Origin of the sequence: Pseudomonas gingeri (genome assembly GCF_013385635.1) — a bacterium.
GTDB classification, from domain to species: Bacteria; Pseudomonadota; Gammaproteobacteria; order Pseudomonadales; family Pseudomonadaceae; genus Aquipseudomonas; species Aquipseudomonas gingeri_A.
This window is the reverse complement of the sequence record NZ_JACAPR010000013.1, coordinates 115,344-171,675: the sequence shown is the minus strand read 5'-3', so window position 1 is coordinate 171,675 and position 56,332 is coordinate 115,344. Positions and strand designations below refer to the sequence as shown.

The window sequence follows — 56,332 nt, the reverse complement described above, 5'->3', positions numbered from 1 at the left end:
GCCACGCCGAGGCGGCGTTGCTCACCGCGATACCGGATGTGTGCATGGGGTTCTTCGCGATTTTTGTCCCGGGCGTTGGCCGGCGTTTCGGCAATGATCGGGTGATTCTGTTTTCCCTGGCGTTGCTCGGGCTGGCGCTGGTGCTGCGTGCCTTGGCGGGTTCGTCGACCAGCCTTCTGCTGTCGACGTTCCTGGTGGGCATCGGTGTCGCAATCTCGGGGCCGCTGATCGGCGGTTGGATCAAGAGCCACTTTGCGAGCAAGGCCGCGTTGCTGATGGGGATCTATGCCGCAGGACTCGGTGTCGGCGCGACTATGGCGGCGGTCGGCAGCGAGTATGTCGCGCTCGCCGACGGTGGCTGGCGCCTGGCGGCGGGTGTCTGGGCAATCCTCTGTGTATTCGCCATTGTCAGCTGGCAACGCCTGGCCTCGGTCTTTCCTTCCCGGTCCCACGCAGGGCCCGCGTCGACAGCCATCATCAGTCAAGCTCCGGCACGCACGGGGCGGGCCTGGCTGATCGCGGTGTACTTCGGCTTGAGCCAGTTCGTGTGCTACGCCTGCTTTGCCTGGGTGGGCGAGAGCAGTCGGGAGCTGGCGATCAATACCCTGGGCCCTGGCATCAACCTGGGCATCTTCACCGCCGTTGTCGCCGCCAGCAGCTTTTTCTCGGGAATCGTGACCCGCAGCACGGCGGATCGGCGCGGATGGCTGACCGGGGCAGCGGTGTTGTCGGCGGTCGGTGCGGCACTGCTGTGGTTGTCACCCCATGCGTTGGGGGTGATACCGGTGGTGGCTATCGCGTTGGGGCAGGGCACGTGTTTCGCCCTGGCCATGACCCTGCCGCTGGACAACACCACCTCCCACGAAGAGGCCAGCCAGTGGACGGCCTTCATGCTGTTTATCGGCTACCTCACAGCCGCCGTGGGGCCGTTTGCCTTCGGCTTTCTGCGCGACCGCACGGGAACGTTCGAGGCCTCTTATGGACTGCTCGTGGCGGCCTCCCTGGCGTTGCTGCTCCTGACGCCCATGCTCAAGCCGCGCCAACATGAGGCGGACAGCGTTCAAGGGGCAGCATTTCGCACTCGGTAGGCAGCGGGCGCTTTACCCGAGCCCCTCATACATTCCTGATGAGCCGCAGGTCAGTTTTGCTCAATAGGCTTGCACGGGTATCTGCGCCATGCTTATCGAAAGTGCCAGGCGGATGGAATCGTTCGCGGCATGGTGCAGGGACGTTGGAAACATCAGGAAGCGGAGACAACATGACTCACTCAATCACCACCATGGGCAGTTGCCGTTGCGGGGGCGTTGCTTTTGAACTGCGCGCCCAGCCGATCACTACCAGCGCCTGCCACTGCACGGGTTGCCAGAAGATGGCTGCCAGTGCGTTCTCTCTGACGGCATTGATGTTGGCGGAGCATTTCGTGATCACCCGGGGCGTGCCGGTGGCGGGTGGTTTGCGCGGCGCGACACAACACCTGTTCTGTCCCGATTGCCTGACCTGGATCTGCACTCGGCCCGAAGGCAACGATGCTGTCATCGGTGTCCGCAGTGCCTTGCTGGAAAACCCCGAAAACTTCAGACCGTTCATGGAAACCTGGACGAGCGAGAAGTTGTCATGGGCCGTTACTGGCGCGGCTCACAGTTTTGAGCGCTTCCCTGAGCCCCATGAGTACGCTGCGTTGGCGGAGAAATACAGGCAGCGTTGAAGCGCCGTTCGCTTCAACTCAACTTTTCCCGGCGATATTCATGGGGCGTTTCCCCGGTCAGCTTGCGAAACATGCTGATGAACGCAGAGGAACTGTTGTAGCCAAGGTCGAAGGCAACCGCCTCGACCGTGGCACCTTCACGCAGCATCTCAAGCGAGCGTATCACTTTCAATCGTTGTCGCCACTGTGCCAGCGACATTCCCAGGTCAAGCTGGCAGCGTCGCAACAGCGTACGTTCGGGGGTGTTGACCAGGCGTGCCCAATCAGTCAGCGAACAATCATCGGCCGGGTCCCGTTCCAATGCATCAAGGATTGGCGACAGTGCGGGATCGTTGGACCGGGCAGGTAGCTGCCGACTCGGGAGGTTCTGTTCAACTTGTCCAGCAGTACATGAAGCAGGCGGCTGTCTTCGGCCGTCTGGGGAAGCGAGGAGGGCGATGCCCGCAGTTCATCCAGCAACGCCCGTATCAGCGGCGTCACCGTCAGTGCACAAGCGCTCGCGAGCAAGTCCTCGCACAGCGGCTCGGCGATATAGAGCGAACAGTGACAGGCCTCCTGGCGATTGAGCGCCCAGTGCTCGGCGTTGGGAGGAAGCCACACGCCGTAGTGCGGCGGGACGATGAAGTGCTTGTCGGACAGCTTGACTTCCATGACGCCGCTGAAGGAGTACACGAATTCGCCCCACGGATGTCGATGCAGCGGATAGGTGGCCGAGGCCGGTACCTGCGCTGACCGGAAATAGATCGGTGCCGGAATCTCGTGGGTAAACGGCGCAACAATCAGGTCGATGGGCAGGCAGTGGTCATGATGACCGTGATCTGTGCCATCTGGGGACTTCAGCAAGTGGCGATCAAGGTCGCAGCCGCGGATGTGGCGCCAGTGCTGCAGATCGCCCTGCGCCCCGGCATCGCGGCGGTGATGGTGGGGCTGCTTTTGCTGCTGCGCCGGTACCGGGTCAAGTGCAGCCTGGACACCTGGCGAGGCAGGATCGTCGTCGGTGTGCTTTTTGCGCTGGAGTACATCGCGGTGTCCGAGGGGCTGCGCTACACGTCCGCTGCCCATATGGTGATATTCCTGTACACGGCACCGGTTTTTGCCGCCGTCGGCCTGCATTTTCGCTTCCCCGGTGAGCGACTGACGTGGGTACAGTGGGGCGGCACACTGGAGTCATCGTTCGTGGTCGGCTCGATACTGGTGTTGGTCGGCATCGTCGTGGTCAGCGGCCATGATCTGCTCAAGCAGAGTGTGGAGAAACGTGCGCTCGCCAGGCATTGAAATACGTTGACACCATTCGCTGGACCTGTGTAACTTGATTCCACAGGTCGCCTTTTCTTTTCAAGAGATCGCAGACCCTCAGCAATAGTGCTGAGTACATAATCGGCTATAGAAGCCCCTGATTTGCGTTAACAGCGCATTCGGGGGCTTTTTTTTTGGAAAAATTTTATATGTCTACTGTGCAACCCTCCGAGCAACGTCCCTCCGAGCCGTCCCAGGGCTTTCCCGGGATCACCGTGGCCGCCTTGCAAATGGAGCCCCGTGTGGGCTGCAAGGCAGACAATCTGCAAGCGTCGCTGCGTTTGATCGATGAGGCCGCGACCGCCGGTGCGCGAATCGTTGTACTGCCCGAGCTGGTCAGCAGCGGTTATGTCTTTTCCAGCCGCGAAGAGGCGTTCGAACTGGCGGAGCCGGTGCCGGGAGGTGCCAGTACCCAGGCCTGGGAAGACATCGCCCGGCAGCGCGACATCTACCTCATCGCCGGCGTTGCGGAACGGCTGGGCAACAAGCTTTACAACTCCGCCGTCATGGTCGGGCCCGAAGGCTACATCGGCACTTATCGCAAGCTTCATCTGTGGGGCGATGAGCATCTGTACTTCGAGGCCGGCGATCTTGGCCTGCCGGTTTTTCATACACCTCTTGGCCGCCTGGCGATGATCATCTGCTACGACGGCTGGTTCCCCGAAGTCTATCGACTACTGGCCATGCAAGGCGCCGATATCGTCTGCATGCCCACCAACTGGGTGCCCATGCCGGGACAACGCGATGACGCGATGATCATGGCCAATACCCTGGCCATGGCCAATGCCCATTCCAACAGCCTGAACATTATCTGCGCCGACCGCGTGGGCATCGAACGGGGCCAGCGCTTTGTCGGCAACAGCCTCATTGTCGGGGCCGATGGTTGGCCATTGGCCGCCCCCGGCAGTGCGGACCGCGAAGAAATACTCTACGCCGAGATCAACCTGAAGGCGTCCCGCCAATCCCGGCACCTGACCCCATTCAACACGGTCCTGCGCGACCGACGCAGTGACCTCTACGACCCCATGCTTGGCACCGGCTGGCAACTGCCTCGCTACTAACCCCTACCTACAATAAAAAGCAACCGAGGATATTCAGATGAAATCCACTCAATCGCTCATCCGCATCGCTGTATTGGCTGCAACCGCGTTTGCCGCAGCCCAGGGACAGGCCGCAGAACCTATCAAGATCGGTGTGGCGGTAGGGTTGTCCGGCGCCAATAGCGTCGTGGCACCTGCTGTTGTCCAATCCTCGCAGCTCGCCGTGGAGCAGATCAATGCCGCCGGCGGGATACTCGGCCGCCCCGTGCAGTTGGAGATCGTCGACGATGCGTCCGGTGCCATCGGGGCCCAGAAGGCATTCGATACACTGGTCCTGGAAAAGAAAGTCGACGCCATCATCGCGATGGAAAGCAGCGCCGCGCGCAATGCCGCCTTGCCGATCATTTCCCGCGGTCGCGTGCCGTACATCTACACCTCGTTCTATGAAGGTCGTTCCTGCAACAAGTGGATGTATGTCAACGGTTGGGTGCCGGAGCAGCAAGTCGCCCCCGTGGTGGATTACTTCAGCCAGAAACTCGGTGCGAAAAACTACTTTCTCGTGGGCAGCGACTACGCCTTCGGCCGAGGCATGCTCAAGTTCACCAAGGCCTATATCGAGCAACACGGCGGCAAGGTCATCGGCGAAGAATACCTGCCGATGGATGGCAGTGACTGGACCGCGGTGATTTCCAAGATCCGCTCGTTGCAACCGGATGCCCTGATCAGTGCCACGGCCGGTGGCGCGCCCAACGTGTCGCTGGCCAAACAGCTCAAGGCCGCGGCATTGACACTGCCTTACGGCAACCTGGCCATCGACGAAGGCACGGGCAAGACCATGGGCGATGTGGCGACGGGCATGTACATGTCGGCCTCGTACCTGACCAGTATCGATACGCCGGAGAACAAGAAATTCCTGGCTGATCTCGGGCAGAAATTCGCCGGCGACCTGTCGACCCCGAACGAGCTGTCCGAGCCGCAATACGAAGCGTTTTTTCTCTACAAGGCCGCGGTTGAGAAAGCCAATTCCACCGACTCCGCCGCAGTGGTAGAGGCGCTGAAGGATGTCTCCGTCGTCGGGCCCCGTGGCGCCGTGCAGATGAATGCCAGCCGCCATACCCCACTGGCGATGCGCCTTGGCCAGATCCAGGGCGACGGCTCGATTCGCATCCTGGCCACCCAGGAAGGTGTCAGCCCCGGTGATCAGTGCCCGGGCTTGAAATGATCAACGGTGTAAACGCCAGGTATCGCTTTACGTTGCATTCTCCCCGGAGGGAGACGTCATGGTTCTGATGCTCGATATAACAACAACGATAGCCATGCTGTTTATTGTTACAGCTGGTCTGATGATGATTTTCGGCATCATGAAAATCGTCAATTTTGCCCACGGTGCCCTGTTGACCATGGGCGGGTATGCGGCGTTTGTCGTCACTCAACTGGGCTGGAGCCCCTGGCTGGGTTGGCCGTTGGCGCTGGCGACCGGGATGCTGGTCGGCGCGGTCATCGAATACCTGATTGTCCGACCACTCTACAAGCGTCCCCTGGATGCCATCCTGGCAACCTGGGGCCTGGGTATCGTTATCGGTCAGTTGATCATCATCGGCTTCGGTCGGGATGTGAAATTCGCTGATGTGCCCCTGACCGGTACCTGGTCGTTCGGGGGGACGCAATACTCCTCGTACCGGCTGCTGCTGGTGCCCCTGGCCCTGGGCCTGTGTGCATTGCTGACGGCGCTGCTCAACGGCACGCGCTTCGGTGTCAAGACCCGCGCCGTGATCATGAACGAGGAACTGGCCAGCGGCCTGGGCATTCATGCCGGACGCATACGCTTCATCACCTTCAGCCTGGGCGCGGGCCTGGGCACCTTGGCCGGTGCCCTGATCAGTCCGTTGTCGAGCATTGATCCGGGCATGGGCATCACCTGGCTGGTTTCCGCCTTCATGCTGGTCATGGTCTCCGGACACTCGATGCTCAGCCTGATTGTCACCTGTGCGGTCTTCGGTGCGTGCCAGGTCATTGTCAGTACCTATGCCAGCCCGGTGCTTGGCGGTCTGACGATTGCCGTGTTGGCGGCCTTGACCTTGCGTATTCGTCCAAAGGGGTTCGCCCATGACTAACACCACGTTGCAGGCGGCGAACAGCCCGTCCAAAAGATCCGCGCGCCAGGGCGCATGGGGGCGTTCAGGTCTGCTGGCCCTGGTCGGCCTTGGATTGCTCGCCGTGGGTCCCTGGATTTTCGACAGTTATGTGCTCAATCTGCTGATCAAGGCCTTTCTGTTTGCCATCGTGGTCATCACGGTGGATGTGCTGTGGGGCTATACGGGCTACCTGACGTTCGGCCAGTCGGCGTTCTTCGGCATCGGGGCATATGCCGCGGGGCTGGTGTTCACACACTTCGGCTTTGCACCCGGCACCATTGCCATCGCCATCGGCCTGGCGATTATCGTGCCCATGGCGGTGGCCGGGCTGGTCGGCTGGTTGTCGTTCTACAGGGGCGCGTCACCGTTCTTTGCCACGGTGATCTCGCTGGTGCTGCCGATCGTCATGACCCAGTTGCTGCTGTCCGGCGGTGAATGGACCGGTTCCAGTTCGGGGCTGACCGGCTATGACACCTTCGACCTGTCGCTGCCGGCCTGGTACTGGATCGCCGGTGGTGGTGCCGCGCTGACTGGTCTGGTCGCCTGGCTTTTTGTGCGCAGCGATGCCGGGCGTGTACTGGCGTCGATCCGTGACAACGAATCCAGGTGCGCATACCTGGGGATCAACGTCCCCTCCATCAAGATCATTCTGCTGGTGGTGACGGCTGCCATTACCGGGATTGCAGGTTTTGGCTACGGCGCCTTCAGTGGCGTGGTGGCGCCCGAGCTATCCGGTTTCGTCCTGGGCACCGAGTTGATCATCTGGGTAGCGCTGGGTGGGCGCGGGACATTATGGGGCCCCATGGCGGGTGCCATTTTGATCAACGTCGCCACGGCCTACCTGGGCAGCCGGATGCCGTTCCTGTGGCAGTTGATCCTGGGCCTGTCCTTTGTGCTGGTGATCGTCCTGCTGCCGCAAGGTATCGTCCCGGTATTGCTCAAGCCCTTCGGCTTCGGTGCGCGTTCACGACAGGCGCCGACGCTGATCGAGCGTGTCGCGAGAGCGGTGCCCGAGGCGGGTGATGTTCCGGCTTTGGTCATGGATGACGTCACCAAGAGCTATGGTTCGCTCAAGGTCTTGCAAGGCATCAATCTCGAGGCGCAGGCGGGTGACCTGGTCGGGCTGATCGGGCCCAATGGGGCCGGCAAGACCACCCTGATGCGTTGCATGAGCGACGGTGCCGATCGTACTTCAGGGACGGTGCATCTCTGTGGCAACGATATTCGTCGACTTCCGGCCGAGGCCTGCGTGCGTTTTGGCCTCGGGCGCAAATTCCAGAATGCCAATATCTTCGAGTCCCTGACCGTTGCCGAGTGCCTGCGCATGGCGAGTGTCCTCCATGAGCGCCCTTTGCTGTTCCGACGGGCCGATACGCTGGCCTTGCCATCCTATGCCCTCGACGTGCTGCGGGTCACCGGGCTGGACAGCATGCTGGCGGTGGTCGCCCGTGACCTGTCCCATGGTGAGCAGCAAGCGCTGGAGCTGGCCATGGTGCTAGCCCTTGAACCGCGTATCGTCCTTCTCGATGAGCCGACGGCGGGGCTGACCAAGACCGAGCGTACACAAATCGGCGTCGTGCTGTCCTTGCTCGCCAACCGCTACAAGTTGTGCTGTCTGCTGGTTGAACACGACCTGGATTTCGTTGAGCAGATCGCGACACGGATCGTGGTCTTGCACCAGGGCAGGATGGTCATGCAGGGGACTTTCGAGGAAGTCGTCAACTCGGATCTGGTCAAGACGATCTATACCGGATCCGCACTCGTCCCACGGGAGGTCGTATGAACGGTGCTACGTTGCAACTCAATGCGGTCACCAGTGGCTACAGGGCATCGGTGGTCATCCGCGACCTGTCGCTCAAGATCCGGGCGGGCGAAGCGGTCGCCTTGCTCGGCAAGAACGGCATGGGCAAGACCACATTGCTCAAGACCATAATGGGCTATCTGCCGAAGCAGCAGGGCACCGTGCAGGTCAACGAGGGCGACATTACCCGCTTGTCGCCGCACCATGTCGCCCGGGCCGGCGTGGCTTATGCCGCCCAGGAAAAGGCGCTGTTCACCGAACTGAGCATCCGCGACAACCTGCGCATGGGGCTGGAGAAAGACGCCCTGTTCGATGAGCGTTTCGCTTCGATCGAGTCGGTGTTCCCGGTGTTCAAGGACCGCCTGAAGCAGTACGCCGGCACGCTGTCGGGCGGCGAGCAGAAAATGCTGCTGGTGGCACGGGCACTGATGATGCGTCCCGCGATTATTTTGCTGGACGAAATCACCGAGGGCCTGCAGCCTTCGGTGATCGAGCGGATCGCCGTGGCGCTGCTGCACGAACGGCAGGTCCATGGCACGACCCTGCTGCTGATCGAGCAGAACGTGCCGTTCGCCTTGCAGGTCGCGGATCGCTACCTGGTGCTCAAGCAGGGTGAAATCGAGGAGGAGGGCGATGCCCATGCGCCGGGTGCCACCGAAGCCATTTTCAACCATCTGAGGGTGTGACGCTTATGCTGCTGTCAAGTTCTGGCGAGCTGCCTGGCTGCCTGTTCATCGCCACCGGCGGCACCATTGCCATGCAGGTCGACCCTTTGACGTCGGCGCCGATACCGGCGCTCTCGGGCAGCGACTTGCTCAAGGCGGTGCCTGAACTGGCGGCGATCGCGCGACTGGAAGTCAACAACCTGTCCAACGTGCCCTCGGTCGAAATGGGGCCGCTGCGTTGGCTGCGGCTGCATCGGGAGATTGAAGCCGCACTGGCTCGCGAGGATATCGTCGGGGTGTTGGTGTCCCATGGCACCGATACCCTTGAAGAGACCGCCTGGTTTCTCGACCTGACGTTGACGTCGCGCAAGCCGGTGGTGCTTATCGGTGCCCAGCGCAACGCCTCCGAAGCGGACTTCGATGGCCCGCGCAACCTGAGAAGCGGTATACGGGTATGCATTGCGCCTGAATCGGTGGGCAAGGGGGTGATGGTCGTTCTGAATGATCAGATCAATGCCGCCCGTGAGGTCAGCAAGACCCATACCTCGGATGTCGAATCGTTCAATTCGGGTGACGCCGGCCTGCTCGGCAGGGTGGATGGCGAGCGTGTCACATTCTATCGCTCACCCTGCCGTCGATACGCTCTACCGCTGGGGGATACCGGGCTGCCTCGCGTCGATATCGTGCCGATGTACGCCGGAGCCGACGGGGCGTTGCTCAGGGCGGCGGTGCAGGCGGGTGCCCGGGGCCTGGTGATCCAGGCCCTGGGAGCGGGCAATGTGAATACCGAGATGCACGCCGCCATTCTGGAGGCCATCGCATTGGGCATCACGGTGGTCATTGCCAGCCGCGTGCCACGCGGCCGGGTCAGGCCCGTCTATGGCTTTACCGGCGGCGGGGTGACGCTGAGGGATGCCGGTGCCCTCTTTGCCAATGATCTCAGCGCGCAGAAAGCCAGGATACTGTTGATGCTGGCGATGCAGGTCCCGCGGTCTTCGACCGAACTACACGCTATTTTCGATCAATAGGTGAGCGTCATGCCAAGCACCAGGACAGCAGTCACTAAAGATCAGGGATGGCCGGTTGGCGTCTTGTACTCGCGCTCGGGGGCCACGGCGGTCACCGAGTCGGAGCATTTTTTCGGTACCGCGCTTGCCATCGAGGAAATCAACGCACTGGGTGGTGTGCTGAACCTGCCGTTGATCCCCACCGCTTATGATCCCAAGGGCTCGCCGGAGGAATACCGGCGCCTGACGGGCAAGCTGCTCATTGAAGACGAGATCAACGTCATTTTTGGCTGCTCCCGTTCCTCCAGCCGCAAGGCCGTGCTGTCGCTGGTCGAGCGCCATAATGCGTTGCTCTGGTATTGCTCGTTCTACGAAGGGTTCGAATACTCGCCGAACATCATCTACACCGGCGCCGTGCCCAACCAGAACAGCATCCAGCTCGCCGCCTACCTGTTGCAGAACAAGGGCACCCGGTTCTTTCTGGTGGGCGCGGACTATATCTATCCGCGTGAATCCAATCGCATCATGCGGGACGTCGTCGAACAGTACGGCGGTGAAATCGTCGACGAAGTCTACCTGCCCATCGACGCGGGGCTGGAACAGCTCAAGGATGTCTTGAATGAAATCCGCGACGCGCAGCCGGATGTGGTGTTCTCGACCCTGGTCGGGCAGTCGGCCCGTTCTTTCTATCAGCGCTATGGCGAGCATGGCCTTGACCCGAAGAAAATCCCCATCGCCAGTCTGTCCATGGCCGAGGAAGAAATCCGTCTGATCGGCCCCCAGCTGTGTGAGGGGCATATCACGGCGGCGACCTATTTCGGTTCGCTGCCCAACGACAGCAACCAGCGCTTTATCGAGCTCTGGCGCCAACGCTTCGGTGATCGCCCGACCAGCACCTGGTCGGAAATGGCGTATTCTCAGGTCCACCTGTTTGCGCGGGCTCTGGAGCGCGCCGGCAGCCTGGACCGGCGCAAGCTGGTCGATGCCGTGCATAAGGTCAAGTTCGCCTCTCCGGAAGGACCGATTGCCATCGATGCCGAAAACAACCATTGCGTCCTGACGCCGCGGATCGGTATCTGTCGCAGTGACGGGCAGTTCGACGTCGTCTGGGAAGGCTCAGGTCCGGTCAAGCCTGATCCTTACCTCTCCACTTTCGGCTTCTCTGAGTTTTGGTTGAGGTAATGCCATGAGTTCCAGCCTTCGCCGTCTCTATGAAGATTTGCGCAGTATCTGCGTTGCATTCGTTTATCCGCCTGGCGACGACCGCGATATTGTCATGCAGCAGCTGAAAAGAATCGGCTGCCGGGTCAAGGTCGTCTGGCCATTTCCCTCGGAGCCTCCCGCGGACGTCGATGTCATTCTCTTTCAGATCACCCAGGAGCTGGAGGGCAATCGGATCTGGTCGGGGGCCTCGGTCAATGCGGCGCTGATTGCGCTCAGCGATTACGAAAGCCCGACCATCCTCAAGTTGCTCCTCGATACCCGTGCCCACGGGGTGATTTCGAAACCGTTCCGTTCCTCCGGCATTCTCAGCACGCTGGTGCTGGCGAGAGCCTCGTACAGCTACCAGGAGAAGTTGCAGGGGAAGATCGACAAGCTCGAGCTGACGATCAAATCCCGTCGACAGATTGAAAAGGCCATTCGGGTGTTGGTCGAACGCCAGAACCTGACCGAGACACAGGCCTACGAACATATGCGGTCGCGAGCAACCAGTCTGCATGTCACGGTCGCGGAGGTGTCCGGGATGATCATCGAGGCCCATGAGGCCATGGAGCGGCTGGGGTTGAAACCTTAGCCCGGATGAGACTCTAGTAGACCGATCTATTAGTGCGCTACCATTTCCCCATGAGCACACCTAAAACACGTGGAAATTCAGATGTTCGTCAGGGAATCCTTGATGCCGGCCAGCAAATCATGGCCGCCAAGGGTTATTCCGCTGTCGGGCTGAATGAAATCCTGGCCGCTGCCGGAGTACCAAAAGGGTCCTTCTACCATTACTTCGGGTCCAAGGACGCTTTTGGCGAGGCACTGCTTGAAAGCTATTTCGAAGACTATCTGGCCGACATGGACCGGATCCTGGGCGAGCCTGGGGTGGCCGTGGGCGATCGCCTGATGAACTATTGGCAGGTCTGGCAGCAATCCCAGTCGTTTCTCGAATGCCAGGGCAAGTGCCTGGCGGTGAAGCTGGGCGTGGAAGTGGCCGATCTTTCGGAACCCATGCGCGCTGTGCTCAAGCGCGGTACATCGGGAATCACCGACCTCCTGGCACAGGCCATCGAAGCGGGGGGGAGGGACAAGTCATTGCCAGTGTGTGCTGACCCCGAGACTGTTGCCAAGAGCCTCTACCAGTTGTGGGTCGGCGCCAGTGTCATGGTGAAGATCGCCAGGAGCCTGCAGCCTTTCGAGACCGCCATGACCACCACTCGCCAGATACTGCACCTGGCCTGATCGTTCGCACCTGACCAAAACACGCTGCCAGGAGCCGCAGCGCAACTATTTTTACAAAGTTACTAGACGACTGGTCTACTAAGTATTACGGTATGTCCACACCGTCACTGAAAAGGCGGCCTTGCTGCCTTCGCACTCAGATAAAAGGAATCTCAAGATGAAAGTTCTCATGGTCCTGACCTCCCACGACAAGCTCGGCGACACCGGCCTCCCAACCGGCTTCTGGCTCGAAGAGCTGGCCGCACCGTACTACGCCTTCCTGGATGCCCGGGCCGAGATCGTCCTGGCTTCGCCCAAAGGTGGCCAACCGCCGCTTGATCCAAAAAGCAACGAGCCGGCCAACCAGACCGAGCTGACCCGTCGCTTCGAGGCCGATGCCGCCGCGACCGCCCAACTGGCAAGCACCGTGCGCCTGGACAGCGTCTCGCCCGTGGACTTCGACGCGGTCTTCTATCCCGGTGGCCATGGCCCGCTGTGGGATCTGGCTGAAGACCAGGACTCGATCCAACTGATCCAGTCGTTCCTCGCCAGTGGCAAGCCCGCCGCACTGGTCTGCCACGCGCCAGGCGTGTTGCGTCATGTGAAGAAACCTGACGGCAGCCCGCTGGTCGAGGGCAAGAAGGTCACCGGCTTCACCAATACCGAGGAAGAGGCGGTGGGCCTGACCCATGTGGTGCCGTTCCTGGTCGAGGATGTACTCAGGGCCCAGGGCGGCCTGTATTCGAAGGCTGATGATTGGGCTTCCTACGTGGTCAGCGATGGTCTGCTGATCACCGGCCAGAACCCTGCCTCATCGGGTCCGGCCGCACAGGTCCTGATCGACCGGTTGAACAACCCGTCCGCCTGAGATCGAAGGTCCCCCTCTTTGACCTGCATTGAATGTGTCAAAGAGGGGCGGCTACACCCGATGCGCAATCTCTCAATGACGCAGCAAACCCAACTGAACCAGGCTCTCGGCCGTCGCGACAATAGCTTCTTCGCTTGAGCGCGGTGCCCAGCCGAGCAGGCGCACAGCCTTGTCGCTGGTGGCATTCATGTTCCGGCCCAGCAGTGTTGCGATACCCCGGAGCCCAGGATTCCTGAGGGCGGCAAGGCGCATCAGCCAGTTGGGCAGCTCCCTGGTGGGAACCTTGCTGGCCGAGGCGCCCAGGCGGCGGCGTAACACCTGCGCCACGTCGATCAGCCACAGGCTTTCGTCGGCGATGGCGAGAAAGCGCTCACCCTTGGCTGCCGGATGGGTCATGGCGCGCAGGTGCAGGTCCGCCACATCCCGCACATCGACAAAACCACAGTTGACCTTCGGGCAGCCGCGCTGGCCATCGAGCATGTTGGTGATCATCCGGATGGAGTGCGAATAGTCCGGGCCGAGCACAGGACCCAGCACCGCCGTCGGGTTGACGGCGGACAGCTCCAGTGCACCGCCTTCCTGCTCGATGAACTCCCAGGCGGCACGTTCGGAAAGGGTCTTCGATTTCTGGTACGGCCATACGTCACCGGTCAGATCGCTCCAGTCCGTCTCATCGAATGGCCGCGCCATCGACGGATGTCCGGCACAGATCGCGCCGAAAGCGGAGGTCAGCACTACCCGTTTGACGCCGGCATCCCGCGCGGCGCGCAGCACGCGCAGATTGCCGTCGACCGCGGGCTTGATCCAGTCTTCCTCACGAACCTGGTCGCCGGAGGGCGTCGGCGAAGCGCCATGCAGCACATAAGTACATCCGGCGGTGGCCTCTGCCCAGCCGCGGTCATGACCCAGATCGGCCGTGACGAATGCAAGACGCTCGCCCGGTTCGGCGCCGCCGGTCTTGAGGTTGCTGCGCACTTCAGCTGCCCGTGCTGGCGAACGGATCGTGGTCCGCACGTGATAGCCCTCACGCAACAAGGCGAGTATGCAATGCTGGGCAATAAACCCGGTTCCGCCGGTGACCAATACCCGGTGTTCGTTCATGCCGATTTCCTGACTGATTGACTGTTGCGTCAGGTTAAACAGGGATGTCCGTACGCTGAATATTTGAAAGTGCGACTTACTTGCGCGATAGTCCGGACATGAGCAACGATCCTTTCTCCGATATCCTCAAGTACACCCATGCCGAATCGCTCGTGACCGGTGGTTTCACCGCGGGCGGGCCGTGGGCCCTGCGTTTTCCGGCACCGGACACCATCAAGTTCTTCGCCGTCGTGAAGGGCGGTTGCTGGGCTCGAATCGATGGCCATGCGGAACCGATTCGCTTCGGCACGGGAGACGTCGGACTCCTGGCGGCGAAACGGTCCTTTGTGCTCGCCAGCGATCTCGACGTGGTGCCCGTAGAAGCCATGAGTGTGTTTTCCGCTGTCGGCAGCACAACGGCGCAGCTGGGGGATGGTGCCGATTTCGCCCACATCGGCGGTCACGTGCTGCTCGACCAGGCGAGCGGGCGGTTGCTGGCGGATGTCCTGCCACCGTGGATCCATGTGCCGGCCGCTTCGCCGCAAGCGAAGGCTTTCCGCTGGCTGCTCGATCAGCTTGTCGAAGAGCGTGCCAGCGAACTGCCTGGCGTGCAGCTCGCATCGGCACAACTCGCCCAGTTGCTGTTTATCCAGATACTGCGTGCACATTTGAGCACCAGCGCGCCGATGCCGGCCGGATGGCTGCGAGCGCTGGCCGATACGCGTATCGCGCCCGCCCTGCGCTTGATGCACGGCGATCCCGCCCGTGCCTGGCATCTCGACGAATTGGCCAGGGCATGCGCGATGTCCCGCACGACGTTCGCCTTGCGTTTCAGGACCACCGCCGGTGTCGCGCCATTGACCTATCTCACCGAATGGCGCATGCGCCTTACCGAACGGGCGTTGCGCGAAGATAACCGGCCGATGGCGGTGCTCGCCCAGACGCTGGGCTACTCGTCAGAAAGTGCCTTCAGCAACGCTTTCAAGCGGGTGACCGGCAGTTCTCCCAAGGCTTACCGCAATGCCATGCTGGTAAGCTCCGAGGGTTCATGACGGCGGCGATTCAGGGGTGTGCCGCGATGCCGGGTTTCAGCCCAGGCGCATGGACAACTCGACATCCTCGGCAAACGGCACCGACAGATAACCCGCTCCTGGCGCACGCACCCGCGCCAGGTACTCGGGGCTGTAGTCGGCGTTATCGGCAACGATCAGCGCCCCCGGTTTCAGGCGGCTTTCCAGCAGGTTCAGGATATCCGGATACAGTGCCTTGGCCCCATCAAGCAGGACCAGGTCGATACTGTCCGGCAGGTCCCGGGCCAGGGTCTGCAAGGCGTCGCCCACGCGAATCTCCACCAGGTCGAGCAACTCGCCAGCCTCCAGGTTTTCCCGGGCACGTTGCACTTTCGATGCTTCGAATTCGCTGGTGATCAGGCGACCACCGCCGTTGTCGCGCAAGGCCGCGGCCAGGTGCAGGGTGGAGATGCCGAACGAGGTGCCGAACTCGATGATGCTCCGGGCATTGCAGCTGCGTGCCAGCATGTAGAGCAAGGTGCCGGTCTCCCGGGAAACGGCCAACGGGAAATCCTTCAGTTGCGTGTAGAGATCCAGGTACTCGGTCTTGCTGCGCAGCAGACGTGTGCGCTCTAAATTCGAGATATCGGCGAAGGCGCTGCTGGTCATCGGCGACTGCGCTTCGGCCTGGGCGAACAGATGATTCAGCAGGGGCGCGAGAGGCGCGCGGGTCAGGGTGGTCATGGAGGTTTTCCTTCGCAAGTCAGTGAGGGGTTATAATGCGAACAAACCTTCATGTTTTCTATTCGCGTTGCGAGCCTTGCCCATGACCGAGCGCCCAAGTATGCAGATTGCCTCACGTAAACAGCCACGACAGGTTCGTTCCAATGACCTGGTCACGGCCATTCTGCAGGCGGCTGTTCAGGTTTTGGCGAAGGAGGGCATGCGCCGCTTTACCACTACGCGGGTCGCCGAACGGGCCGGGGTCAGTGTCGGTTCGGTGTATCAGTATTTTCCGAACAAGGCGGCGATCCTCTTTCGCCTGCAGAGCGATGAATGGCGCCAGACCAGCGATATGCTGGGCAGCATTCTCGAGGACCGCCAGCACCCGCCATTGACAAGGCTGCGTACGTTGGTGCGGGTATTCATTCAGTCCGAGTGTGACGAGGCCGGGGTCCGTGTTGCCCTCAATGACGCGGCGCCGCTGTATCGCGATGCACCCGAGGCCCGGGAGGTCAGGGCCCGGGGCCGCGCGATCTTCCAGGTGTTCATGCGCGAGGTGCTGCCTGATACCGCGGATACAACACGGGCATTGGCTTGCGACCTGATCACCACGACCCTCAGCTCGGTGGGCAAGTCCTTTTCGGAAACCCCGCGTACCGGTGCCGAAATCGAGGCCTGTGCCGAGGCCATGGCGGATATGTTTTGTGCCTATCTCGATCGAATCGAGGGTGCCTGAAGCCCTCAGCGCGACAGCTGCTCCACCAACAGAATCACGGCGATCAGGATCATGATCGCCCCGGACAGGCGACTGACCCGCCTGGCCGCCACCGGACGTGCCTGCAGCACCACACGAGAGCCGAACCCCACCAGCAGATAGATCACCGCGCAACTGAAGGTGTGCAGCAGCCCCAGGGCAATGATCTGCAGCGGCACCGGCCAGGTGGCGGTCGGGTCGGTGAATTGCGGCAGCAAAGCCAGGAACAGCAGGAAGACCTTGGGGTTGAGGCCGCTGACGCAGGCGCCCTTGATCGTCCAGCGCGTCCAGGAGCCCGACGCCTGAGCCTCTCCGGCGCTGGGCACGGCAGGGTGCAGGAGCATGTTGACGCCCAGCCAGAGCAGATACCCGGCTCCGGCAACGGTCAGCACGGAGAGGGCTACAGGATGGTTGGCTACCAGCCCACCCACACCGGCCGCGACGATCAACGTCGCCATCAGATGCCCGATCAGCAGCCCGGCCACGGCGGGCATCACCACCCGACCGAACAACCCCGCCGATATCGCATAGGCCCAATCCGCCCCCGGGGTGACCACGAACAGAAACGACACCGCCCAGAAGGCGGCCAGAGCACTGGGAGTCATGTTCGCCTACCTGTGAGAATTGCGTGGGGTGGATTGCCGATGACAGCCGGGCAGTGTTTTCAAGCCATTGTTGCAGGCACTTTCAGGGGGGATTCGCATGGTTCTTTCTCGTGGATGGCAGGAAGGCAGCTCGTCTGATTCAACCAGCGCGGATGGCCGGGAAGCGCTAAAGCCCACGAAAAGAATAATTAAAGTCGGTTAGAATATTTTCTCTATTATTCCAATGTGCCCGATGGTTTTGGGGAGATTTTTCCGAGTGGACAGGATTGACCAGAAGATTCTTGCCGAGCTGCAAATGGATGGGCGCCTGTCGGTGACCGAGCTGGCCGATCGGGTTGGCCTGAGCCTGTCGCCGTGTCATCGGCGGGTGCGGGCCCTGGAGGAGTCGGGGGTGATTCTGGGTTATCGCGCGCAATTGGATCCCCGCGCGCTGGGCCTGAATTTCTCGGCGATGGTCTTCGTGACCCTGCGTGAAGGCGACCACCGGGCGGTGGAGGCCTTCGAACAGGCGTTGACCCAGATACCGCAGATCGTCGAAGCGCAACGGCTGTTTGGCGAGCCGGATTTTCTGCTCCATGTCATCACCCGGGACCTGCCGGCATTCCAGGTGCTTTATGACGAGCGCCTGTCGAGGCTTCCGAATGTCCAGCGCCTGACATCGACCCTGGTGATGAAGAACGTGATTCAGGATCGTTCACTGCCGTTGTGAACGACCACGGTTGTGTTGTGGCGTGCCTGAACGGTGGTGATCTAGACCGCTCTTACTTCCGCCAGCAGTTCAGGATGGCGATCCAGCAGTTTCAAGAGTTTTACCAGCGCCAGTGGCGGTTTGGTTCGGCCATTCTCATAGCGTGAAAAAGCATTGACGCCACCACCGAAAATCTCGGCTGCTTCACGCTGATCCAGGGCGAGCCGCTTGCGCACTGCCGTGATGAAGCCGGGATCTACGATAGAAGCATTGACCTGCTTGTTGAATTCCAGCATCGCAGTGCTGACGCGCGAGGATTCAGCGGCATCCAGCAGACTCTCTCCGCAGGCGGGGCAGTAGCCCCCGGTAACTGCCACGATGCACGTCGATTCACCTTTGTATGTATAAGGCATGTCACGGGTATCACGCACCAGTTCGGCGGCCGTACACACAGGGCATTTCATGTTTACAACTCCTTGAAGGACACGATCAGGACGTCATCGATGACCGTGAGTTTCAGGTAAATCTGACCAACGACCGTGCTGGGGCGGTACACATCCTGCCAGATGCGGTGGTCGGCATGAGTAGTCATGCTTTTATGGAAGTCACGGGCCGTCGGTGTCAGGACAATACCGATCATTTCTTCGAAGCCCAACCCCAGAGCAGCTGCGCTGACGAGGGCTGATGAGGTTGATTTCACACGTCCTGCGGCTATCAATGTTCGAAGGGGCGATAGCCTGCAATGGGGCGTTTTGTTTTCCATGAAGAAATTAACCCGGTAGGTTCTATTTAGCAAGTTGGTTAATTTTTAAGGCGCTGGGTTTCCAATCTCCATGGAGGATGCTTGCAACGGCTGGAACCTGTCTGTCAGTCACATTCGGCAGATTGGGGGAGTAAATACTCTGCTTGGTGTGGGGATTTGAGCTGAGTGAGCATTTCATCATCGCTATCGTCCTCGACCGAGCCGCGATCGAGGAACAGGAACACCACGGCGGCCGTCAGTACGGTGATGGCGGTCAATACCAGCAGCAGGGTACTGAAAGCGGTACTGTAGCCTTGGGCCAACGCGGTGCGTCCGGCGGCGGGCAGCAGGTGTTCGGCGCCGCTCAGGTCGCCGGTCGCCAGGTGTTGCGCGGCGGCGACGATATTCGGCAGGGCATCGGCAGGCAGCGTGGCCAGGTTGCCGGCCGTGAAGGCCGAGAGCAATGCGGTCACCACGGCAATCGCCACGCCTTCACCGGCCACGCGTGTGGTGCTGAAAATGCCGGTGGCCATGCCCGCGCGTTCCTTGGGCACCACACTGACCGCCATGCCATCCATCAAGCCCCAGGGCAGGCTGATGCCGACACCGATCACCAGCATCGGCCAGGCCAACTGCCAGGCGCCGCTGCCCACCGGCACGTGACTCAGCCAGTACAGTCCCGCCGCACAGACCAGCAAGCCGCTGCCGCACAAGGTGGAGGGCGCCAGCCAGCGGGTCAGGTAACCGGCGACAATCGGCAACACCAGCAGTGGCGCCGACAGGGCGATCAGCAACCAGCCGGCGGCGATTTCGCTCATGCCTTCGATGCCGACGAAGCGGATCGGCAGCAGGATCAGCAGCACCACGAAGGAGTAGGCCGGGGCCGCCGCCAGCAGTTGCACGCCGACAAAACGCGGGAAACGGAACAGCGACAGGTCGAGCATCGGTTGCGCGACACGCTGCTCGATCAGCACAAAGGCGACAAAGGACAGCAACGCGACGACGAACAAGCCCAGTGACAGCGGGTCGGTCCAGCCGCTTTCCGGCACCTTGAGGATGGCGAAGGTGAAGATGCCCAGCGCCCAGGTGAAGGTTATCGCTCCCGGCCAATCGATCCCGGCGGCCTCTGGATTGCGTGACTCTTGCATGCAACGCGCGGCCAGGACCAGCGAGATGGCTGCCAGTACAGTGATCAGCAGGAAGATCAGGTGCCAGTCGAAGGCCTCGATGATCGCCCCGGCCAGCACGGGGCCGAAGGCCAGGCCGATGCCGAAGCTGGCACCGACGAAGCTGAAGGCCCGGATACGCCCCGGCCCGTCGAACACCTGCGCCAGCGCCGACATGCCCCCGGAGAAGGCGGCCGCCGCGGCCAGGCCCTGGGCTGCCCGCAGCATATCGAACAACATCAGGCTGGGAGCGAAGGGCAGTGCCGCCGCGAGCACGGCAAAGGCGCTGGCGCCGCCGATAAAGACCTTCTTGCGGCCATAGCTGTCGGCCAGGGCGCCGGCGAGCATCAGGCAACTGCCGAAGGTCAGCATGAAGGCGTTGGTGACCCAGCTCAGTTCCATGGGCGAGCCGCCGAAGGCCCGGCCTATGGCCGGCAGGGCCACGGCGGCAGCGGTGAAGTTGAAGGGCATGGTGATGGCCGTGATGCACACGGCCAGCAAGATCAGGCGTTGTTGCAGAAGCGGAGTGGACATCGGTCGAGATCCTTGCGTCGGGCGAGTACCGCACCCGGGAAGTGAGCGTGACAGCGCCGACGATCCGGTGGTTTACCGGGGCCGGCAGAACATGCAAGGATCTTAAAGAGCGAGTAATCGAGTTAAAAACGGTAAATATTCCGCCTATATCGGAATAAAAGGATCGAATGGGAGACGCAGGTGGATCGACTCAGTGGCTTGATGCCCTTTATCCGCACGGCAGAGTTGGGCAGTTTCGTTGCCGCGGGCAGGGCGCTGGGACTGTCGGCGTCGGCGGTCGGCAAGGGGGTGACCCGGCTCGAGCAACAGTTGGGCGTGCGGCTGTTCCAGCGCTCGACCCGCAGCCTCAGCCTGACCGACGAGGGGCGGGTGTTCCAGGAGCGTTGCCGGCGCATTCTCGATGATCTGGACGACGCCCAGGCGACCCTGTCGCAGTCCACGGAGGTTCCCCGCGGGCGCTTGCGGATCAGCATGCCGGCGGCCAGCTATGCGTTGTTCGAATCGGTGCTGATCGCGTTCATGGCGCTGTATCCCGATATCGAGCTGGACCTCGACTTCAGCGACAAGCTGGTGGACCTGATCGAGGAAGGCGTGGATATCGCCATTCGCAGCGGCGAACTGCCGGACTCGCGTTTGATGCGCCGCACCTTGCCCGGCGTGCAAGCGGTGCTGTGCGCCGCGCCGTCGTACCTGGAGCGTCACGGCACGCCACTGACACCGGCTGACCTGGACGATCACCTGGCGGTGCGTTTCCGCTACTTCAAGAATGGCAAGCTGCTGGATTTCCCCCTGCTGCGCGAGGAAGGCACGCGCGAGCCGCGGACCCGCACGGTGATGGTCAGCAACAACATGGAAATGGTCCGGGGGGCGCTGCTCAAAGGCTTCGGCCTGGGGACCATCCCCGACTTCCTGGCCCGCGAAGCATTGGCTGATGGCTCGCTGCGCTGCCTGCTGCATGGGTATCTGATCCCACCGGACACCATGAACATCGTCTGGCCCTCGAGCCGCCAGTTGTCGCGCAAGATTCGCGTGTTTGTCGACTTCATGTGCGAGCGCCTGGAACAGGAGGCCGCACAGTTACGGGCGACCATCGAGCAGGAATGTCTTTACTCGCTCAGGAGCGCCAGCGAGCTGGCCCGTTAGAGGCAATGCGTACCTGCGCGCCACGTCAGGACAGGCAGACGGGCATCGGGCGTCCATGGACGGGCGGAGTCAGCAGGTGCCGGGCCGGAGTGTCCAGGTGCTTGAAGTAGTCCACGGCGAAATCGACGAACAACTTCACCCGGCGCGGGAGCTTCTTGCCGCCCTCGGTGAGCAGATGGAACTCGGTGGTCGGGCACTGGTAATCCTCCAGCACCGCCACCAGGCGGTTTGACTGGATATCCTCGGCCACTTCCCAGGCCGACTTCCAGATGACGCCCAGGCCTTGCACCGCCCATTGGCGCAGGGTGAAGCCGTCATTGGCCAGGCGATTGCCCTTGACCTGCACCGTGGTGGCGGCGCCTTTCTCGAAGAAGCGCCAGCGATCCAGGGCGAAGTCGGCGCGCAGTTGCACCAGGCAATTGTGTTCCAGCAGGTTCTCGGGAGTACGCGGGGTGCCGAAACGCGCCAGGTACGCCGGAGAGCAACAGACCATCTGCCGGTCGAACCCCAGGGGGCGGGCGATCAGCGAGCTGTCCGGCAGGTCACCGAAGCGAATGGCGATATCCGAGCCCGACTCGACAAAGTCCAGCAGCCGGTCGGTGAAGAACAGGCGAATGCTGACATTGGGGTTCTCGCCGATAAAGGCGTCGACCAACTGGCTGATCCGCTGGCGACCCAGGTCGGTGGGGCAGGTCAGGCCGATGGTGCCAAGCAGGTCGCTATGGCCGCTCTTGATGATGCTGTCGAGGGCATCGACCTCTTCGAGGATCTTCAGCGCATTCTCGAACAGGAGCTGCCCCTCGGGCGTGGGGCTCAGGCAACGGGTATTGCGCTTGAGCAGGCGCAGTCCATAAAACTCTTCCATGGCCTTGAGTCGACCGCTCATGGCGGCAGGCGACAGGCCCATCTGCCGACCCGCGGTGGAAAGGGAGCCTGTCTGCACCACCAGGCGAAACAGTCGCATGTCCTGCAAGCGATCAACCATGACTGAATCCACTGCTCGATGAATGTTTCTTGTTGTGGATGAAGTATCGGCTGTTTATTCAAGTGACGCTATTGTCTTTATGTTGTCCGAATAAATCGTATTTGTTTCGCGGCCCTGTGAAATGGGCTGTTTGGGCATTGGTGAATGTAATTCAAATGTGTTTTTTGTTGGTTTCACCTTTCGCTGAAGTTGAAAAGTCAATTTTTCAAAGATGAATAGAAAAGCACAGCTGATTGTTAATAATGGAGGCCCGGGCTGATGACAAAAACATAAGAAAGAGGGTTTGTGTATGCGTGTGCATTATCAGGAAGTCGCCCATTCGGCCAACCTGGCGGGCGAGTTCAAATCGGCCATGGGGCGCTTCGCCGCGTCGATCACCCTGGTCACCACGATCGATGCCGAAGGGCTGCCCCACGGCCTCGCCGCCACGGCGTTTTCCTCGGTGTCCATGGATCCGGCCTCGGCGCTGATCTGTGTCAATCGCAACGCCAGTGCTTCGCCGATCATCAAGCGTTCCGGGCTGTTCTGCGTGAACATGCTGCAAAGCCAGCATGAACCGATCTGCCGGATCTTCAGCCAGCCCGACTTGCGCGAACGGCGCTTTGTCGAGGGTGAATGGAAGACCGGTATCCACGGTATCCGCTATCTGGCCGACGCCCAGGCGGCGATCTTCTGCGAAGTGGTGCGGGAAATCGAACACGGCACCCATACGGTGATGATCGGCAATGTCATCGATGTCATGACCCAGCCATTGGAACAGCCGCTGCTGTATATGGGCGGACGCTATCGGGAGTTGCGCGGTTAGTTGTCTGGATGATGCTCGATCTTATAACAATCAAATAATAAGCGGATGTGGGTATGAATAATCAGTTGCTGGCGAAAACACGCCTTGGCGGTGTGCTGCCCAAGTGGATCGGTGTGGACAGCAGTGTCGCCGGCCCCTTGCTCGGACTGTTGTTGTTATGCGGGGTGTTGACGGTCTTCACCGACAACTTCCTGAGTGTGAGCAACCTGCTCAATGTACTGGACCAGGTCACGGTGCTCGGCATCATGGCCCTGGGCATGACCCTGGTGATCCTCATCGGTGGTATCGACCTGTCGGTGGGCGCGGTGCTGGCGGTGGCGATCATGGTCATGAGCTGGCTCGGCCAGGCCCTCGGCGTGCCGATGTGGCTGGCGATGCTCGCGGCCCTGGTGGTCGGCGCGGCTTGCGGCGCCACCACCGCGTTGCTGGTGGTAAGGGCCGGTCTGCCGTCGTTTATCGCGACGCTGGCGATGATGTCGGTGGCCCGCGGCCTGGCCTATATGGTCACCGATGGCGCCCAGGTCAGCGGCTTTCCCGAATGGTTCAGCAATCTCTCGGTGATCCGCTACGGCGGCGTGCTGTCGCTGACGGTGCTGTGTTTCCTGCTGCTGGCCCTGCTGTTCTGGTTCGTGCTGCGTTTCACCGTGGCCGGCCGCAGCCTCTACGCCATTGGCGGCAGCGCCAAGGTGGCGCGACTGGCGGGCATCCGGGTCAAGGGCTACACCAGCGCCGTGTACATCCTCTCCGGCATCTGCGCGGCACTGGGCGGAATCATCATGACCTCGCGCCTGGACACTGCCGGCGCCGGTGCGGGCGTCGGCTATGAGCTGGACGTGATCGCCGCCGTGGTGATCGGCGGCGGCAGTCTCAAGGGCGGCGCGGGCAGCGTGGTCGGGACCCTGGTCGGGGTGCTGATCATCGGCGTGCTGCGCAACGGCCTGAACCTGGCGGGCATTTCACCCTTTGTGCAGCAGGTGGTGATCGGCGCGGTGATCGCCTTCGCGGTGATGCTCGACCTGCTCAAGCGCAAGGGCGATTGAGGCGATGTCGCCGCTCTTCCCGATTTTCTCCAGAGCCGATAACAAGAAGGATAAAGACATGAATCGTTCCGCGTTTGTGCTGCGTTCCCTGTGGTTGCCGCTGTTCGCCTGCCTGCTGTCCAGTGGCGCTCACGCCCAGGGCAAGGCCGTGGACCAGATCACCGTGGGGATGTCGATCCCGAGCCTGCAATGGGTGTTCTACCTGATGGTGCGTGACGGCGTGATGGAGCAGGCCAGCGGTATGGGGATCAAGAAGGTGCTGGTCTCCGATGCCCAGGCCGATCCGGCGCGGCAGGTCAGCCAGATCCAGGACATGCTCAGCAAAGGTATCGATGTGCTGCTGTACACCGCCACCGGCAGCGCCGCCTCGGCCGTACCGGTACGCCTGGCGCGGCAACAGGGCGTGCCGGTGGTGTGCGTCGACAACTTTCCGAAAAACGTCGAGTGCGATGCCTATATCTCCACCGACAACCTCGCGGCGTCCGGCGAACTGGCCCGGCAGATGATCAAGCTCACCGGTGGCAAGGCACAGATCGGCCTGCTCCAGGGCACCCTCGGCGACTCCACCGAGGTCACCCGTGCCAAAGGCCTCGACGCGGTGCTGGCGCAGGCGCCACAGATGCAGATCGTCGACAGCAAGCCCACCGACTGGCTGCAGGACAACGGCTTCAAGGTGGCCCAGGACATGTTGCAGAAGAACCCGCGGATCGATGTGTTCCTCGGCCGTTCCGATGCCCCGGCCCTCGGCGCCGCCCAGGCGGTCAAGGTCGCCAATATCGATCACAAGATCTGGGTGTTCGGTTATGACGGCCTGCCTTCGGCCCTGGAAGCGGTGCGCGACGGCAAGATGGACCTGACCATCACCCAGCAGGCGGTAGAGATGGGGCGCACCGCGCTGCGCACCGCCGTGGATCTGCAGCAGGGCAAGAGCGTGGAGAAAACCCAGTTGCTGCCGGCCTTTGTCACCACCCGTGAAAACGCGGCCGCCTTTCTTGAAAAGCACCCTTGAACTGCCGGAGGAGAGCTTGTGATGCACGCGATCGAGCCTTCGGGCCAAGCCGTTCAGGAACCGCTGTTCAGGGCCTGCAACATCGGCAAGTCATTTCATGGGGTGCGGGTGCTGGAAGACATCAGCCTCGCTATCGGTTACGGCGAAGTGGTCGCTCTGCTGGGGGAGAACGGCGCTGGCAAATCGACCTTTTCCTCCATCGTCGCCGGCGCCCAGGGACCGTCGAAGGGCAGCATGTTCCTCGCCGGCCAACCCTATGCCCCGGGTGGGCCGGCCGAGGCCATGGCGCTGGGGGTCAACATGATCCACCAGGAGATCCAACTGTTGCCGGAACTCAGCGTGGCGGAGAACGTGTTTCTCGGCCACCTGCCGACCCGTGGCGGGCTGGTCGACCGTGGGCACATGTACCGCGAGACGGAAAAGCAGCTGCAACGCCTGGGCCTGGACATTTCCCCGGATACCCTGGTCGGCCAACTGAAGATTGCCGCGCAGCAACTGGTGGAAATCGCCCGGGCGCTGACCTTGAACTCGCGCCTGCTGATTCTCGACGAGCCGACCGCGGCCCTGGGCAAGGAGGAAACCGACCTGCTGTTCCGGCAGATCGAGACGCTCAAGGGCCAGGGCGTGTCGTTTATCTATATCAGCCACCGCATGGATGAAATCGCCCGGATCGCCGACAAGGTGGTGGTCATGCGCGACGGCTGCCTGATCGCCCGTCATGACAGCGGCGCGGCGGATGTCGGCCTGCTGGTCTCGCAGATGGTCGGGCGTTCCATCGAGCGGCTGTTTCCGGCGCTGCCCGAGCCGACGCAAGAGCTGGTGCTGCGGGTCGAGCGGCTGTCGGACCGGGCAGGGCGCTTCGCGGATATTTCGTTCGCGGTACGTGCCGGGGAGATCTTCGGGATTGCCGGTATCGTCGGGGCCGGGCGCACGGAGGTTGTCCAGGCGATTGCCGGACTGAGCCCACTGGCCGCCGGCAGTGTCCGGGTCGGTGAGCAGGTCTTGCCGGGCAACGATGTGGCGGCGGCAATCCGCGCCGGGGTGGTGCTGATTCCCGAGGACCGCAAGGCCGAAGGCGTGGTGCTTGGCCAGACCATCGCCGAGAACCTGGCCTACTGCAACCTGGACCGCCTCAGTGCCTGTGGGGTCATGGACAACGGTCGGGTCATGGCCTTTGCCCTGGAGCGGATTGCCGCCCTGGGTATCAAGGGCCAGGCGCGGCAGACCCTGGACAAACTCTCGGGCGGCAACCAGCAGAAGGTGGTGATCGCCAAGTGGGTGGCGCGTGCTCCGAAGGTGATCATTCTCGACGAGCCGACCCGGGGCATCGACATGGGCGCCCGCGCGGCGATCTATGAACTGATCGTCGCACTGGCGAGAACCGGCGTGTCGGTAATCGTGGTCAGTTCCGACCTGGACGAAGTGATCGGCCTGTCCCATCGGGTCATGGTCATGGCCCGCGGGCGTTCCCAGGGTGTCCTGCAGGGCCGACAGATCGCCCCCGACCGCATCATGACCCTGGCCACCGCCTAGAGGAGGTTTCAGCATGTCCCATCCTTATCAAGCCTTGCCTTACCCGCCCTTTGCCGAGCTGCTCGATCTGCGCGGCAAGACCGCGGTGATCACCGGCGGCAGCAACGGTATCGGCTTTGCCATCAGTCGGCGCCTGGCCGAAGCCGGGGCCAGCGTGCTGATCGGCAGCCTGGCGCCCGAGCGCAGCGAAGAGCTGACGGAGGCGGGCCTGGCGGTGTCGTTCATGGCCTGCGACGTGCGCTACCCGCACGATATCCAGCGCCTGGCCGATGCCGCGGTCGAGCGCTACGGCAGCCTGGATATCTGGGTGAACAACGCCGGTATCTACCCGCTCAGGAATATCGACGAGATCGACGTGACCTTCTGGGACCAGTTGCAGGCGATCAATACCCGTGCGGTGTTCCAGGGCGCGCAGGCGGCACAGCGGCAGATGCGCAAGCAGGCGAGGGGCGGCAGCATCATCAACCTGTCCTCGATCTGCGGCCATCGACCCATGGCCAATCACTGCGCCTATGACACGTCCAAGGGCGCGGTACTGGCCATGACCCGCAGCCTGGCGAAGGACCTCAGTGCGTTCGGCATCCGGGTCAATTCATTGTCGCCGGGGCTGACCGCCACGCCCGGCAACCTGGAACCGGAACTGCTGGAACAGCATCGGCAGAACAACGTCCTGGGGAACATTCCCCTGGGGCGTCCGGCCGAGCCTTTCGAGATCGCCAATGCGGCGCTGTTCCTCGCGTCGCCCATGGCGTCGTACCTGACTGGGGTCGACCTGCTGGTCGACGGCGGGTGGCTGCTGCACGGCAGTTGACCGCCCCGCAAGCATGGCGGTGCGACACCTGAGGCCGTCGCGCCAGCCCCGATTCGCTTCATTGCTTGAACACCGCGCCGGGCGGTGCGGGGCTTTGCATGCCCGCAAAACCGTCCCGGTGTGAAAAACGTCATGGCGCGAACCCCGGTTCGTCCCGTGGCGCTCATTGAAAACCGCAGGAGAACGACATGAAACTTGCCATGTTCATGCAGCCGCTACACCACAAGGGCTGGGACTATCACGAGATGTACGACCAGGATATCGCCTGCGCCGTGCATGCCGACGCCGTCGGTTTCGACGAGCTGTGGGTGGGCGAGCACACCTCGCAGCGCACGGAGCCGGTGACCAACGCCCTGCAGTTCCTTTCCACCCTGATTCCGCTGACCCGGCGCATGAAGCTGTGCACCGGCGTGCTGAATCTGCCGCATCACTTCCCGGCACGCATCGCCGCCGATGCCGCGATGTTCGACCACATGGCCAAGGGGCGTTTCATCATGGGCATCGGCCCGGGCGGCCTGGCCTCGGACTTCGAGGTCTTCGGCAGCAACGGCAAGGACCGTGGGCAGATGATGGTCGAATGCTACGAGATGATCCGGGCCATCTGGGGCAGCAACGCGCCTTATGCGTTTACCGGCGAACACTTCCAGGTCAGCCTCAAGGACTCGGTGAACCATGAACTGGAAATCGGCTACATGCCGACGCCATTCCAGAAGCCCTTCCCGCGGGTCGCGACTACCGCCATGAGCCCGTTCTCCAGCACCGCGAAGCTGGCCGGAAGCAAGGACTGGGACCTGATGTCGGCCAACTTCAACCCCACGGCCACCGTCGCCTCGCATTGGCAGGCCTACTGCAAGGGAGCCGAGGAGGCCGGGGTCAAGGCCGATGCCAACAACTGGCGGGTGGCGCGCTCGGTGTTCGTCGCCGACTCCCAGGCCCAGGCCGAAGACTACCTGGCCCAGGACAGCTGCACCCTGCGCCGCTACTTCGACTACATGATCGATAATCTGTCGAGCAACAACTACACGAAGATCTTCAAGACCCGTCCGGACATGACCGACGAGGAAGTGACGGTGGATCACTGCATCCGCGAGATGGTGATCTACGGCGACGTGAACTCGGTCACCGAGCAACTGGTGGCGTTCAGCGAGCAGACCGGGCCGTTCGGCACCTTGATGACCACTTTCCACGAGTGGGATGACGAGGCGCTGTGGCGGCGCTCGATGGAGCTGACGGCGCAGCAGGTCATGCCGCGCCTGAACGACTACATGACCCCGCGCCTGAAAGCGCAGTAACCGGCCGGCTGCCGGAGTCCGTGTGCGGCCGCGCGCCTGAGCGCTGCGGCCGATTTTTCCGTGATATGTCTGGACACTACCCATGACTGATTTGACAAGACAAGGCCTCGACCCGCGGCCATCGTCCGTGCAGGACGACGCGGCTTTCCAACTGACCGCGCAGGAACTGGCCCGCTTGCGGGACAAGGCGCAATTCATTCGCCTGGAAACCATCCGCCTGATCGAGATCGCCAAGGTCGGCCACTATACCTCGGTGTTTTCCGCCGCCGAGCTGTTCGCCGCGCTGTATTACGACGTGATGGACCTGCGCCATGGCGAACCGAAATGGCCGGATCGCGACCGCTTCATGATGGGCAAGGGCCACGCCGCCGTCGGGCTGTTCCCGGTGCTGGTGGAGTGGGGCTTCTTCGACAAGTCGATCCTCGATAACTACACCCGCCTGGGCAACCCCCTGGGCGACCACCCGGACATGCGCAAGGTGCCGGGCGTGGACTTTTCTTCCGGTTCCATCGGCCATGCCTTGTCCGGCGGCCTGGGCATGGCCCTGGCCGGGCGCATGCTGGGCCAGTCGTTCAACACCTTCGTCATGCTCGGCGACGGCGAGATGCAGGAAGGGCAGGTCTGGGAGGCGGCCCTGGGCGCGGCCCACCACAAGGTCCACAACCTGTTCGCGATCATCGACCGCAACGGCTTCCAGCTCGACGGCAGCGTCGACGACGTGATCGGCATCGAGCCGCTGGCGGACAAGTGGATTGCCTTCGGCTGGGAAACCCATGTGGTGGACGGCCATGACCTGGCGACCCTGACCCCGCTGTTGCGCCGGCTGAAAGCCGACACCCAGCGTACCCGACCGGTATGCATCATCGCCAATACGGTCAAGGGCAAGGGCGTGTCCTATATGGAAACCGAGCCGGGCTGGCACCTGGGCTATCTCGATCCCGAAGATGCACAACGTGCCGTCGAAGAAATCAAAAGCAAGGTCATCTAAGCCATGAACAACGCACCTCAGTCGAGCAACTCCTGGCAGTACCGTGAACTCAACGAGCAGACTCCCAGCCTCAATGCCTTGTCCGATGCGCTGATCGAACTGCTCGATCAGGGTCATCCGGTGGTCGCCGGTACCGCCGACCTGCAGTACTCCAACGGTTTGTCGAAGTTCGCCAGACTGCACCCCGAACGTTTCGTCCAGTTCGGCATTTCCGAGCAGAACATGGTCTCGGCGGCGGCGGGGATGGCAGCGGTCGGCATGCAGCCGTTTGTCGCCACCTTCGCTTCGTTCCTGCCGTTGCTGTGCTGCGAGCAGATTCGCATGGACGTCGCCTATTCGGCGCTGCCGGTGCGCCTGATCGGCCACCATGCGGGGATTTCCCTGGGCTTCTATGGCACCTCCCACCACGCCACCGAAGACCTGGCGATCATGCGTGCGATCGCCGATCTCACCATTGTCGCGCCAGTCGATGGCAACCAGCTCAAGGCGGCAATCCTGGCCTCGGTGCATCATCCGCAGCCGATCTACTTCCGCATCCAGCGCGGGCGCGACCCCGTGGTGTACGAAGAAGTGCCTGCGTTCGTCTTCGGCAAGGCCACGGTGCACCTCACCGGTGCCGAGCTGACCATCATCGCCACCGGTTCCACCGTGCACCCGGCGCTGGAAGCGGCGCGGGCACTGAATGCGGCGGGGCGTTCGGTCGGCGTGATCGACATGACCACCATCAAGCCGCTGGACCGCGAGGCGGTATTGACCGCGGCGCGCAACAGCCGGGCAATTCTCACCGTCGAGGAACACAACATCATCGGCGGGCTGGGTGGGGCGGTGTGCGAGGTGATTGCCGAGGAGGGCATCGGCGTCAAGGTGCGCCGTCACGGGATCTACGACGAGTACAGCCTGATCGCGCCGCCGACGCACCTGTACCGGCACTATCGCCTGGACGCGGCGGGTATCGAGAGCGTGGCGCGGGAAGTGCTGGGCTGATCATCCGATCGTTCCCACGCCGCGGCGTGGGAACGATCACCTCAGTACGGCCGGGGGTTTACCACTGCACGTCCGTGCTTTCGATCCACTCCAGGATCGATTCGCGCTTGGGCTGCCAGCCGAGCAATACCCGCGCATTCACCGCCCGCACACGACTGTTGGAGCCGATGGCGAAGCGCGCCCAGTCACCCAGTTGGGCAATGGCCTCGTCGGCCGGCCAGCTCTGGATCCGCCCGCCATAACCCAGGGCCTTGCTGATGGCCGTGGCGATCTCGATAAACGAGGCCTCGCCGTTTTCCGCGAAGAACAGCGAAGCCGAGGGTGCCTTTTCGATCGCCAGGCGATAGAGCTCGGCCAGGTCCTCGATATGCACGTTGGACCATCGATGCAGCCCGGTACCCAGGTAGGCGCCGGCACCATACTCACGGGACTTGGCATAGAGCTTGGGCAACTGGTCGCTCTTGACCGGCAGCCCGAGGGACTCGCCATAGATCATGGTCGGGCAGAACACGATGCTGCGAATACCGTCCTCGACGCCGGCGCGCCGTACCCACTGGTTGATTTCGACCCGGTCCTTGCGGATGTCCATCGGCGTGAACGGTGTTTCATCGGTAAAAATCTCGGCGCGCTCGTAGGCGCCCCGGGCATCGTCACCCACCACGCTGGAACCCGAGGTGTGCAGCAGGACCTTGCCGCTGCCGCGCAGGGCGTCGATAAAGGTCTGTACCGACCCCAGGTGGTCGGAGTTGGCGGCGTTGACCACCACATCGGCGGCACGCGCCTGCTCGGCGAGGATACAGGCATCGTCCAGGGTGCCGAGCACGGGGGTGATACCAAGTTCCAGCAGGGCGTTGCGCTGATCCGGATTGCGCAGCAGCCCGCTGACCTGATGGCCGGCCTTGACCAGGTAGCTGGCCACCGAGCCGCCGATATAGCCGGTCGCGCCGGTAACGAAAATTTTCACTGAGATGTCCTCTTCTTGTCGTGGGGCCTGGCGCGGGAAAAAAGCGCAGGCGCAGGTATTCCAGGTGCTGGAATCCATTCACGATACGATCCACCCCAGGTATGAGCTAGACTGCTGAAACTCCAATCATCTGTGAACTCGATTCATGCTCAATATCAAAGACATCAATCGCTCCGGCGAAATGGAAGTGTTCACCCGGGTGGTTGCGGCCGGCACCTTTTCCGAGGCAGCCCGCCAACTGGACATGTCGCCTTCGGCGGTGAGCAAGTTGATCGCCCGCCTGGAGCAACGGCTCGGCGCGCGCCTGCTGCATCGCTCGACCCGGCGCCTGGAGCTCACCGCCGAGGGCGAGCGTTTCAACAGCGAGTGCCTGCGCATTCTCGAGCAGATCGACAACGCCGAGCGCGACGTGGCGAATGTCACCCGGCCCAGCGGGCTGATCCAGGTCAACGCCAACCTGCCGTTCGGCCTGCATTGCCTGCTGCCGTTGCTGCCGGACTTCCTCGCCGCCTATCCGGACATCACCCTCAATGTCGAACTGACCGATACCGTGGTCGACCTGCTCGAACGTCGCGCGGATGTGGCGATCCGCACCGGACCGATGAAGGAGTCGAGCCTGGTCCAGCGCCGGCTCGGCGAAAGCCGTCTGATCACCGTGGCGGCGCCGAGCTATATCGCCCGTTTCGGCAAGCCCGAGTCACTGGAGGCGTTGCACGGGCACAACCGCCTCAGCTTCGGTTTCCACCGCTACTCCCAGGCCTGGGTGTTTCGCGGCGACGAGGGCCAGCGCATCGAGATCGAGCCCCAGGGCAATATCCTCCTCAGCGACGGCGAGAGCATGCGCCAGTCGGCACTGGCCGGACTGGGTATCGCCCGGCTGGCCAACTTCCATATCGGCGCCGATATCGAGGCCGGGCGCCTGGTGCCGTTGCTGCAAGCCTGGGACAGTGGGGAAAGCGAGGCGATCCACGCGGTCTTCATCGGCCCCGGACGGCAACTGCCCCATCGGGTGCGGGTGTTTATCGACTTCCTGCTGGAGCGGATCGCCCCGCGCCTGTCCCAGGACTGAGCGGGCAACGCGGTTTTGCAAAAAGGCTTAATTCAGTCTTCGACAATTCTTGAAAATCCTTCGCCCGGGCCTGGGGCATGATGATCTGTACAAGAACAACCCAGGCGGATTTCATGGATTATCAACTGACCGGCAAGACGGCGCTGATCACCGGTGGCGCCACGGGGATCGGCAAGGCCATCGCCCACGGCTTCCTGCTTGAAGGGGCCAACGTAGTCATCAGCGGTCTGCTGGAAGAAGAGGTCACCCAGGCTCTCGAAGAACTGGGGCCGCGCAGCAAGGGGCTGGCCGGCGACCTGACCCAGGCCGGCGTGCCCGAGCAACTGGTGGCCCTGGCCCGGGAGTTCGGGCCCATCGACTTCCTGATCAACAACGTCGGTATCTTCGAGGTACGGGATTTTTTCGACACCGATGATGCCCGGTGGCTGCACTACTTCAACGTCAATGTCATGAGCGGCGTGCGCATGAGCCGCCTGGTGATGAACGATATGCTCAGCCGCGGCGAGGGTTCGGTGGTGTTCATCAGCAGTGAGTCGGCGGTCAAGCCGCAACCCTGGATGGTCCACTACGGCGCGATGAAAGCCTGCCTGCTGGGCTTGTCCCGGGCCCTGGCCGAACTGACCAGGGGCACGGCGGTGCGGGTCAATTCGATATTGCCGGGCCCGACCGCCACTGAGGCGGTGCGTCGTTATCACCGGGAGATTGCCGAAGAGAAGGGGATCAGCCCGCAACAGGTGGTGGCCGACTACTTCGACGAAACCGAGCCGACGTCGCTGATCCGGCGGATGATCGAGCCCGAGGAAGTCGCCCGCAGCGTTCTGCACCTGGCGGCCTCGCCGGCGCTCAATGGCATGGCGATGCGCGTGGAAGGCGGGACCATTCGCTCGATTCTCTGACGGTCGCGCGGGGTTCAGGCTCTGCCGAGCAGGGCCTGGGCGAAGTCATCCGAGGAAATGAAGTCCATGGTCTTGCGCAACTGGAGGGTTTCTTCCGCGCCGAAGGCCTGTTCGAAGCGGCTCGACATCTGCCGGGAGACCAGCAGCGCCTCTTCGTACTTGCGCCGGCCTTCCTCGGTCAGCAGCACGCGACGACCGCGGCGGTCGAGTTCATCCACCTGCAACAGCACCAAGCCGTCGCGCACCAGCGGCTTGAGGGTATGGCCCAGCGCCGACAGGTCCATGACCAGGGACTGGGCCAGATCGCGCATCCGCGGTTCGTCGGAGCGGGCGATATGCGACAGCAGGGAGTATTGGGTGGCTTTCAGGCCGCAGGGTGCGAACGCCTCGTCGTAGATTTGCCCCAGGCGCCGGGACGCGCGGCGTACGGCACCGTTCGCGCAACTGCTGGCCTGTGGGCTGTCGGGACCGGGTGGTGCACATTTCAAGGGCTGATCACTCTCTTAAGGCTGGGTCGATGGGGTAATTATGCCTGCGACCGTCTCGAGAACAAGGTCTTTCATTCCCGAGGCGGCGATCTGGCCGATCACGTAATGATTCCATAATCCATGGATGCTTAAAGATCACTGCACAGATGACGGAATGGCTCCTTCAGCTCTGACACTGGATCTTCAACTGCGTTCTGCAAGAAATATACTTGCGTATGCCACTAAAATCTATATCGTGGCATATGCCTCTTTATGACCAGGATGTCAGAGCTGTTTGCCCGGGTCGAGGAGGGCGCAGGGCGGGAATAGAGCGCCGTATGAAGCGCCCCGCGAGCTTGCGCCATGTGCCTTCCTCACTGTCCAATCCCTTGTCTGGATCACCTCCATGCTGAGCCTTGTGCGCATAGCTTTGCGGCGCCCCTATACCTTTGTTGTACTGGCAATCCTCATCCTGATCGTCGGACCGCTCGCGGCCTGGCGTACGCCCACCGACATCTTTCCGGAAATCCGCATTCCGGTGATCGCCGTGATCTGGCAGTACACCGGCTTGCCGCCGGACCAGATGGCCGGTCGGATCACTTCGCCTTTCGAACGGGTGCTGACCACCACGGTCAACGACATCCGCCATATCGAGGCGCAGTCGATGACCGGCTACGGGATCGTCAAGGTGTTCTTCCAGCCCGGGGTCAATATCAGTACCGCCAACGCGCAACTGACTTCGGTGTCCCAGGCCATCCTGCGCAACCTGCCGCCGGGCACGGTGCCGCCGCTGATTCTCAACTACAGCGCCTCGACGGTGCCGATCGTGCAATTGGCGCTGTCGGGCAATGGCTTCAGTGAACAGAAACTCGGTGACCTGGGCTTGAACACCGTGCGGCTGATGCTGACCACGGTTCCCGGTGCGGCCGTGCCTTATCCGTTCGGCGGCAAGAGCCGCCAGGTGCAGATTGACCTGGACTCGGCGCGGATGCAGGCACGGGGGTTGTCGGCGCAGGATGTTGCCACCGCCCTGGCGACGCAGAACGTGATCACCCCGGTAGGCACGCAGAAGATCGGCAGCTATGAATACACGCTGCAACTGAACAACTCGCCCACGGATTTCCATGACCTGGAGAACCTGCCGATCAAGACCGCCGATGGCACCACGGTGCTGATTCGTGACGTGGCGACGGTGCGTGACGGCAACCCGCCGCAGAGCAATATCGTCCACGTCAACGGCAACCGGTCGGTACTGATTCCGGTGCTCAAGACCGGTTCGGCCTCGACCCTCGGGGTGATCGCCGGGATCAAGGACAAGCTGGCCGACAACAAGGCCGCCTTGCCGCCGAACCTGAATATCGACCTGATCGGCGACCAGTCGCTGTTCGTCCGTTCGGCCATCAGCGGCGTGGCCCGCGAAGGCCTGATCGCGGCGGCACTGACCAGCCTGATGATCCTGCTGTTCCTCGGCAGTTGGCGCTCGACGGTGATCATCGCCGTGTCGATTCCACTGGCGATCCTGTCGTCGATTGTCACCTTGTCGGTGCTCGGCGAGACCCTGAACATCATGACCCTGGGCGGCCTGGCGCTGGCGGTGGGGATCCTGGTGGACGACGCCACGGTCACCATCGAGAACATCAACTGGCACCTGGAGCAGGGCAAGCCGGTGGAGCAGGCGATACTCGACGGTGCCGCGCAGATCGTCACGCCGGCCTTTGTCTCGCTGTTGTGTATCTGCATCGTGTTCGTGCCGATGTTCTTCCTCGACGGTGTCGCCCGGTTCCTCTTCGTGCCGATGGCCGAGGCGGTGATCTTTGCCATGATCGCCTCGTTCATCCTGTCGCGGACCCTGGTGCCGACCATGGCCAACTACCTGCTCAAGCCCCATGTCCACGGGGATGACGGGCAGCCGCATGTGGCCCCCTCGAACAATCCGCTGGTGCGTTTCCAGCGCGGCTTCGAGGCGTGTTTCGAAACCCTGCGCGGGCATTACCACAACGTACTGGACAGCGCCCTGCATCATCGGCGTGTGGTGGTGATCGCGATGCTGGCGTTTGTCGTCGCCTCGTTCGCACTGGTGCCGATGCTGGGTCGCAACTTCTTCCCCGAGGTCGACTCAGGGCAGATCCTGTTGCATGTGCGGGCACCAGTGGGTACGCGGGTGGAGAGTACCGCGCAGTTGATTGCCGAGGTCGAGAAGTCGATCCGCTCGGTGATCGAACCGGATCAGCTGGCGGCGCTGGTGGACAATATCGGCCTGTCCATCAGCGGTATCAACACCGCCTATAACAACACCGGTACCGTCGGCTCCCAGGACAGCGATATCCAGATCAGCCTGAAGGAAGGCCACAAGCCGACGGCCGACTATGTGCGTGAGCTGCGCGAAATCCTGCCGCGGGAATTCCCCAATGCGGTGTTCTCGTACCCGGCCTCGGACATTGTCGGGCAGATCCTCAACTTCGGTGCTTCGGCGCCTGTCGACGTGCAGATCGCCGGCAACAACCTGGCGGCCAACTTCAGCTATGCCAGTCGGCTGCTGCGGGAAATCCGCCGGGTACCTGGCGTGGTGGATGCACGGATCCAGCAGTCGCAGCAATTGCCGACCTTCAAGATCGATGTCGACCGCACCCGGGCGCAACTGGTCGGCCTGACCGAGCGCGATGTCACCAACAGCCTGGTGGTCAACCTGGCCGGTTCCAGCCAGGTGGCGCCGACGTTCTGGCTCAACAATGCCAACGGCGTGTCCTACCCGATCGTGTTGCAGACGCCACAGTACAGTCTCGATAACCTGGCCGCCTTGCACAACCTGCCGCTCAGCGGTAGCGCCGGTGCTGCCTCCGACCAGACGCTGGGCGCCCTGGCGTCGATCCAGCGCAGTCATGGCAACTCGGTGGTGACCCAGTCGGATATCCAGCCGGTGGTGGAGATCCTCACTTCGATCCAGGGTCGTGACCTTGGCGGGGTGGCCGCCGATATCCAGAAGATCATCGCGACCCATGCCAGTGATGTCCCTACCGGTTCCAAGGTGCAGTTGCAGGGGCAGGTGCAGACCATGAACGCGGCCTTCGGCGGGCTGCTGTTCGGCCTGCTTGGCGCAGTGGTGCTGATCTACCTGCTGATCGTGGTCAATTTCCAGTCCTGGAGCGACCCGTTCGTGATCATTACCGCCTTGCCGGCGGCGCTTGCCGGGATTGTCTGGATGTTGTTCATCACCCATACGCCATTGTCGGTACCGGCCTTGACCGGGGCGATCATGTGTATGGGGGTGGCCACCGCCAACGCGATCCTGGTGGTGAGTTTCTGCCGCGAGCGCCTGGCGGTCCACGGCGATCCGGTGAAGGCTGCCCTGGAGGCCGGCTTCACCCGCCTGCGACCGGTAATGATGACAGCCATCTCGATGATCATCGGCATGGCGCCCATGGCCCTGAGCCTGGGTGAGGGCGGCGAGCAGAACGCGCCGCTGGGTCGCGCCGTGATCGGCGGTCTGGGCTTCGCCACCATCGCCACATTGTTCCTGGTTCCGCTGATTTTCAGTCTTGTGCACGGGCGTCGTCAGCACGCCACGCTTGCGACCACCGTCACTCAAGGGGTTTGACATGTCCACCGACACCATCGTATCCAACCCGGGCCCGCGTCGGCGCTCGTCCCGTGGCCTGGTTGTGCTCCTGCTGGGACTGGCCTTGCTGGTCGCCATCGTGGGCTTCGGCGTTGCCGTGCGCGCCACCGAGTCCCGCGACCTGAAGACCTGGACCAACACCCAGGCACTGCCCAACGTCAATCTGGTGACCCCGGGCGTACAGCCCCAGGGACCGGTGCTGAACCTGCCGGGACGGCTGGAGGCCTATTCGCGGGCCTCGATCTTTGCCCGGGTCAACGGCTACCTGAAATCCTGGAAAGTGGACATCGGCAGCCACGTCAAGTCCGGGCAACTGCTGGCCGAGATCGACACCCCGGAACTCGATCAGCAACTGCTGCAGGCCCGCGCCGACCTGGCTTCGGCCCAGGCCAACGCGAACCTGGCCGAAACCACGGCCAAGCGCTGGCAGGCGATGCTCGCGTCCGACTCGGTGTCGCGTCAGGATGTCGATGAGCGCACCAGTGACCTGACGGCCAAGCTGGCGAAGGTCAAGGCGGCCCAGGCCAATGTCGAGCAACTGGTCGCGACCAAGGGCTTCCAGCGCCTGACCGCACCGTTCGAAGGTGTGGTGACGGCACGTTCCACCGACGTCGGTGCGCTGATCAGCGCCGGCGGCAGTGCCGGGCGCGAGTTGTTCGCGGTATCGGACGTCAGCCGCCTGCGGGTCTATGTGCAGGTGCCACAGACCTTCTCGCCACAGATCCGCGTCGGTACCACGGCCCGGCTCACGGTACCCGAGTATCGTCAGGAAGCGTTTACCGCCAAGGTGATCGCCACCGCCGATGCGGTGACCGCGGCGTCCGGCAGTACCCTGGTGCAACTGCTGGTGGACAACCCGGGCGGCCGACTGCTGCCGGGCGGTTACACCAGCGTGCAGTTCGACCTGCCGGTACAGGCCGATGTGCTGCGCCTGCCCGCCAGCGCCCTGGTGTTCGACGACCACGGTATGCGCGTGGCGACCCTGGACGCGAACAATCATGTGCTGTTCAAGACCGTCAGCATCGCCCGCGATTTTGGCGACACGGTGGAAATCGGCAGTGGTCTGCTGGCCAGCGACCGGGTGATCGACACGCCGCCCGATGGCCTGGCCGACAATGATGCGGTGCAAGTGGCCTACAACCCGTCCAACCCGTCGGAGGCCAAACCCCATGGCTAAGTCTCGCATGCCGTGGTCATCGGGCCTGTGGCTGCTCGCCAGCCTTGGCCTGGGCGCCTGTTCCCTGGCGCCGGAGTTGAAAGTGCCTGCCACGCCGGTGGCCGCGCAGTTTCACGACCAGGCGCCATGGACGTTGGCGGCGCCCAACGACCAGGCCAGTCGCGAAGGCTGGTGGCACATCTACAACGATCCGCAACTGGATGCGATGCAGCAACAGTTGCTGAAGAACAACCCCGACCTGAGCGCCGCGCTGGCCCATTACCTCCAGGCCCAGGCGTTTGTTGCCCAGGATCGCTCCGGACTGTTTCCGACCGTCAAGGGCATTGGCAGTGGCCAGCGCCTGCGTCAGTCGGACACCCGGCCGTTGCGCTCGGCCACTTCGCCGGACGTCTATAACTCAGCGACCCTGGGTATCGAGGTAGACTATGAAGTCGACCTGTGGGGACGCGTACGTGACACGGTCGCGGCCGGCAACAGCGACGCCCAGGCGGCCCAGGCCGACCTGGCTTCGGTGCGCCTGAGCCTACAGGCCCAGTTGGCGGACAGCTATATCCGCCTGCGTGGGCTCGACTGGCAGGACCAGTTGCTGCATGAAACCAGCGACGCCTATGCCAAGGCCTTGAGCCTGACCGAAGGCCTGCACGGTGGTGGCATCGTCTCCGGCCTGGATGTGGCGCGGGCGCGGACCCAGTTGTCGACGGTGAAGTCGCAGTTGACCCAGAACCTCGCCCAGCGGGCACTGATCGAACATGCCATTGCCGCGATGCTCGGTGAGTCGGCGTCGACCTACGCCATTGCCCCGAGCACCGCGCCTATTGCGTTGCCAGGCATACCGACGGGCGTGCCTTCGACACTGTTGCAGCGGCGCCCGGATATCGCCGCCGCCGAACGCCGGATCGCCGCGGCCAACGCGCGGATCGGCGTAGCCCGTGCCGCCTGGTTCCCGGCCATTACCCTGAGCGCCCAGGGCGGTTACCAGAGTGACGAGTTCGCGCGCTTGCTGACGGCGCCCAACCTGTTCTGGGCCATCGGCCCGTCGTTGGTGACGACCCTGTTTGACGGCGGCGCCCGCCAGGCCCAGGTAGACATCGCCAAGGCCGCTACCGACGAGGCCGCGGCCAAATATCGTGGGGTGGTGCTCGGCGCGTTCGAGCAGGTCGAGAACAACCTCACGCTGATCGCCGGCTTGGGCAGCGCGCTGGACGACCAGCGCGACGCCGCCGCTGCAGCGCAGTATGCCCAGGACTTGTCCCTGGCACGCTATCGCCAGGGTGCTGTCGGATACCTCGACGTCGTCACCGCGCAAGTCACCTCGCTACAGGCGCAACGCTCGGTGCTCGAGTTGCAGACGCAGCAGTTGAGTGCCAACGTGGGCCTGATCAAGGCACTGGGCGGCGGTTGGAACATCACGCAGTTGAACGCTACCGCCGATGTCGCCGCCAATCGGGACGGCGCCGTCGATACCGCGGCTATCCATTGAAACCAAGGAGTATTGAGCATGACAAACTCATCGGATTACCAGCCACCCAAGGTCTGGACCTGGAACACGGAGAACGGCGGGAAGTTTGCCAGTATCAACCGCCCCATCGCCGGGGCAACCCATGACAAAAAATTGCCGGTAGGGCGTCACCTACTGCAGTTGTATTCCCTGGCGACGCCCAACGGGCAGAAGGTCACCATTCTGCTGGAAGAACTCCTGGCTCTCGGTCACCAGGGCGCGGAATACGATGCCTGGCTGATCCGTATCGGTGAAGGGGAGCAGTTCGGCAGCGGTTTCGTGGACGTGAACCCGAACTCCAAGATCCCCGCGCTGATGGACCACAGCGGGCCGAAGCCGATCCGGATCTTCGAGTCGGGCGCTATTCTGCAGTACCTCGCGGAGAAATTCGGTGCGTTCCTGCCGACCGAGCCTGCCGCTCGTGCCGAGTGCCTGTCCTGGCTGTTCTGGCAGATGGGCAGCGCGCCGTATCTGGGCGGAGGCTTCGGGCATTTCTACGCCTACGCGCCGACGAAGATCGAGTACGCGATCGACCGGTTCGCCATGGAAACCAAGCGTCAGCTCGATGTGCTCGACAAACAGTTGGCGGTCAGCGAGTACATTGCCGGCGACGAGTACAGCATCGCCGACATGGCGATCTGGCCCTGGTACGGTGGCCTGGCGAAAGGGCGGCTTTACGAGGCGGCGGAGTTCCTTTCGGTGCAGGATTACCGGCATGTGCAGCGTTGGGCCGATGCCATCGACGCACGTCCCGCGGTACAGCGTGGGCGGATGGTCAACCGGGTGTTTGGCGAGCCTTCCAGCCAATTGCGCGAACGTCACGATGCCGCGGATTTCGAAACGCGTACCGAAGACAAGCTGGACACTGTAAGCCAGTGACACGAGAGCCCCGGTAAAAGAAAACCCTCTACTCGCCCGAACAGGCGAGTAGAGGGTCAATCAGCCTCAGCGAAGCTGGGGCGTGGGTGTATCAGCGCTTACTGCTTTATGCCTGAGCATGATTTTCAGCGCTACCGGTGTCTCTTCGTCGTGGACGACGAGCAACCGCAGATCCAGCCAGGTAGCACCCGACTGGCATGTCCAGGGGGCAAAGTAGTCAAGACTGAAGTCAAAGTACGGGGGGACCTCGACCCAGGTCTTGAACACTATTGCGCTGTAAGCCGCGTGCAACAACGAACTCAGGCGAAAGCCATGCTTGGCGATGCTGGGCTGTCGATCAATGTCTACCGCTTCACTCCAGACATCGTCAGTGATGACAATCGGCAACTTGAGCAGTTCCAGTTGCTGTAAGGTGCAAGCACTTGGTTTCATGGTTCTCTCCTGCAGGATTGAGCGCGGAGAGACACCACACCCATACGGGGAGTGTTCCCCGCGCGGGTTGAAACGGTTTTGTAGCGAAACGCTTATCTTGTCCGGGCTTTACGCACTACCAACGGATTGAGACCGGCTGGCAGGGTAGTAAGGCTTCGGGTCAGAGCGGGTACAGGTATTGAGCAAGGATGTGGTCAAAGCCGATCTTGAGGAGCGGAAACACCACACTTGCGACAACGATGCCCAACTGCCAATAGACGAATCTGTTTTTCGACTTCAAGTCCTTGATGGAAGACTCGAGCAAAGTGCTTTTTTCGTCGGTCAGGCTTTCCTGTTTCTTCATCACGGCATGCAGGCTGTTGCCTTTTCTGTCGATTGCAGAAAACAGTTCGTCGCCTTGTTTCTCCACCAGCAACTTGAGGTTGTCCACCTGATTGACGAGGAGGCGATTCAATGTGGCTATCTGCTCGCTCTGTCGTTCGACCAGCTTATGGAGTTGCGCGGTCTGTTCTTCGAACGAACTTCGAACACCTCTGATCGAACCACGCATCTCGCCAGCAATGTCAGAAATCGATTTTCTCATCTGGTTTTCGGTTCGCGCCAGATCGGGTTTCAGGGCAAGAATCTGCACCTCTTCCCGGCAAGCCTCGGTAACTGCCCTGGCTTTCTCCGGTGGAACTCTGAGTGTTATCAGCGCTTCGTACAGCGACATTTTCAGGCTCATGGTGTCTCCTCCATCAAATGAGTGACGGAGACACCCCCTGACGGTTGGTCTCCGTCAGGATAGGCGTGGTGCATTCGGTCGGCGAGGGCATCGACGACTGTTCGCGCTTCCGAATGCTGGGCGAACTTCGGGCGATCAATGCGCAATATGCGCACCGTGGCCTTGAAGATCGCGACCACTTGGGCTGGTGCTGTCGATGACAGCTGACCAGGTCACATGATCGATCCAGGGCGGCTGGACTGGCTAGTCAGGCACTTCCTTCCCATGCATGGGAAAAGGCGTCTCAGCGTGTTTTCAATTCGATCAGGGCGCTTCTCAGGGAATCAGGCCGGCAAGCCGATACGAACCGATCAGTTGGTCATAGATCGCGATGTCGTTGCGTCCCCTCGACACCAGCTGCGCGCCCTGGATCGCGGCAAAGATGGAAAACGCCTGCTGCCTGAGGGCTTCGGGCTGTGCATCCGCCTGCTCCAGGGCCAGCACCCTGGTCAGCCAGGCGATGTTGGCGTCCGTGAAGGCTTTCACTTCGACCTGCACTTCTGGCGGCAGGTCGTGGTGCTCGGCGGCCAGGATGCCGCACAGGCACATGCGGTTGCCATTCTCCAGGGCGGCGCGAAAGACCGCCGTGTATTCCTTCAGCATCGAGGACGGTTCCCGGGAGGCGGTCAGGAACTGCTCGAACAAAACCACGGCACCTTCGGTATAACGCCGGGCCAGCGCGGCCCCCAGGTCGCCCTTGGTGGGGAAGTGATAGTGGATGCTGGCGCTCTTGATGCCGACGTCCTTGGCCAGTTCGCGAAAACTCAGGGCGTTATAGCCGCGAGCCTGCACAACTGTTTGCGCTGCTTGCAGGATGGTTTGCCGGGTGTCTGTGGTCATGAAGGTTTTTGCCTACCTATCGATAGATATGCGTTGACAAGGGGATGTCGTTGGTTTCATTGTCTACCTTCCGATAGGTAGATGGCAATGGAGTCAAGAATGAAGATTTACGATATGCCCGGTTTCCCCAGCCCGTTGCGCGTTCGTGTGGCTTTGGCCGAGAAGGGATTGGCCTCGCGGGTCGAGTTCGTCCGGGTCGATGTGCCGTCCGCCGAGCACAAGCAGCCGGCTTTCCTGGCGAAGAACCCTACCGGCACCGTGCCGGTGCTGGAGCTGGATGACGGTACTTACCTGGCCGAATGCACGGCCATTACCGAGTACCTCGACAACCTTGATGGCAATCCCACGCTCACCGGTACGACGCCGAAGGAGAAGGGGGTGATCCACATGATGCAGAAACGTGCCGACGATCAGTTGATCGACGCCATCGGTATCTACTTCCACCATGCGACCGAGGGGCTCGGCGCCGGGCTCAAGCCCTACAAGAGTCCCGAGTGGCAGGAGCGGGCGGTCTGGGGCGAGAGGAATCGCGACAAGGCCATCAACGGCATGCGTTATTTCGACCAGGTCCTGCAGACCCGGCCATACGTGGCCGGCGATCACTTCTCGATGGCGGATATCACCGTCTGGGCGGGCCTGGCCTTTGCCGGTTTTGCGCAGATTGCAATCCCGGAGGAATGCACGGCGCTGGTGGCCTGGAACGCCAGGGTCAGTGAGCGCCCCAGCGTGAAAAATCCGGCCTGATCGCGCGTGTTGTAACGTTTACCCGGCACCCAGCAACCCGGTGCCGGTCTCGGCCGCGGACACCCCCTGTCCGCCAGCCAGCACCCGTTCCACATATTGCGCCGGCGTGCTCCCGAGCAAGCTGCGAAACATATAGATAAAGGCGCTCGAACTGCGATAACCCAGTGCCTGGGCCACTTCGTTGATCGACACGCCTTCCACCAGCCGGCAGATCGCCTCGTCGACCCGCACCTGCAAGCGCCAGTGATGAAAGGTCACCCCGGTTTCTTCCTTCATCCGTCGCGCCAGGGTCCGTGAACTGGCACCGATGCGCTCACCCCATTCTTCCAGGGTGTCGTTGTTGTCCGGGCTTTGCAGGATGGCATCGCAGACTCGCCGCAACCGACGATCCAGGGGCATCGGCAGGTTGTTGTTCTGCCGGGACGCCTGGCCCAGCAGATGGATCAGCAGCCCGGAGGCCTGCTGGCGGGGTGGCTCGGCCAGGTTCGGGCTGTCATTGAGCATCAGGATCAGCTCGCGCATCAGCGGCGTCATGGTCAGCACGCAGCATTCATCCCAGCGCCAGGGCACGGCGTGGGGTTCGAGGTACACCGAGCGCATCGAGATTTCGCCAACCATGCGCACTTCATGGGTCACACCCGCCGGAATCCACAACGCCCGCATGGGCGCCAGGGTCCAGGCCCCGGTTTCGGTGGTCACCCGCATCAATCCCCGTGGCGAATACATGAGCTGGATCCGGGCGTGGGAGTGAGGTTGCTGCCTGGCCCCCGAGGCATAGTCATACGCCCTGACCAGTAGTGGCGGGGCGTCCTCCGGAAACTCTCGGTAGGGGGTAATGGCTGCTTTTGGGGCGGGATGGTCGTGAGCGGCAGAAAAGCGCCAATTCTGTCCTTTCATCGATACAAGTTGTCCTGAAGCCAAGTAAACAGACTGGCAAAATTAATGCAAACCAATCGCATTTACAACTACCAGAGCCACTGATTCTCATGAGCAGAAGTAAGCTTGAACGCTTTGCGCACGTTCCCTCGCCTTGCCGGCTGACGTTTAACCGCCTTCTGTTCGCTCCCCTGGCGTTGGCCGCGGCAGTGGCGCAGGCTCAATCGGCTCCGGAGACAGTGTTGCCGCAAACCCAGATTCTCGGCGACCAGGCTACACAGAATGTCGCCGTGACTGAAGGCACCGACAGCTACAAACCGGCCCTGGTGACCGTCGGCAAGGTGCCGGTGCAGCCCAAGGACCTGCCGGGTTCGGTCTCGGTGATCACCCGTCAGCGCATGGACGACCAGGCCATGACCACGGTCGATGACGCCTTGCGCAATACCCCCGGGATCACCGCCGTGACCTACGGTGACGGCACCAGCTACTTCCAGTCCCGCGGTTATGCCGCCGAGGTGCAGTTCGACGGCTTGCCGGCCAACAACGGCCTGCAGTACCTGCCGCAGTTCGACCTGGCGATGTACGACCGGGTCGAGGTCCTGCGCGGGCCCGCCGGGCTGCTGCAAGGCTTCGGCAATCCCGGCGGTACGGTCAACCTGGTACGCAAGCGTCCCCAGGATGTGTTCGGCCTGAGCGGCGCGGTGTCGGCCGGCTCCTGGGACAGCTACCGCACCGAATGGGATGTCACCGGGCCGCTGAACGACAGCGGCACTATCAAGGGGCGCCTGGGTTTCAGCGGTCGCGATGAACGAAGCTTCCAGGACGACGGTAAGACCGGCCAGGGGCTGATCTACGGTTCGCTCGCCTTTGACCTGGATCCGGACACCGAGCTGACGGTTGGCATGGCCCAGCAGAAAATCAACCTGAATGGCGTGGATTACGGCTTGTCGACGTTCACCAACGGTCGTTTTGTCGATTCGAAACGCTCGGGCTTCTACGGCACCGACTGGAGCTACGCCGACACCGACATGACCGAAATCTATGCCGATCTGGTGCACCGCTTCGGCAATGGTTGGCAGAACCGTACGGCGATCAACTACCGCACTTCGGAGGTCAGTTCCAAGTACGGCTACATCGACGGCCAGGTCAATCCCGATCGCTCCGCCGACTACTGGCTGCAGCGCCAGCAGGACCGTTATCGCTGGGTCGGCGTCGACTCTTATGTCAACGGCCCGTTCGAGTTGTTCGGCCGCACCCATGAGCTGATGCTCGGGGTCAACTATGCCGAGAGCCACCAACACAGCCTGTCGGGCGGCACCAGTGGCGGGGTGGTCGACATCGACAACATAAATGTGCCCAACACTGATATTCCCTACAGCTTTGGTACCACCTCCGACACCCGCCAATACGGCGTCTATGGACAGGTCACCTTCAAGCCGGTGGACGACTTGTCGCTAATCCTCGGCGGTCGCCAGAACCACTATGAAAGCTCGCGGCAGAACCTGCTGCCGTCGAACGGGGCGACGGTCGACGACCCCGACCAGAACAAGTTCACCCCCTATGCTGGTGTGGTCTACGGTGTGAACTCCTGGCTGTCGGCGTACGCCAGCTACTCGGATATCTTCACGCCGTCCCAGGCCTTCCAGACCACCGCCAGCGGCAGTGTGCTCAAGCCACGTACCGGCCACCAGGCCGAAGTCGGCCTCAAGAGCGACTTCCTCGACGGCCGCCTCGGCGCCTCGCTGGCAGTGTTCCAGATCGACGACCAGAACCGTCCGGTGGCCGACGACGCCAACCCCGGCCGCTGGTTGGCCCAGGGCAAGGCCCGCAGCAGCGGTTTCGAGGCGCAAGTCACTGGCAAGGTGCTGCCGAACTGGGATGTACAGGCCGGCTACACCTACCTGCAGACCCGGTTGCTGGGGGCGGCGGCCAGCGATGGCAGTATCCAGGACCCGGAAGAACCCAAGCACATGCTCAAGCTCTGGAACACCTACCACTTCGAGGGTGACACCCTGAACAACTGGCGTGTCGGCGGCGGTGTTCGTGCCCAGAGTCGCACCACCCGCAATGAAGTCAGCTACCAGGGCGGTTATGCGGTGGTGGACGGCCTGATCGGCTACAAGATCGACGAACACCTGGACCTGGCCCTGAACATGAACAATCTGCTGGACCGTACCTACTATGCGCGGGTGCCTTCCAACTACTACGGCCTGTATGGCGATCCCCGCAATGCCACGCTGACCCTGCGGGTGAAGTACTGATAACCCATGACGCCGACCAGACAATCCAACCCCTCGACTCCTGGCCTCGATATCCGGCCAGGAGACTCCAGTACACCGTTCGCGTTGTTGCTGGACATGCTCCAGGGCGCGCGCGGCTGGCTTTTGCTCGCGGGCATGGCGAGCCTGCTCAGTGGCTTCGGCAGTGCCGCCATGGTGGCGCTGATCAATCAGGCGCTGTCGGCCCAGGGTGATGAGCTGGGTGCGCTGGGTCTGCGCTTCATGCTGCTGGGGATCGCCGTGCTGCTGTTGCGGCTGCTGTCACAGACCCTGTTCATGTACCTCGGACAGAGGGCCAAGGCCAGCGTGCGCCTGCGTACCATCCGGCATATCGCCAACGCCTCCTATGCTCATCTGGAGCGCTACGGCGGCGGACGCCCCCTGGCGATCCTGACCGGCGACCTGGACACGCTGGTGGTGCTGTTCATCAACCTGCCGACCATCATGATGCAGAGCACGGTGATCATCGGCTGCCTGGCCTACCTGGGCTGGTTGTCCTGGCAGATCCTGCTGTTCGCGCTGCTGGCCATCGCCATCGGTGCGGCGGGCTTCCTGCTGGTCAACAGCCGGGCCCTGGAGCATCTGCGCGGGTCACGGCAGCGCGAGGATGACCTGATCCAGCAGTTCCGCGCACTGTTCGACGGCGCCAAGGAGCTCAAGCTGCACCGTTCCCGCCGTCGTACCTTTATCGACGACACGCTGGCGCCGCATATCGAGTCGGTGCGGGTGCAACGGACTCTGGGTTATGTGCTGTTCAGCGCGGCGTCGAGCTGGGGCAACCTGATCCTGTTCGCCTTTGTCGGCCTGACGCTGTTCGTGCTGTCGCGCACCTATGGCGTCGACCACCAGGTGATGTCCGGCTACGCGATGATCTTCCTCTACATGATCCTGCCGATCGAAGGCCTGCTGGCGGCGTTGCCGACCCTGGGCTCGGCGCGCATTGCCCTGGAGCGGATCGCCCGGCTGGAGGTGCAGTTGCCGGCCGAGATCGCGGGCGAGCAGGGCGGTGACAGCGCCTTCCAGCGCATCGAATTGCGCGGCCTGACGCACCGTTACTTTCGTGAAAAGGAAAACAGCTATTTCATGCTCGGCCCCGTTGACCTGACGTTCTCGCCGGGGGAGATCACCTACCTGATCGGCGGCAACGGCAGCGGCAAGACCACCCTGGCCAAGCTGCTGGTGGGGCTGTATGAGGGCGAGGGCGGCAGCGTGCTGCTGGACGGCGGGCCGGTCGAGGCGGCGACGCGCGATGCCTATCGCCAGCGCTTTTCCACGGTGTTCAGCGATTTCTTCCTGTTCGACACGCTGCTGGGGGTGATGCCGCCGCACCTGGAGCCCCAGGCCCGGGCCTTGCTCAAGGCGCTGCAACTGGAACACAAGGTGAGTATCGCGGACGGTGCGTTCACTACCCTCAACCTGTCCCAGGGCCAGCGCAAGCGCCTGGCCTTGCTGGTGGCACTGCTTGAAGACCGGGCCTTCTACGTCTTCGACGAATGGGCGGCGGACCAGGACCCGGCTTTCAAGGAGGTGTTCTACAAAAGCCTGCTGCCGGACCTCAAGGCCCGAGGCAAGGCCGTGCTGGTGATCACCCATGATGACCGTTATTTCTCCCTGGCCGATCGTTGCATCAAGCTCGACACCGGCCAGATCGTTGCCGATGCGCCGGGTGCCGTCAGTGCAGAGGAGTCGTCCGTTCGATGAGCATGCTTGAGTCGAGTCCCATCGTCGAAGCCCCCGGGACGCTTCAGGGGCCGGGTCTGTTCCGGCTGGACGGTGCCAGCGTGAAGGTCGGTACCCGGACCTTGTTGCACCCCATGGACCTGCGCCTCGAGCAAGGCCGCATCTATGGCCTGATCGGGCATAACGGCTCCGGCAAGTCGACCTTGCTCAAGCTGCTGGCCCGGCAACAGACGGCCAGCGCCGGTTCCCTGCAACTGGGCGATAAACCGCTGCACGGCTGGTCGTCGCGGGCCTTTGCCCGACAGATCGCCTACCTGCCGCAGCAGCCGCCCGAGGTCGATGGCCTGCTGGTGCGGGAACTGGTGGCGCTGGGGCGACATCCCTGGCACGGCGCCCTCGGTCGGTTTGGCGCCGAGGATCGCGATTGGGTGGAACAGGCGATGCTGGCCACCGATGTCGCGCAGTATGCCGAGCGCCCCGTGGACAGTCTCTCCGGTGGCGAGCGTCAGCGGGCGTGGATTGCGATGCTGGTGGCGCAGAACTGTCGCTGCATGCTGCTCGACGAACCCACCTCGGCCCTCGATATCGGCCATCAACTGGCGGTGCTCGAACTGGTCCGCGACCTCTGCCGGCAGCGCGGCATGGGCGCGGTGATCATCCTCCACGATGTCAATATGGCCGCCCGTTTCTGTGACGAGATCATTGCCTTGCGTGAAGGGCGCCTGCAATTGCAGATCAGCGCGGGCGACATGCTTCAGGAGAGGCATCTCGAACAGGTCTACGGTGTGCCGATGGGGGTGGTGACCGATCCCGCCAGCGGGCGCCTGATAGGTTTTGCGCGATGAGTGCGCAGCTAAGTCGTCGGCGTATCCTGCAATGGATGGCCAGTGCGCCGCCGGCACTGTGGATGAACCGTCCATGGGCTTCGATGCAGCCCCCGACGCCCTCAAGGATCATTCCGCTGAGCTGGGAGCTGGCCGAAACACTGCTGGCGCTGGGACATGCGCCTATCGCCTTGCCGCTGCCCGACTGGTACACCCGGACCATTGTCGAGCCGCCTTTGCCCGAGGGGGTGGTCGATATCGGTCTGCTGTACCAGCCCAGCTTCGAACTGCTTCGGCAACTGACGCCCGACCTGCTGATCCTGACACCCGGGCATATTGGCTTGAAGCCGATGCTCGAACGCCTGGCGCCGACGGTCACGTTCGGTGCTTACATGAGCACCGCACGGCCTTATCCGGCCCTGCAACAGGAAACCCGGCGGATGGCCCGGGTGCTCGATTGCCTCCCGCGCGCCGAGTCTCTGCTTGCCGAAACCGAACAGGTCTTCGAAACGGTAAGCCGCTGTCTGGCCGTGCAGCCCGCTGTTACCACAAGGCCGACCTTCGTTGCCGATGCGGTGGATGAATACCATCTGCGGGTGTACGGCGCCGGCAGCCTGTTCGATACGGTGCTGGCAAGGATTGGCGTGAGCAATGCGGCCCATCCGGTCGATGTCGGGGCTGGCGGCTGGAGCAGCAATTCGGCCGGGTATGCCCTGGTGCCCTTGCAGCGGCTTGCCGGTGTTCCCGAGGCCAACCTGCTGCTGGTCGGGCCGGTGGCATCGAACGTACAGGCGGCCCTGCAACAAAGCCCGGTCTGGCGGGCCATGCCTTGTGTGCGCGAGGGGCGTGTCGCGCGCCTGCCAGTGATCGCACCCTATGGCGGCCTGGTGTCGCTGCAACGTTTCGCCCGTGCGGTGGCGGTGGCCTTGTATCGAACGGCCCATCAGGAGCCTGCCAGTGTCTAGTGTTCGTCTGTCTTTTGTCCCTCGGGGTTGCCTGTGGCTGGTGTGCGGCCTGTTGGCGCTGGCCGTTGTCCTGGCCGCCCTGCAAGTGGGTGCGATGCTGGGAAGCCGGCCTTGGTTGGCAGCATTGCTGCACCCGGATCCCCGTGACCTGTCCCAGGTGCTGCTGCACGAATCGCTGTTGCCCCGCGTCGCGATGGCGCTGTTGTGTGGCGCGGCGCTGGGCCTGGCCGGTACGTTGATACAACAGGTGCTGCGCAATCCGTTGGCCGAGCCGATGACCCTGGGTATTTTTCCCGGCGCTTATCTGGCATTGGCGCTCTATACCCTCTACGCCCCCGAGGGCTGGGGCGGCGGGCGCGAACTGGTGGCCCTCGGCGGCGGTGCGCTGGCGGTGCTGGTGGTGCTGGCATTGGCCTGGCCCCAACGGTTGTCGCCGATGGCGGTGATCCTCTCGGGCATGGTGGTCAATCTCTACTGCGGCGCGGTCAGCCTGGCGATCGCGTTGGTGCACTTCGACTTTCTGCTCGGCTTGCAGATCTGGGGCGGCGGCGCGTTGGAACAGGCCGGCTGGCAACCCGGTCGACACCTGGCGATTGGGTTGCTGGCCTGTGCGCTGGCCGTGTGGGTTATCCGGCGGCCGCTGGTGTTGCTCGACAGCGGCGAAAGCACCGCCCGCAGCCTCGGAGCGAAGGTTGGGCGCACGCGTCTGCTCGCTCTGCTGGTAGCGGTGGTGCTGACAGCCCTGGTGGTGGCGCAGGTGGGTGTGATCGGTTTTCTCGGCCTGGCGGCGCCCGCGTTGGCCCGCTTGCTCGGTGCGCGAACCCTGTACCAGCGCCTGTGGTGGTCGAGCGGGATCGGCGCGGCCATCTTGTGGGCCACCGACCAGGTTGTCCTGCTGCTGTCGACCACGGACTCGTTTTCGGCTCACCTGATTCCGACCGGCACCGTCACCTCATTGCTCGGCGTGCCGTTGCTGATTGCCATGCTGCCTCGCCTGCGCAGCGGCATTGCCGGTCAGTGGAAACCCAACTGGCCGAACGGCAAGGGTTTCACGTCGACACGCGGCTGGGGGCTGGCGACGCTGCTGCTCGTCGGTCTGTTCCTGTCGTTTGCCGTGTCCCGGGGACTGGAGGGCTGGCATATCGCGAGTCCGGCCCAGGTGCAGGCGCTGCTGTTCTGGCAGTTGCCCCATAGCGTGATCGCCGCGGCGGCCGGGGGGCTGCTGGCGTTGGCCGGGACCTTGCTGCAGCGTGCCACGGCCAACCCGATGGCCAGTCCCGATCTGCTTGGGGTCAGCTCCGGCGGAGCCATGGGAATAGTTGTCGCAGTCTTCATGGTCAGCCAGCCGTCCCCGGCCATCCTCTTCGGCGCCTGCCTGAGCGGTTCGCTGCTCGCCCTGGCCGGGCTGCTGTGGCTGGGGCGGGGCGCCTTTACCCCGCAACGCCTGCTGCTGATCGGTGTCGCGGTGAGTGCCTGGTTCCAGGCCATGGTCAGTGCGACCCTGGCCAGCGGCGATCCCCGCGCGGCATTGATGCTGCAATTGGTGACGGGGTCGATCTACTACATTCCCTCGACCCTGGCCTGGGCCGCCGCCGCGCTATTGCTGCTGGGCCTGTGCCTGGCGCCGCTGTTCTCGCGCTGGCTCAAGGCGTTTTCGCTGGGCGAGGGCGCGGCGGCGAGTGTCGGCGTGCCGGTGGCCCGTGCACGTTTGCTGATTCTGCTGTTCGCCGGTGTGTTGACCACCATGGCGACCCTGCTGGTGGGGCCGTTGTCCTTTATCGGCCTGCTGGCGCCGCATATTGCCCGGCTGGTGGGGGCACGCCAGCCGCTGCAACAGCTATGGGCCGCTGCGGTATTTGGCGTGATCCTGATGATCGTCGCGGAGTGGCTGGGCAGGCAGTTGATCTTCCCGCAGCAAATGCCCGCCGGGCTGACGGCCACCCTGTTGGGCGGACCGTACCTGGTGCTGTTGATGCTCTATCGGCGCAAGGCCTGAGGATCAGGGTTGTGGCGCAAGGGCGGCCCGGGCCTGGTCGAGTGCCGCTTCGACTTCCAGGAGCTTGAGTTCCAGGGTCTGGGTGGTCGTGCGTTGCTCGTCGCTGGTCTGCCGGAGTGTCTCCGTGGCCTGCTGGGCCACCCGCAGGCGCTCCTGGAGGAGGGTGCGCTCGCTTTCCAGCTGGATCGCGCGGTCCAGTAGCTGTTCCTCGCGTTTGGCCGCCTTGTGCAGTTGCTCCTGGGACTGTTTCAGTTCCTTCATCAGCCCACGGCTTTCTGCCAGCAGGCGCTCGTTGTCGCGGTGCAACTGGGTGATTTCATCCTGGCGCACCAGCGCGCTCTGCTGGGCCTGGCGCAACTCCATCTGCACCTGTTGCAATTGCCCTTCATGGCGCCGCTGTTCCTGCTCACGTTGCTCTTTGGCGGCACTGCGGAAGTGCTCCAGAGCGTCACGGGCATGCTGGTGCTTGTCTTCCAGCGAGCGGATCTGTTCTTCCTTGTCCTTGAGGCGCAGCTCGCTGTCGCTGAGGGCCTGGCTCAGGCCGGCATTGCGGGTCTGTTCGGTCTGCAGCATGGAGCGGGTGGTCTGCAGGTCCTGGGACTCCTGTTCCAGGGCCGCCGCCTGGACCTCGAACTGCTGCTGGAGCTGCTCCAGCTTCTGCGTGGTCTCCGCCAGTTGCACCTGCCATTGGGCCTGCTGTTCCTGCCAGCGGGTTTCGGACCGTTCCAGCGGTTCCCGGGCCTGTTCCTGCAGGCGCTGGGCGAGGCGGGCGACCAACGCGGCCAGCTCTTCCTCGAGATCCTCCTGGGGCACCGCCAGGCGTTGGTCGCTTTCGGCCAGTTCCTTCAGGTAGCGATGGATGGTGGTTTTCGAGCCCGTATTGCCCATTTCGATACGTACCGCATCAATGCTGGGGTTTTCGCCACGGGCGAGGATCGCCAATCGCGCGGTTTGCACCACCGCCTTGTTCACGCCGCCGCGAGCCATGTCTTCTCCTACGATTTCGTACTGTAGTATGTAGCCTGTATTTACATAGCATATCACTAAAAAATGATAAGCCAATATTGATCGTTAATAACATGGGATATACTGGTATTACCCCTTGTGAGAGGCGGTTTTCAATTTTCAAACGGCTCTTTGCGTACACCTCTGGAATATCTGCCCATGAGCGAGCTGGATCGCTATCTGCACGCCGCCACGCGGGACAACACCCGTCGCAGCTATCGGGCTGCCATCGAGCACTTCGAGGTAAGTTGGGGCGGATTCCTGCCGGCCACCGGCGACAGCGTGGCGCGTTACCTGGTGGCCCATGCCGGGCTGCTTTCGATCAATACGCTCAAATTGCGTCTTTCGGCCCTGGCCCAATGGCACAGCAGTCAAGGGTTTGCCGATCCGACCAAGGCGCCGGTGGTGCGCAAGGTGTTCAAGGGCATCCGCGCCCTGCATCCGGCGCAGGAAAAACAGGCCGCGCCCTTGCAGTTGCAGCATCTGGAGCAAGTGATCGCTTCACTGGAGAGCGAGGTCCAGGCCGCGTTGGCCCGGCAGGATCGACCACGATTGCTCCGGGCCCGGCGCGATGCGGCACTGATCCTGCTGGGGTTCTGGCGCGGCTTTCGCAGCGATGAGCTGTGCCGGCTGGAGATCGAGCACGTACTGGCGCAGTCGGGAGCCGGTATCACCCTGTACCTGCCGCGCAGCAAAAACGACCGGGATAACCTCGGGCGCACCTATCAGACTCCCGCCCTGCAACGGCTCTGTCCGGTGCAGGCCTATATCGAGTGGATCAATTGCGCGGCGCTGGTGCGTGGCCCGGTGTTTCGTGGCATTGATCGCTGGGGCAACCTGGGCGAGGAGGGGCTACACGCCAACAGCGTCATTCCTTTGTTGCGCCAGGCCCTGGCGCGCGCCGGCATCGCCGCCGAGCACTACACCAGCCACTCCCTGCGCCGGGGTTTTGCCACCTGGGCCCATCGCAGCGGCTGGGACCTCAAGTCGCTGATGAGTTATGTCGGCTGGAAAGACCTGAAATCGGCCATGCGCTACGTCGAGGCCAGCCCGTTTGCCGGCATGGGGCTGCTCGGCGAAAAAACGGTCCAGCCAGGATCATAAGATTTCTTCTATTAATACAGCAGGCTTATAGCGAAAACCAATCGCGAGCATCAGCTTTGCCAATGAGCCAGAACGCAAAAGAATGGCTAGGATTCTCCCATCAACTTCTTAACCCCTGACGGAGAGTCAACGATGCCTATCATCAACAGCCAAGTTAAACCGTTCAAAGCAACCGCTTACAAAAACGGCAATTTCGTCGAAGTGTCGGACGCTGACCTGAAAGGCAAATGGTCGGTAGTGTTCTTCTACCCAGCCGACTTCACCTTCGTTTGCCCGACCGAACTGGAAGACCTGGCTGACAACTACGACGCGTTCCAGAAACTGGGCGTTGAAATCTACAGCGTGTCGACCGACACCCACTTCGCCCACGCTGCCTGGCACAACACTTCGCCAGCCATCGGCAAGATCCAGTACACCATGATCGGCGACCCGACCCTGACCATCTCCCGCAACTTCGACGTACTGATCGAAGAAGCTGGCCTGGCAGACCGTGGCACCTTCGTGATCAACCCAGAAGGCCAGATCAAGATCGTTGAGCTCAACGATGGCGGCGTAGGCCGTGACGCTTCCGAGCTGCTGCGCAAGATCAAGGCCGCTCAGTACGTGGCTGCCCACCCGGGTGAAGTCTGCCCAGCCAAGTGGCAGGAAGGCGAGGCCACCCTGGCTCCGTCCCTGGACCTGGTCGGCAAGATCTAAACCAGTGAGTCAGCCAAGGGCGGTCATCCGCACTTCATAAGTCAGCCGCACCGCCCAATAACGCCCGGGTGGTAATCACCTGGGCGTTGTTATTTCTACCGTATTGAAAAAGGGAAATCGCCCGCATGTTGGACGCCAATCTTAAAGCCCAGTTGAAGTCGTACCTGGAACGGGTTACGCAACCGATCGAGATCGTCGCCTCCCTTGATGACGGCGCGAAATCTCAGGAAATGCTCGCGCTGCTCAAAGATGTCGCCAGTCTTTCCACCCAGATCACCTTGTTGGACAACGGCACCGATGCGCGCAAGCCATCGTTCTCGTTGAATCGCCCGGGAGCCGATATCAGCCTGCGTTTCGCCGGCATCCCCATGGGCCACGAATTCACTTCGCTGGTGCTGGCCTTGCTGCAAGTCGGCGGCCACCCATCGAAGGCCAGTGTCGAAGTGATCGAACAGATCCGTTCGCTCAAGGGCGAGTTCAACTTCGAGACTTACTTCTCGCTGTCCTGTCAGAACTGCCCGGACGTGGTCCAGGCGCTGAACCTGATGGCGGTGCTGAACCCGAACATCCGTCACGTCGCCATCGACGGCGCGTTGTTCCAGGACGAAGTCAACGATCGCAAGATCATGGCCGTACCGAGTGTCTACCTCAATGGCGTGAATTTCGGCCAGGGCCGCATGGGCCTCGAGGAAATCCTCGGCAAGCTCGACACCGGCGCCCTCGAGA

At 62.5% G+C, this 56,332-nt stretch carries 56 protein-coding genes (2 of these 56 only partly in view); 40 read left to right on the top strand and 16 right to left on the bottom strand.

The window, feature by feature from the left end; all coding sequences use genetic code 11:
* Positions 1-1,088 carry the 3' portion of an MFS transporter gene (locus HX851_RS41680; protein WP_177063910.1) on the top strand. It extends 100 nt beyond the left edge of the window, so 1,088 of the gene's 1,188 nt are visible here — the last part of the coding sequence; its start codon lies off the left edge, out of view; it ends in the stop codon at positions 1,086-1,088.
* Between the two features lie 170 nt (positions 1,089-1,258).
* On the top strand, positions 1,259-1,705 hold the full coding sequence (locus tag HX851_RS41675; RefSeq protein WP_177063909.1) for a GFA family protein: 447 nt from the start codon (positions 1,259-1,261) through the stop codon (positions 1,703-1,705).
* A gap of 13 nt (positions 1,706-1,718) precedes the next feature.
* Here HX851_RS41675 and HX851_RS45500 read toward each other — a convergent pair whose 3' ends face one another.
* Positions 1,719-1,931 carry a helix-turn-helix domain-containing protein gene (locus HX851_RS45500; protein WP_439899230.1) on the bottom strand — a complete coding sequence of 71 codons (213 nt, stop codon included), beginning with the start codon at positions 1,929-1,931 and terminating at the stop codon, positions 1,719-1,721.
* Positions 1,932-1,972: 41 nt separating this feature from the next.
* On the bottom strand, positions 1,973-2,548 hold the full coding sequence (locus tag HX851_RS41670) for an AraC family ligand binding domain-containing protein (protein WP_439899229.1): 576 nt from the start codon (positions 2,546-2,548) through the stop codon (positions 1,973-1,975).
* Between HX851_RS41670 and HX851_RS41665 the strand changes: the two genes are divergently transcribed.
* The 11 genes from HX851_RS41665 (at position 2,510) to HX851_RS41615 (ending at position 12,944) form a co-directional block, all read left to right on the top strand.
* On the top strand, positions 2,510-2,980 hold the full coding sequence (locus tag HX851_RS41665) for an EamA family transporter (RefSeq protein WP_218173481.1): 471 nt from the start codon (positions 2,510-2,512) through the stop codon (positions 2,978-2,980). The two genes, HX851_RS41670 and HX851_RS41665, sit on opposite strands and share 39 nt — an antisense overlap.
* A gap of 170 nt (positions 2,981-3,150) precedes the next feature.
* Positions 3,151-4,062 (top strand): nitrilase family protein, encoded by a 912-nt coding sequence (locus HX851_RS41660; protein ID WP_177056742.1) that lies wholly within the window; start codon positions 3,151-3,153, stop codon positions 4,060-4,062.
* Between the two features lie 37 nt (positions 4,063-4,099).
* A complete protein-coding gene (locus tag HX851_RS41655; protein WP_177056743.1) occupies positions 4,100-5,263 on the top strand; it encodes a substrate-binding protein in 1,164 nt (387 codons plus the stop codon).
* A 58-nt stretch (positions 5,264-5,321) separates the two neighbouring features.
* Positions 5,322-6,155: a branched-chain amino acid ABC transporter permease gene (locus HX851_RS41650; protein WP_177056744.1), complete on the top strand. Its 834-nt coding sequence runs from the start codon at positions 5,322-5,324 to the stop codon at positions 6,153-6,155.
* On the top strand, positions 6,148-7,959 hold the full coding sequence (locus HX851_RS41645) for an ABC transporter permease subunit (protein ID WP_177063908.1): 1,812 nt from the start codon (positions 6,148-6,150) through the stop codon (positions 7,957-7,959). Before HX851_RS41650 ends, HX851_RS41645 begins: the two co-directional genes overlap by 8 nt.
* Complete coding sequence (locus tag HX851_RS41640) at positions 7,956-8,663, top strand: branched-chain amino acid ABC transporter ATP-binding protein (protein ID WP_177056746.1); 708 nt, start codon at positions 7,956-7,958, stop codon at positions 8,661-8,663. The genes HX851_RS41645 and HX851_RS41640 overlap by 4 nt, the downstream gene beginning before the upstream one ends.
* Before the next feature lie 5 nt (positions 8,664-8,668).
* A complete protein-coding gene (locus HX851_RS41635) occupies positions 8,669-9,670 on the top strand; it encodes an asparaginase (RefSeq protein ID WP_177056747.1) in 1,002 nt (333 codons plus the stop codon).
* Between the two features lie 63 nt (positions 9,671-9,733).
* Entirely contained in the window at positions 9,734-10,831 is a 1,098-nt protein-coding gene (locus HX851_RS41630; protein WP_218173480.1) for a transporter substrate-binding domain-containing protein, read from the top strand.
* A gap of 4 nt (positions 10,832-10,835) precedes the next feature.
* Positions 10,836-11,444: an ANTAR domain-containing response regulator gene (locus tag HX851_RS41625; protein ID WP_177056749.1), complete on the top strand. Its 609-nt coding sequence runs from the start codon at positions 10,836-10,838 to the stop codon at positions 11,442-11,444.
* 50 nt (positions 11,445-11,494) lie between these two features.
* Complete coding sequence (locus HX851_RS41620) at positions 11,495-12,097, top strand: TetR/AcrR family transcriptional regulator (protein WP_177063906.1); 603 nt, start codon at positions 11,495-11,497, stop codon at positions 12,095-12,097.
* Between the two features lie 157 nt (positions 12,098-12,254).
* Positions 12,255-12,944 (top strand): type 1 glutamine amidotransferase domain-containing protein, encoded by a 690-nt coding sequence (locus tag HX851_RS41615; RefSeq protein ID WP_177063905.1) that lies wholly within the window; start codon positions 12,255-12,257, stop codon positions 12,942-12,944.
* Between the two features lie 72 nt (positions 12,945-13,016).
* Here HX851_RS41615 and HX851_RS41610 read toward each other — a convergent pair whose 3' ends face one another.
* The gene (locus HX851_RS41610; RefSeq protein WP_177063904.1) at positions 13,017-14,045 is read right to left on the bottom strand and encodes an SDR family oxidoreductase; all 1,029 of its coding nucleotides are present in this window, start codon (positions 14,043-14,045) and stop codon (positions 13,017-13,019) included.
* A gap of 98 nt (positions 14,046-14,143) precedes the next feature.
* Between HX851_RS41610 and HX851_RS41605 the strand changes: the two genes are divergently transcribed.
* The gene (locus HX851_RS41605) at positions 14,144-15,076 is read left to right on the top strand and encodes an AraC family transcriptional regulator (protein ID WP_177063903.1); all 933 of its coding nucleotides are present in this window, start codon (positions 14,144-14,146) and stop codon (positions 15,074-15,076) included.
* A gap of 36 nt (positions 15,077-15,112) precedes the next feature.
* Here the strand turns inward: HX851_RS41605 and HX851_RS41600 are convergent, their stop codons facing one another.
* Positions 15,113-15,778, bottom strand: coding sequence for an O-methyltransferase (locus tag HX851_RS41600; RefSeq protein WP_177063902.1), 666 nt, complete (start codon positions 15,776-15,778; stop codon positions 15,113-15,115).
* Between the two features lie 82 nt (positions 15,779-15,860).
* On the opposite strand from HX851_RS41600, the gene HX851_RS41595 reads away from it, so the two are divergent.
* On the top strand, positions 15,861-16,493 hold the full coding sequence (locus HX851_RS41595) for a TetR/AcrR family transcriptional regulator (RefSeq protein ID WP_177056753.1): 633 nt from the start codon (positions 15,861-15,863) through the stop codon (positions 16,491-16,493).
* Positions 16,494-16,498: 5 nt separating this feature from the next.
* Here HX851_RS41595 and HX851_RS41590 read toward each other — a convergent pair whose 3' ends face one another.
* On the bottom strand, positions 16,499-17,116 hold the full coding sequence (locus tag HX851_RS41590; RefSeq protein ID WP_177063901.1) for a LysE family translocator: 618 nt from the start codon (positions 17,114-17,116) through the stop codon (positions 16,499-16,501).
* A 256-nt stretch (positions 17,117-17,372) separates the two neighbouring features.
* Between HX851_RS41590 and HX851_RS41585 the strand changes: the two genes are divergently transcribed.
* Complete coding sequence (locus HX851_RS41585; RefSeq protein ID WP_177063900.1) at positions 17,373-17,825, top strand: Lrp/AsnC family transcriptional regulator; 453 nt, start codon at positions 17,373-17,375, stop codon at positions 17,823-17,825.
* 41 nt (positions 17,826-17,866) lie between these two features.
* Here the strand turns inward: HX851_RS41585 and HX851_RS41580 are convergent, their stop codons facing one another.
* The 3 genes from HX851_RS41580 to HX851_RS41570 form a co-directional block, all read right to left on the bottom strand.
* Entirely contained in the window at positions 17,867-18,268 is a 402-nt protein-coding gene (locus tag HX851_RS41580; RefSeq protein ID WP_177063899.1) for a type II toxin-antitoxin system MqsA family antitoxin, read from the bottom strand.
* A gap of 2 nt (positions 18,269-18,270) precedes the next feature.
* Entirely contained in the window at positions 18,271-18,567 is a 297-nt protein-coding gene (locus HX851_RS41575) for a type II toxin-antitoxin system MqsR family toxin (protein ID WP_177063898.1), read from the bottom strand.
* 104 nt (positions 18,568-18,671) lie between these two features.
* Positions 18,672-20,246: an MFS transporter gene (locus tag HX851_RS41570; RefSeq protein WP_177063897.1), complete on the bottom strand. Its 1,575-nt coding sequence runs from the start codon at positions 20,244-20,246 to the stop codon at positions 18,672-18,674.
* Between the two features lie 180 nt (positions 20,247-20,426).
* On the opposite strand from HX851_RS41570, the gene HX851_RS41565 reads away from it, so the two are divergent.
* A complete protein-coding gene (locus HX851_RS41565; protein WP_177056755.1) occupies positions 20,427-21,389 on the top strand; it encodes a LysR family transcriptional regulator in 963 nt (320 codons plus the stop codon).
* Positions 21,390-21,414: 25 nt separating this feature from the next.
* Here HX851_RS41565 and HX851_RS41560 read toward each other — a convergent pair whose 3' ends face one another.
* Positions 21,415-22,374 carry a LysR family transcriptional regulator gene (locus tag HX851_RS41560; RefSeq protein WP_177056756.1) on the bottom strand — a complete coding sequence of 320 codons (960 nt, stop codon included), beginning with the start codon at positions 22,372-22,374 and terminating at the stop codon, positions 21,415-21,417.
* A 289-nt stretch (positions 22,375-22,663) separates the two neighbouring features.
* Between HX851_RS41560 and HX851_RS41555 the strand changes: the two genes are divergently transcribed.
* From HX851_RS41555 to HX851_RS41520, 8 genes are all read left to right on the top strand, one after another.
* Positions 22,664-23,179 carry a flavin reductase family protein gene (locus HX851_RS41555; RefSeq protein WP_017128533.1) on the top strand — a complete coding sequence of 172 codons (516 nt, stop codon included), beginning with the start codon at positions 22,664-22,666 and terminating at the stop codon, positions 23,177-23,179.
* A 53-nt stretch (positions 23,180-23,232) separates the two neighbouring features.
* Positions 23,233-24,219 (top strand): ABC transporter permease, encoded by a 987-nt coding sequence (locus tag HX851_RS41550; RefSeq protein ID WP_177056757.1) that lies wholly within the window; start codon positions 23,233-23,235, stop codon positions 24,217-24,219.
* A 58-nt stretch (positions 24,220-24,277) separates the two neighbouring features.
* The gene (locus HX851_RS41545; RefSeq protein WP_177056758.1) at positions 24,278-25,228 is read left to right on the top strand and encodes a sugar ABC transporter substrate-binding protein; all 951 of its coding nucleotides are present in this window, start codon (positions 24,278-24,280) and stop codon (positions 25,226-25,228) included.
* Positions 25,229-25,249: 21 nt separating this feature from the next.
* On the top strand, positions 25,250-26,761 hold the full coding sequence (locus tag HX851_RS41540; protein ID WP_177063896.1) for a sugar ABC transporter ATP-binding protein: 1,512 nt from the start codon (positions 25,250-25,252) through the stop codon (positions 26,759-26,761).
* A gap of 13 nt (positions 26,762-26,774) precedes the next feature.
* Complete coding sequence (locus HX851_RS41535) at positions 26,775-27,572, top strand: SDR family NAD(P)-dependent oxidoreductase (RefSeq protein ID WP_177056760.1); 798 nt, start codon at positions 26,775-26,777, stop codon at positions 27,570-27,572.
* A 188-nt stretch (positions 27,573-27,760) separates the two neighbouring features.
* Positions 27,761-28,864, top strand: coding sequence for an LLM class flavin-dependent oxidoreductase (locus HX851_RS41530; protein ID WP_177056761.1), 1,104 nt, complete (start codon positions 27,761-27,763; stop codon positions 28,862-28,864).
* An 82-nt stretch (positions 28,865-28,946) separates the two neighbouring features.
* The gene (locus HX851_RS41525) at positions 28,947-29,852 is read left to right on the top strand and encodes a transketolase (RefSeq protein WP_103032493.1); all 906 of its coding nucleotides are present in this window, start codon (positions 28,947-28,949) and stop codon (positions 29,850-29,852) included.
* A 3-nt stretch (positions 29,853-29,855) separates the two neighbouring features.
* Complete coding sequence (locus HX851_RS41520; RefSeq protein ID WP_177063895.1) at positions 29,856-30,836, top strand: transketolase family protein; 981 nt, start codon at positions 29,856-29,858, stop codon at positions 30,834-30,836.
* 58 nt (positions 30,837-30,894) lie between these two features.
* On the opposite strand, the gene HX851_RS41515 is transcribed toward HX851_RS41520, so the two are convergent.
* Positions 30,895-31,800, bottom strand: coding sequence for an NAD-dependent epimerase/dehydratase family protein (locus HX851_RS41515; RefSeq protein WP_177056763.1), 906 nt, complete (start codon positions 31,798-31,800; stop codon positions 30,895-30,897).
* A 145-nt stretch (positions 31,801-31,945) separates the two neighbouring features.
* Here HX851_RS41515 and HX851_RS41510 point away from each other — a divergent pair, with 145 nt between their 5' ends.
* Together HX851_RS41510 and HX851_RS41505 are read left to right on the top strand one after the other, a co-directional pair.
* A complete protein-coding gene (locus HX851_RS41510) occupies positions 31,946-32,869 on the top strand; it encodes a LysR family transcriptional regulator (protein WP_177056764.1) in 924 nt (307 codons plus the stop codon).
* A gap of 113 nt (positions 32,870-32,982) precedes the next feature.
* Entirely contained in the window at positions 32,983-33,765 is a 783-nt protein-coding gene (locus HX851_RS41505; protein ID WP_177056765.1) for an SDR family NAD(P)-dependent oxidoreductase, read from the top strand.
* Between the two features lie 14 nt (positions 33,766-33,779).
* Here the strand turns inward: HX851_RS41505 and HX851_RS41500 are convergent, their stop codons facing one another.
* Complete coding sequence (locus tag HX851_RS41500; RefSeq protein WP_017128522.1) at positions 33,780-34,253, bottom strand: MarR family winged helix-turn-helix transcriptional regulator; 474 nt, start codon at positions 34,251-34,253, stop codon at positions 33,780-33,782.
* A 385-nt stretch (positions 34,254-34,638) separates the two neighbouring features.
* Here HX851_RS41500 and HX851_RS41495 point away from each other — a divergent pair, with 385 nt between their 5' ends.
* The 4 genes from HX851_RS41495 to yghU are packed head-to-tail and all read left to right on the top strand — an operon-like array spanning position 34,639 to position 41,402.
* The gene (locus tag HX851_RS41495; protein ID WP_177056766.1) at positions 34,639-37,827 is read left to right on the top strand and encodes an efflux RND transporter permease subunit; all 3,189 of its coding nucleotides are present in this window, start codon (positions 34,639-34,641) and stop codon (positions 37,825-37,827) included.
* A 1-nt stretch (position 37,828) separates the two neighbouring features.
* Positions 37,829-39,025 (top strand): efflux RND transporter periplasmic adaptor subunit, encoded by a 1,197-nt coding sequence (locus tag HX851_RS41490; RefSeq protein WP_177063894.1) that lies wholly within the window; start codon positions 37,829-37,831, stop codon positions 39,023-39,025.
* Positions 39,018-40,505 carry an efflux transporter outer membrane subunit gene (locus tag HX851_RS41485; protein WP_439899228.1) on the top strand — a complete coding sequence of 496 codons (1,488 nt, stop codon included), beginning with the start codon at positions 39,018-39,020 and terminating at the stop codon, positions 40,503-40,505. The genes HX851_RS41490 and HX851_RS41485 overlap by 8 nt, the downstream gene beginning before the upstream one ends.
* Before the next feature lie 18 nt (positions 40,506-40,523).
* Complete coding sequence (gene yghU / locus HX851_RS41480) at positions 40,524-41,402, top strand: glutathione-dependent disulfide-bond oxidoreductase (RefSeq protein ID WP_177063893.1); 879 nt, start codon at positions 40,524-40,526, stop codon at positions 41,400-41,402.
* A 66-nt stretch (positions 41,403-41,468) separates the two neighbouring features.
* Here yghU and HX851_RS41475 read toward each other — a convergent pair whose 3' ends face one another.
* From HX851_RS41475 to HX851_RS41465, 3 genes are all read right to left on the bottom strand, one after another.
* Positions 41,469-41,834, bottom strand: a complete 366-nt coding sequence (locus HX851_RS41475) for a hypothetical protein (RefSeq protein ID WP_177063892.1) — start codon at positions 41,832-41,834, stop codon at positions 41,469-41,471.
* Positions 41,835-41,994: 160 nt separating this feature from the next.
* Complete coding sequence (locus HX851_RS41470) at positions 41,995-42,558, bottom strand: hypothetical protein (protein ID WP_177056770.1); 564 nt, start codon at positions 42,556-42,558, stop codon at positions 41,995-41,997.
* A gap of 315 nt (positions 42,559-42,873) precedes the next feature.
* Positions 42,874-43,437: a TetR/AcrR family transcriptional regulator gene (locus tag HX851_RS41465; RefSeq protein ID WP_177063891.1), complete on the bottom strand. Its 564-nt coding sequence runs from the start codon at positions 43,435-43,437 to the stop codon at positions 42,874-42,876.
* Between the two features lie 99 nt (positions 43,438-43,536).
* On the opposite strand from HX851_RS41465, the gene HX851_RS41460 reads away from it, so the two are divergent.
* Positions 43,537-44,181, top strand: coding sequence for a glutathione S-transferase family protein (locus HX851_RS41460; protein WP_177063890.1), 645 nt, complete (start codon positions 43,537-43,539; stop codon positions 44,179-44,181).
* 18 nt (positions 44,182-44,199) lie between these two features.
* On the opposite strand, the gene HX851_RS41455 is transcribed toward HX851_RS41460, so the two are convergent.
* Positions 44,200-45,078, bottom strand: coding sequence for an AraC family transcriptional regulator (locus HX851_RS41455; protein WP_218173478.1), 879 nt, complete (start codon positions 45,076-45,078; stop codon positions 44,200-44,202).
* Positions 45,079-45,296: 218 nt separating this feature from the next.
* Here HX851_RS41455 and HX851_RS41450 point away from each other — a divergent pair, with 218 nt between their 5' ends.
* Genes HX851_RS41450 through fhuB form a run of 5 tightly spaced genes read left to right on the top strand, consistent with a single transcriptional unit; the run spans position 45,297 to position 52,801 of the window.
* Entirely contained in the window at positions 45,297-47,318 is a 2,022-nt protein-coding gene (locus tag HX851_RS41450) for a TonB-dependent siderophore receptor (protein WP_439899227.1), read from the top strand.
* A 6-nt stretch (positions 47,319-47,324) separates the two neighbouring features.
* Positions 47,325-49,037 carry a cyclic peptide export ABC transporter gene (locus HX851_RS41445; protein WP_177063888.1) on the top strand — a complete coding sequence of 571 codons (1,713 nt, stop codon included), beginning with the start codon at positions 47,325-47,327 and terminating at the stop codon, positions 49,035-49,037.
* 56 nt (positions 49,038-49,093) lie between these two features.
* The gene (locus tag HX851_RS41440) at positions 49,094-49,861 is read left to right on the top strand and encodes an ATP-binding cassette domain-containing protein (RefSeq protein ID WP_370590453.1); all 768 of its coding nucleotides are present in this window, start codon (positions 49,094-49,096) and stop codon (positions 49,859-49,861) included.
* A complete protein-coding gene (locus tag HX851_RS41435; RefSeq protein ID WP_177063887.1) occupies positions 49,858-50,805 on the top strand; it encodes an ABC transporter substrate-binding protein in 948 nt (315 codons plus the stop codon). Before HX851_RS41440 ends, HX851_RS41435 begins: the two co-directional genes overlap by 4 nt.
* Positions 50,798-52,801 (top strand): Fe(3+)-hydroxamate ABC transporter permease FhuB, encoded by a 2,004-nt coding sequence (gene fhuB / locus HX851_RS41430; RefSeq protein ID WP_369680892.1) that lies wholly within the window; start codon positions 50,798-50,800, stop codon positions 52,799-52,801. The genes HX851_RS41435 and fhuB overlap by 8 nt, the downstream gene beginning before the upstream one ends.
* A 3-nt stretch (positions 52,802-52,804) precedes the next feature.
* Here the strand turns inward: fhuB and HX851_RS41425 are convergent, their stop codons facing one another.
* Positions 52,805-53,788: a DNA-binding protein gene (locus HX851_RS41425; RefSeq protein ID WP_177063886.1), complete on the bottom strand. Its 984-nt coding sequence runs from the start codon at positions 53,786-53,788 to the stop codon at positions 52,805-52,807.
* 177 nt (positions 53,789-53,965) lie between these two features.
* On the opposite strand from HX851_RS41425, the gene HX851_RS41420 reads away from it, so the two are divergent.
* The 3 genes from HX851_RS41420 to ahpF all read left to right on the top strand — a co-directional run.
* A complete protein-coding gene (locus HX851_RS41420; protein WP_177063885.1) occupies positions 53,966-54,910 on the top strand; it encodes a site-specific integrase in 945 nt (314 codons plus the stop codon).
* Between the two features lie 132 nt (positions 54,911-55,042).
* Positions 55,043-55,606 (top strand): alkyl hydroperoxide reductase subunit C, encoded by a 564-nt coding sequence (ahpC, locus tag HX851_RS41415; protein ID WP_017128507.1) that lies wholly within the window; start codon positions 55,043-55,045, stop codon positions 55,604-55,606.
* 125 nt (positions 55,607-55,731) lie between these two features.
* Positions 55,732-56,332: the start of an alkyl hydroperoxide reductase subunit F gene (gene ahpF, locus HX851_RS41410; protein ID WP_177056778.1), read on the top strand. Its footprint extends 965 nt past the window's final position; only the first 601 of its 1,566 coding nucleotides appear in the window; the start codon lies at positions 55,732-55,734; its stop codon lies beyond the right edge, outside the window.

Coding starts and splice junctions, on each gene's coding strand:
- HX851_RS41640 (WP_177056746.1), top strand. CDS start 7,956: ATGAACGGTGCTACGTTGCAACTCAATGCGGTCACCAGTGGCTACAGG.
- HX851_RS41605 (WP_177063903.1), top strand. CDS start 14,144: ATGAGCAACGATCCTTTCTCCGATATCCTCAAGTACACCCATGCCGAA.
- HX851_RS41510 (WP_177056764.1), top strand. CDS start 31,946: ATGCTCAATATCAAAGACATCAATCGCTCCGGCGAAATGGAAGTGTTC.
- HX851_RS41490 (WP_177063894.1), top strand. CDS start 37,829: ATGTCCACCGACACCATCGTATCCAACCCGGGCCCGCGTCGGCGCTCG.
- HX851_RS41530 (WP_177056761.1), top strand. CDS start 27,761: ATGAAACTTGCCATGTTCATGCAGCCGCTACACCACAAGGGCTGGGAC.
- HX851_RS41625 (WP_177056749.1), top strand. CDS start 10,836: ATGAGTTCCAGCCTTCGCCGTCTCTATGAAGATTTGCGCAGTATCTGC.
- HX851_RS41465 (WP_177063891.1), bottom strand. CDS start 43,437: ATGACCACAGACACCCGGCAAACCATCCTGCAAGCAGCGCAAACAGTT.
- HX851_RS41525 (WP_103032493.1), top strand. CDS start 28,947: ATGACTGATTTGACAAGACAAGGCCTCGACCCGCGGCCATCGTCCGTG.
- HX851_RS41505 (WP_177056765.1), top strand. CDS start 32,983: ATGGATTATCAACTGACCGGCAAGACGGCGCTGATCACCGGTGGCGCC.
- HX851_RS41420 (WP_177063885.1), top strand. CDS start 53,966: ATGAGCGAGCTGGATCGCTATCTGCACGCCGCCACGCGGGACAACACC.
- HX851_RS41425 (WP_177063886.1), bottom strand. CDS start 53,788: ATGGCTCGCGGCGGCGTGAACAAGGCGGTGGTGCAAACCGCGCGATTG.
- HX851_RS41650 (WP_177056744.1), top strand. CDS start 5,322: ATGGTTCTGATGCTCGATATAACAACAACGATAGCCATGCTGTTTATT.
- HX851_RS41445 (WP_177063888.1), top strand. CDS start 47,325: ATGACGCCGACCAGACAATCCAACCCCTCGACTCCTGGCCTCGATATC.
- HX851_RS41475 (WP_177063892.1), bottom strand. CDS start 41,834: ATGAAACCAAGTGCTTGCACCTTACAGCAACTGGAACTGCTCAAGTTG.
- HX851_RS41580 (WP_177063899.1), bottom strand. CDS start 18,268: ATGAAATGCCCTGTGTGTACGGCCGCCGAACTGGTGCGTGATACCCGT.
- HX851_RS41615 (WP_177063905.1), top strand. CDS start 12,255: ATGAAAGTTCTCATGGTCCTGACCTCCCACGACAAGCTCGGCGACACC.
- HX851_RS41460 (WP_177063890.1), top strand. CDS start 43,537: ATGAAGATTTACGATATGCCCGGTTTCCCCAGCCCGTTGCGCGTTCGT.
- HX851_RS41590 (WP_177063901.1), bottom strand. CDS start 17,116: ATGACTCCCAGTGCTCTGGCCGCCTTCTGGGCGGTGTCGTTTCTGTTC.
- HX851_RS41570 (WP_177063897.1), bottom strand. CDS start 20,246: ATGTCCACTCCGCTTCTGCAACAACGCCTGATCTTGCTGGCCGTGTGC.
- HX851_RS41610 (WP_177063904.1), bottom strand. CDS start 14,045: ATGAACGAACACCGGGTATTGGTCACCGGCGGAACCGGGTTTATTGCC.
- HX851_RS41485 (WP_439899228.1), top strand. CDS start 39,018: ATGGCTAAGTCTCGCATGCCGTGGTCATCGGGCCTGTGGCTGCTCGCC.
- HX851_RS41560 (WP_177056756.1), bottom strand. CDS start 22,374: ATGGTTGATCGCTTGCAGGACATGCGACTGTTTCGCCTGGTGGTGCAG.
- HX851_RS41550 (WP_177056757.1), top strand. CDS start 23,233: ATGAATAATCAGTTGCTGGCGAAAACACGCCTTGGCGGTGTGCTGCCC.
- yghU (WP_177063893.1), top strand. CDS start 40,524: ATGACAAACTCATCGGATTACCAGCCACCCAAGGTCTGGACCTGGAAC.
- HX851_RS41635 (WP_177056747.1), top strand. CDS start 8,669: ATGCTGCTGTCAAGTTCTGGCGAGCTGCCTGGCTGCCTGTTCATCGCC.
- HX851_RS41675 (WP_177063909.1), top strand. CDS start 1,259: ATGACTCACTCAATCACCACCATGGGCAGTTGCCGTTGCGGGGGCGTT.
- HX851_RS41655 (WP_177056743.1), top strand. CDS start 4,100: ATGAAATCCACTCAATCGCTCATCCGCATCGCTGTATTGGCTGCAACC.
- HX851_RS41470 (WP_177056770.1), bottom strand. CDS start 42,558: ATGAGCCTGAAAATGTCGCTGTACGAAGCGCTGATAACACTCAGAGTT.
- HX851_RS41545 (WP_177056758.1), top strand. CDS start 24,278: ATGAATCGTTCCGCGTTTGTGCTGCGTTCCCTGTGGTTGCCGCTGTTC.
- HX851_RS41520 (WP_177063895.1), top strand. CDS start 29,856: ATGAACAACGCACCTCAGTCGAGCAACTCCTGGCAGTACCGTGAACTC.
- HX851_RS41535 (WP_177056760.1), top strand. CDS start 26,775: ATGTCCCATCCTTATCAAGCCTTGCCTTACCCGCCCTTTGCCGAGCTG.
- ahpC (WP_017128507.1), top strand. CDS start 55,043: ATGCCTATCATCAACAGCCAAGTTAAACCGTTCAAAGCAACCGCTTAC.
- HX851_RS41645 (WP_177063908.1), top strand. CDS start 6,148: ATGACTAACACCACGTTGCAGGCGGCGAACAGCCCGTCCAAAAGATCC.
- HX851_RS41555 (WP_017128533.1), top strand. CDS start 22,664: ATGCGTGTGCATTATCAGGAAGTCGCCCATTCGGCCAACCTGGCGGGC.
- HX851_RS41540 (WP_177063896.1), top strand. CDS start 25,250: ATGCACGCGATCGAGCCTTCGGGCCAAGCCGTTCAGGAACCGCTGTTC.
- HX851_RS41595 (WP_177056753.1), top strand. CDS start 15,861: ATGACCGAGCGCCCAAGTATGCAGATTGCCTCACGTAAACAGCCACGA.
- HX851_RS41495 (WP_177056766.1), top strand. CDS start 34,639: ATGCTGAGCCTTGTGCGCATAGCTTTGCGGCGCCCCTATACCTTTGTT.
- HX851_RS41600 (WP_177063902.1), bottom strand. CDS start 15,778: ATGACCACCCTGACCCGCGCGCCTCTCGCGCCCCTGCTGAATCATCTG.
- HX851_RS41435 (WP_177063887.1), top strand. CDS start 49,858: ATGAGTGCGCAGCTAAGTCGTCGGCGTATCCTGCAATGGATGGCCAGT.
- HX851_RS41665 (WP_218173481.1), top strand. CDS start 2,510: ATGATGACCGTGATCTGTGCCATCTGGGGACTTCAGCAAGTGGCGATC.
- HX851_RS41575 (WP_177063898.1), bottom strand. CDS start 18,567: ATGGAAAACAAAACGCCCCATTGCAGGCTATCGCCCCTTCGAACATTG.
- HX851_RS41660 (WP_177056742.1), top strand. CDS start 3,151: ATGTCTACTGTGCAACCCTCCGAGCAACGTCCCTCCGAGCCGTCCCAG.
- HX851_RS41455 (WP_218173478.1), bottom strand. CDS start 45,078: ATGAAAGGACAGAATTGGCGCTTTTCTGCCGCTCACGACCATCCCGCC.
- HX851_RS41620 (WP_177063906.1), top strand. CDS start 11,495: ATGAGCACACCTAAAACACGTGGAAATTCAGATGTTCGTCAGGGAATC.